Origin of the sequence: Bacillus atrophaeus (assembly GCF_001584335.1) — a bacterium.
GTDB classification, from domain to species: domain Bacteria; phylum Bacillota; class Bacilli; order Bacillales; family Bacillaceae; genus Bacillus; species Bacillus atrophaeus.
Window position 1 is genome coordinate 115,343 of record NZ_LSBB01000003.1, and the last position, 55,996, is coordinate 171,338.

Annotated in this window: 65 protein-coding genes, 8 tRNA genes and 6 pseudogenes (2 of these 79 cut by a window edge); 48 read left to right on the forward strand and 31 right to left on the reverse strand. The window is 37.7% G+C overall.

The features are described from left to right. Positions 1 to 428, forward strand: the final stretch of a protein-coding gene (locus AXI57_RS06555) for an acyl-CoA dehydrogenase family protein (protein ID WP_061669615.1). It extends 721 nt beyond the left edge of the window; only the last 428 of its 1,149 coding nucleotides appear in the window; its start codon lies beyond the left edge, outside the window; the stop codon is at positions 426 to 428. A 40-nt stretch (positions 429 to 468) separates the two neighbouring features. On the opposite strand, the gene fbpB is transcribed toward AXI57_RS06555, so the two are convergent. Then, complete coding sequence (gene fbpB / locus AXI57_RS20680; RefSeq protein ID WP_003328125.1) at positions 469 to 615, reverse strand: Fur-regulated basic protein FbpB; 147 nt, start codon at positions 613 to 615, stop codon at positions 469 to 471. Then, positions 597 to 776 (reverse strand): Fur-regulated basic protein FbpA, encoded by a 180-nt coding sequence (locus AXI57_RS06560; protein WP_061669616.1) that lies wholly within the window; start codon positions 774 to 776, stop codon positions 597 to 599. Before AXI57_RS06560 ends, fbpB begins: the two co-directional genes overlap by 19 nt. Before the next feature lie 284 nt (positions 777 to 1,060). On the opposite strand from AXI57_RS06560, the gene AXI57_RS06565 reads away from it, so the two are divergent. Beyond that, entirely contained in the window at positions 1,061 to 1,933 is an 873-nt protein-coding gene (locus AXI57_RS06565) for a cation diffusion facilitator family transporter (RefSeq protein ID WP_010789638.1), read from the forward strand. A 14-nt stretch (positions 1,934 to 1,947) separates the two neighbouring features. Here AXI57_RS06565 and AXI57_RS06570 read toward each other — a convergent pair whose 3' ends face one another. Then, positions 1,948 to 2,268 carry a thioredoxin family protein gene (locus AXI57_RS06570; RefSeq protein WP_003328128.1) on the reverse strand — a complete coding sequence of 107 codons (321 nt, stop codon included), beginning with the start codon at positions 2,266 to 2,268 and terminating at the stop codon, positions 1,948 to 1,950. A 154-nt stretch (positions 2,269 to 2,422) separates the two neighbouring features. Here AXI57_RS06570 and AXI57_RS06575 point away from each other — a divergent pair, with 154 nt between their 5' ends. From AXI57_RS06575 to AXI57_RS22475, 7 genes and pseudogenes are all read left to right on the forward strand, one after another. Beyond that, entirely contained in the window at positions 2,423 to 3,508 is a 1,086-nt protein-coding gene (locus AXI57_RS06575) for a D-alanine--D-alanine ligase (protein WP_003328130.1), read from the forward strand. Positions 3,509 to 3,588: 80 nt separating this feature from the next. Then, positions 3,589 to 4,956, forward strand: a complete 1,368-nt coding sequence (locus tag AXI57_RS06580) for a UDP-N-acetylmuramoyl-tripeptide--D-alanyl-D-alanine ligase (protein ID WP_061669617.1) — start codon at positions 3,589 to 3,591, stop codon at positions 4,954 to 4,956. A gap of 180 nt (positions 4,957 to 5,136) precedes the next feature. After that, a complete protein-coding gene (locus tag AXI57_RS06585; RefSeq protein ID WP_003328132.1) occupies positions 5,137 to 5,487 on the forward strand; it encodes an avidin-fold protein in 351 nt (116 codons plus the stop codon). A gap of 164 nt (positions 5,488 to 5,651) precedes the next feature. Next, positions 5,652 to 7,142, forward strand: a complete 1,491-nt coding sequence (gene cshA, locus AXI57_RS06590) for a degradosome RNA helicase CshA (protein WP_061669618.1) — start codon at positions 5,652 to 5,654, stop codon at positions 7,140 to 7,142. Between the two features lie 115 nt (positions 7,143 to 7,257). Beyond that, positions 7,258 to 7,737, forward strand: a complete 480-nt coding sequence (locus AXI57_RS06595; protein ID WP_003328134.1) for a PH domain-containing protein — start codon at positions 7,258 to 7,260, stop codon at positions 7,735 to 7,737. Then, positions 7,727 to 8,179: pseudogene (locus AXI57_RS22470) on the forward strand (PH domain-containing protein); the annotation flags it as partial. The gene AXI57_RS06595 and the pseudogene AXI57_RS22470, both read left to right, overlap by 11 nt. 87 nt (positions 8,180 to 8,266) lie before the next feature. Then, a pseudogene (locus tag AXI57_RS22475) lies at positions 8,267 to 9,202 on the forward strand (PH domain-containing protein); the annotation flags it as partial. Here the strand turns inward: AXI57_RS22475 and AXI57_RS06605 are convergent. Then, positions 9,199 to 9,798 carry a rhomboid family intramembrane serine protease gene (locus AXI57_RS06605; protein WP_061669620.1) on the reverse strand — a complete coding sequence of 200 codons (600 nt, stop codon included), beginning with the start codon at positions 9,796 to 9,798 and terminating at the stop codon, positions 9,199 to 9,201. The pseudogene AXI57_RS22475 and the gene AXI57_RS06605 overlap by 4 nt on opposite strands. Before the next feature lie 99 nt (positions 9,799 to 9,897). Here AXI57_RS06605 and acpS point away from each other — a divergent pair, with 99 nt between their 5' ends. From acpS to AXI57_RS06675, 14 genes are all read left to right on the forward strand, one after another. Beyond that, positions 9,898 to 10,263 carry a holo-ACP synthase gene (gene acpS, locus AXI57_RS06610; protein WP_061669621.1) on the forward strand — a complete coding sequence of 122 codons (366 nt, stop codon included), beginning with the start codon at positions 9,898 to 9,900 and terminating at the stop codon, positions 10,261 to 10,263. A gap of 167 nt (positions 10,264 to 10,430) precedes the next feature. Continuing rightward, positions 10,431 to 11,447: a LolA family protein gene (locus AXI57_RS06615; protein WP_141292211.1), complete on the forward strand. Its 1,017-nt coding sequence runs from the start codon at positions 10,431 to 10,433 to the stop codon at positions 11,445 to 11,447. Positions 11,448 to 11,614: 167 nt separating this feature from the next. Further along, complete coding sequence (alr, locus tag AXI57_RS06620) at positions 11,615 to 12,784, forward strand: alanine racemase (protein ID WP_061669623.1); 1,170 nt, start codon at positions 11,615 to 11,617, stop codon at positions 12,782 to 12,784. Between the two features lie 118 nt (positions 12,785 to 12,902). Then, a complete protein-coding gene (endB, locus tag AXI57_RS06625) occupies positions 12,903 to 13,184 on the forward strand; it encodes a type II toxin-antitoxin system antitoxin EndoAI (protein WP_003328141.1) in 282 nt (93 codons plus the stop codon). Positions 13,185 to 13,188: 4 nt separating this feature from the next. Next, positions 13,189 to 13,539 carry a type II toxin-antitoxin system endoribonuclease NdoA gene (gene ndoA / locus AXI57_RS06630; protein ID WP_003156187.1) on the forward strand — a complete coding sequence of 117 codons (351 nt, stop codon included), beginning with the start codon at positions 13,189 to 13,191 and terminating at the stop codon, positions 13,537 to 13,539. Positions 13,540 to 13,654: 115 nt separating this feature from the next. Next, positions 13,655 to 14,473 (forward strand): RsbT co-antagonist protein RsbRA, encoded by an 819-nt coding sequence (locus AXI57_RS06635; protein ID WP_003328142.1) that lies wholly within the window; start codon positions 13,655 to 13,657, stop codon positions 14,471 to 14,473. A 4-nt stretch (positions 14,474 to 14,477) separates the two neighbouring features. After that, positions 14,478 to 14,843, forward strand: coding sequence for an RsbT antagonist protein RsbS (gene rsbS, locus AXI57_RS06640; protein WP_010789626.1), 366 nt, complete (start codon positions 14,478 to 14,480; stop codon positions 14,841 to 14,843). Positions 14,844 to 14,845: 2 nt separating this feature from the next. After that, the gene (rsbT, locus tag AXI57_RS06645) at positions 14,846 to 15,247 is read left to right on the forward strand and encodes a serine/threonine-protein kinase RsbT (RefSeq protein WP_003328144.1); all 402 of its coding nucleotides are present in this window, start codon (positions 14,846 to 14,848) and stop codon (positions 15,245 to 15,247) included. Between the two features lie 11 nt (positions 15,248 to 15,258). Beyond that, positions 15,259 to 16,266, forward strand: a complete 1,008-nt coding sequence (locus tag AXI57_RS06650; protein ID WP_061669624.1) for a PP2C family protein-serine/threonine phosphatase — start codon at positions 15,259 to 15,261, stop codon at positions 16,264 to 16,266. A gap of 59 nt (positions 16,267 to 16,325) precedes the next feature. After that, the gene (gene rsbV / locus AXI57_RS06655) at positions 16,326 to 16,655 is read left to right on the forward strand and encodes an anti-sigma factor antagonist RsbV (RefSeq protein ID WP_061669625.1); all 330 of its coding nucleotides are present in this window, start codon (positions 16,326 to 16,328) and stop codon (positions 16,653 to 16,655) included. Then, positions 16,652 to 17,134: an anti-sigma B factor RsbW gene (gene rsbW, locus AXI57_RS06660; RefSeq protein ID WP_003328147.1), complete on the forward strand. Its 483-nt coding sequence runs from the start codon at positions 16,652 to 16,654 to the stop codon at positions 17,132 to 17,134. The genes rsbV and rsbW overlap by 4 nt, the downstream gene beginning before the upstream one ends. Then, positions 17,100 to 17,888: an RNA polymerase sigma factor SigB gene (gene sigB, locus AXI57_RS06665; RefSeq protein ID WP_003328149.1), complete on the forward strand. Its 789-nt coding sequence runs from the start codon at positions 17,100 to 17,102 to the stop codon at positions 17,886 to 17,888. The genes rsbW and sigB overlap by 35 nt, the downstream gene beginning before the upstream one ends. Further along, positions 17,888 to 18,487 (forward strand): phosphoserine phosphatase RsbX, encoded by a 600-nt coding sequence (rsbX, locus tag AXI57_RS06670; RefSeq protein WP_003328150.1) that lies wholly within the window; start codon positions 17,888 to 17,890, stop codon positions 18,485 to 18,487. Before sigB ends, rsbX begins: the two co-directional genes overlap by 1 nt. Before the next feature lie 77 nt (positions 18,488 to 18,564). Further along, positions 18,565 to 20,724, forward strand: coding sequence for a Tex family protein (locus AXI57_RS06675; RefSeq protein ID WP_061669626.1), 2,160 nt, complete (start codon positions 18,565 to 18,567; stop codon positions 20,722 to 20,724). A 9-nt stretch (positions 20,725 to 20,733) separates the two neighbouring features. On the opposite strand, the gene cmpA is transcribed toward AXI57_RS06675, so the two are convergent. Beyond that, positions 20,734 to 20,847 carry a cortex morphogenetic protein CmpA gene (cmpA, locus tag AXI57_RS21305; protein ID WP_003225207.1) on the reverse strand — a complete coding sequence of 38 codons (114 nt, stop codon included), beginning with the start codon at positions 20,845 to 20,847 and terminating at the stop codon, positions 20,734 to 20,736. Positions 20,848 to 20,948: 101 nt separating this feature from the next. Here cmpA and AXI57_RS06680 point away from each other — a divergent pair, with 101 nt between their 5' ends. The 8 genes from AXI57_RS06680 (at position 20,949) to AXI57_RS06715 (ending at position 22,190) form a co-directional block, all read left to right on the forward strand. Beyond that, on the forward strand, positions 20,949 to 21,407 hold the full coding sequence (locus tag AXI57_RS06680) for a SprT family protein (protein ID WP_010789622.1): 459 nt from the start codon (positions 20,949 to 20,951) through the stop codon (positions 21,405 to 21,407). A 121-nt stretch (positions 21,408 to 21,528) separates the two neighbouring features. Continuing rightward, positions 21,529 to 21,603, forward strand: a tRNA-Asn gene (locus AXI57_RS06685). 3 nt (positions 21,604 to 21,606) lie between these two features. Then, a tRNA-Ser gene (locus AXI57_RS06690) sits at positions 21,607 to 21,697 on the forward strand. Between the two features lie 39 nt (positions 21,698 to 21,736). Further along, a tRNA-Glu gene (locus AXI57_RS06695) sits at positions 21,737 to 21,808 on the forward strand. A gap of 12 nt (positions 21,809 to 21,820) precedes the next feature. Beyond that, positions 21,821 to 21,895 (forward strand) — tRNA-Gln (locus AXI57_RS06700). 21 nt (positions 21,896 to 21,916) lie between these two features. After that, positions 21,917 to 21,992: transfer RNA gene (locus tag AXI57_RS06705), tRNA-Lys, on the forward strand. 9 nt (positions 21,993 to 22,001) lie between these two features. Beyond that, positions 22,002 to 22,083: transfer RNA gene (locus AXI57_RS06710), tRNA-Leu, on the forward strand. A gap of 23 nt (positions 22,084 to 22,106) precedes the next feature. Next, positions 22,107 to 22,190: transfer RNA gene (locus tag AXI57_RS06715), tRNA-Leu, on the forward strand. Positions 22,191 to 22,413: 223 nt separating this feature from the next. Here the strand turns inward: AXI57_RS06715 and AXI57_RS20685 are convergent. From AXI57_RS20685 to AXI57_RS06735, 5 genes are all read right to left on the reverse strand, one after another. Next, entirely contained in the window at positions 22,414 to 22,557 is a 144-nt protein-coding gene (locus AXI57_RS20685; protein WP_076984027.1) for a YvrJ family protein, read from the reverse strand. Between the two features lie 15 nt (positions 22,558 to 22,572). Next, the gene (locus AXI57_RS06720; protein ID WP_061669627.1) at positions 22,573 to 23,118 is read right to left on the reverse strand and encodes an N-acetylmuramoyl-L-alanine amidase; all 546 of its coding nucleotides are present in this window, start codon (positions 23,116 to 23,118) and stop codon (positions 22,573 to 22,575) included. Between the two features lie 6 nt (positions 23,119 to 23,124). Further along, positions 23,125 to 23,328, reverse strand: a complete 204-nt coding sequence (locus tag AXI57_RS06725) for a hypothetical protein (RefSeq protein WP_061669628.1) — start codon at positions 23,326 to 23,328, stop codon at positions 23,125 to 23,127. 1 nt (position 23,329) lies between these two features. Beyond that, complete coding sequence (locus AXI57_RS06730) at positions 23,330 to 23,581, reverse strand: glutaredoxin family protein (RefSeq protein ID WP_061669629.1); 252 nt, start codon at positions 23,579 to 23,581, stop codon at positions 23,330 to 23,332. Between the two features lie 28 nt (positions 23,582 to 23,609). After that, a tRNA-Cys gene (locus AXI57_RS06735) sits at positions 23,610 to 23,680 on the reverse strand. A 192-nt stretch (positions 23,681 to 23,872) separates the two neighbouring features. Here AXI57_RS06735 and AXI57_RS06740 point away from each other — a divergent pair. The 3 genes from AXI57_RS06740 (at position 23,873) to AXI57_RS06750 (ending at position 25,570) form a co-directional block, all read left to right on the forward strand. Next, on the forward strand, positions 23,873 to 24,442 hold the full coding sequence (locus tag AXI57_RS06740; protein WP_061669630.1) for a sigma-70 family RNA polymerase sigma factor: 570 nt from the start codon (positions 23,873 to 23,875) through the stop codon (positions 24,440 to 24,442). A gap of 13 nt (positions 24,443 to 24,455) precedes the next feature. Beyond that, positions 24,456 to 24,689: a hypothetical protein gene (locus AXI57_RS06745; protein ID WP_061669631.1), complete on the forward strand. Its 234-nt coding sequence runs from the start codon at positions 24,456 to 24,458 to the stop codon at positions 24,687 to 24,689. A 110-nt stretch (positions 24,690 to 24,799) separates the two neighbouring features. Then, a complete protein-coding gene (locus AXI57_RS06750; protein ID WP_127721157.1) occupies positions 24,800 to 25,570 on the forward strand; it encodes a phospholipase A2 family protein in 771 nt (256 codons plus the stop codon). Positions 25,571 to 25,605: 35 nt separating this feature from the next. Here AXI57_RS06750 and AXI57_RS06755 read toward each other — a convergent pair whose 3' ends face one another. Beyond that, entirely contained in the window at positions 25,606 to 25,860 is a 255-nt protein-coding gene (locus AXI57_RS06755) for a YesK family protein (protein WP_061669633.1), read from the reverse strand. A 276-nt stretch (positions 25,861 to 26,136) separates the two neighbouring features. Continuing rightward, positions 26,137 to 27,156: a tyrosine-type recombinase/integrase gene (locus tag AXI57_RS06760; RefSeq protein ID WP_081112755.1), complete on the reverse strand. Its 1,020-nt coding sequence runs from the start codon at positions 27,154 to 27,156 to the stop codon at positions 26,137 to 26,139. Here AXI57_RS06760 and AXI57_RS06765 point away from each other — a divergent pair. Continuing rightward, on the forward strand, positions 27,038 to 27,343 hold the full coding sequence (locus AXI57_RS06765) for a cystatin-like fold lipoprotein (protein ID WP_141292217.1): 306 nt from the start codon (positions 27,038 to 27,040) through the stop codon (positions 27,341 to 27,343). The genes AXI57_RS06760 and AXI57_RS06765 overlap by 119 nt on opposite strands. Positions 27,344 to 27,496: 153 nt before the next feature. Here AXI57_RS06765 and AXI57_RS21935 read toward each other — a convergent pair whose 3' ends face one another. Both AXI57_RS21935 and AXI57_RS06775 read right to left on the reverse strand, forming a co-directional pair. Beyond that, a complete protein-coding gene (locus tag AXI57_RS21935; protein WP_061669634.1) occupies positions 27,497 to 28,696 on the reverse strand; it encodes an SIR2 family NAD-dependent protein deacylase in 1,200 nt (399 codons plus the stop codon). After that, positions 28,644 to 29,960, reverse strand: a complete 1,317-nt coding sequence (locus AXI57_RS06775; protein WP_061669635.1) for a hypothetical protein — start codon at positions 29,958 to 29,960, stop codon at positions 28,644 to 28,646. Before AXI57_RS06775 ends, AXI57_RS21935 begins: the two co-directional genes overlap by 53 nt. A gap of 421 nt (positions 29,961 to 30,381) precedes the next feature. Between AXI57_RS06775 and AXI57_RS06780 the strand changes: the two genes are divergently transcribed. Beyond that, on the forward strand, positions 30,382 to 31,557 hold the full coding sequence (locus AXI57_RS06780) for a Rap family tetratricopeptide repeat protein (RefSeq protein ID WP_061669636.1): 1,176 nt from the start codon (positions 30,382 to 30,384) through the stop codon (positions 31,555 to 31,557). Between the two features lie 297 nt (positions 31,558 to 31,854). On the opposite strand, the gene AXI57_RS06785 is transcribed toward AXI57_RS06780, so the two are convergent. From AXI57_RS06785 to AXI57_RS06795, 3 genes and pseudogenes are all read right to left on the reverse strand, one after another. Next, positions 31,855 to 32,313: an SMI1/KNR4 family protein gene (locus tag AXI57_RS06785; protein ID WP_061669637.1), complete on the reverse strand. Its 459-nt coding sequence runs from the start codon at positions 32,311 to 32,313 to the stop codon at positions 31,855 to 31,857. Between the two features lie 12 nt (positions 32,314 to 32,325). Continuing rightward, positions 32,326 to 34,122, reverse strand: coding sequence for a T7SS effector LXG polymorphic toxin (locus AXI57_RS06790; RefSeq protein WP_061669638.1), 1,797 nt, complete (start codon positions 34,120 to 34,122; stop codon positions 32,326 to 32,328). Between the two features lie 635 nt (positions 34,123 to 34,757). Further along, a pseudogene (locus AXI57_RS06795) lies at positions 34,758 to 34,932 on the reverse strand (DUF255 domain-containing protein); the annotation flags it as partial. Positions 34,933 to 35,272: 340 nt separating this feature from the next. On the opposite strand from AXI57_RS06795, the gene AXI57_RS06800 reads away from it, so the two are divergent. Continuing rightward, positions 35,273 to 35,857 carry a cupin domain-containing protein gene (locus tag AXI57_RS06800; RefSeq protein WP_061669639.1) on the forward strand — a complete coding sequence of 195 codons (585 nt, stop codon included), beginning with the start codon at positions 35,273 to 35,275 and terminating at the stop codon, positions 35,855 to 35,857. Positions 35,858 to 36,173: 316 nt separating this feature from the next. Here the strand turns inward: AXI57_RS06800 and AXI57_RS06805 are convergent, their stop codons facing one another. After that, complete coding sequence (locus AXI57_RS06805) at positions 36,174 to 36,467, reverse strand: hypothetical protein (RefSeq protein WP_061669640.1); 294 nt, start codon at positions 36,465 to 36,467, stop codon at positions 36,174 to 36,176. 98 nt (positions 36,468 to 36,565) lie between these two features. Further along, complete coding sequence (locus tag AXI57_RS06810) at positions 36,566 to 36,778, reverse strand: spore germination protein (RefSeq protein ID WP_061669641.1); 213 nt, start codon at positions 36,776 to 36,778, stop codon at positions 36,566 to 36,568. 342 nt (positions 36,779 to 37,120) lie between these two features. Here AXI57_RS06810 and AXI57_RS06815 point away from each other — a divergent pair, with 342 nt between their 5' ends. After that, positions 37,121 to 37,828: a DUF421 domain-containing protein gene (locus tag AXI57_RS06815; protein ID WP_061669642.1), complete on the forward strand. Its 708-nt coding sequence runs from the start codon at positions 37,121 to 37,123 to the stop codon at positions 37,826 to 37,828. 16 nt (positions 37,829 to 37,844) lie between these two features. Here AXI57_RS06815 and AXI57_RS06820 read toward each other — a convergent pair whose 3' ends face one another. From AXI57_RS06820 to AXI57_RS06840, 7 genes and pseudogenes are all read right to left on the reverse strand, one after another. After that, on the reverse strand, positions 37,845 to 38,276 hold the full coding sequence (locus AXI57_RS06820; RefSeq protein ID WP_061669643.1) for an Hsp20/alpha crystallin family protein: 432 nt from the start codon (positions 38,274 to 38,276) through the stop codon (positions 37,845 to 37,847). Positions 38,277 to 38,288: 12 nt separating this feature from the next. Then, entirely contained in the window at positions 38,289 to 38,531 is a 243-nt protein-coding gene (locus AXI57_RS06825) for a spore germination protein (RefSeq protein WP_061669644.1), read from the reverse strand. Between the two features lie 13 nt (positions 38,532 to 38,544). Continuing rightward, positions 38,545 to 38,817, reverse strand: coding sequence for a spore germination protein (locus AXI57_RS06830; protein WP_061669645.1), 273 nt, complete (start codon positions 38,815 to 38,817; stop codon positions 38,545 to 38,547). 319 nt (positions 38,818 to 39,136) lie between these two features. Further along, a pseudogene (locus AXI57_RS20695) lies at positions 39,137 to 39,287 on the reverse strand (DUF255 domain-containing protein); the annotation flags it as partial. A gap of 86 nt (positions 39,288 to 39,373) precedes the next feature. Then, on the reverse strand, positions 39,374 to 40,240 hold the full coding sequence (locus tag AXI57_RS06835) for a DUF1259 domain-containing protein (RefSeq protein WP_061669646.1): 867 nt from the start codon (positions 40,238 to 40,240) through the stop codon (positions 39,374 to 39,376). Between the two features lie 247 nt (positions 40,241 to 40,487). Then, positions 40,488 to 40,580 (reverse strand): annotated as a pseudogene (locus AXI57_RS21940) (VOC family protein); the annotation flags it as partial. Positions 40,581 to 41,031: 451 nt separating this feature from the next. Beyond that, entirely contained in the window at positions 41,032 to 41,577 is a 546-nt protein-coding gene (locus AXI57_RS06840) for a helix-turn-helix domain-containing protein (protein WP_061669647.1), read from the reverse strand. Between the two features lie 135 nt (positions 41,578 to 41,712). Here AXI57_RS06840 and AXI57_RS06845 point away from each other — a divergent pair, with 135 nt between their 5' ends. Then, positions 41,713 to 43,053: a D-serine ammonia-lyase gene (locus AXI57_RS06845; protein WP_061669648.1), complete on the forward strand. Its 1,341-nt coding sequence runs from the start codon at positions 41,713 to 41,715 to the stop codon at positions 43,051 to 43,053. A 563-nt stretch (positions 43,054 to 43,616) separates the two neighbouring features. Here AXI57_RS06845 and desA read toward each other — a convergent pair. After that, positions 43,617 to 44,645, reverse strand: coding sequence for a Delta(5) desaturase DesA (gene desA / locus AXI57_RS06850; protein WP_061669649.1), 1,029 nt, complete (start codon positions 44,643 to 44,645; stop codon positions 43,617 to 43,619). A gap of 155 nt (positions 44,646 to 44,800) precedes the next feature. Between desA and AXI57_RS22260 the strand changes: the two genes are divergently transcribed. Further along, entirely contained in the window at positions 44,801 to 44,917 is a 117-nt protein-coding gene (locus AXI57_RS22260; RefSeq protein ID WP_255265373.1) for a molecular chaperone TorD family protein, read from the forward strand. Between the two features lie 599 nt (positions 44,918 to 45,516). Further along, positions 45,517 to 45,720, forward strand: a complete 204-nt coding sequence (gene cspC / locus AXI57_RS06855; protein ID WP_003328189.1) for a cold shock protein CspC — start codon at positions 45,517 to 45,519, stop codon at positions 45,718 to 45,720. An 857-nt stretch (positions 45,721 to 46,577) separates the two neighbouring features. On the opposite strand, the gene AXI57_RS06860 is transcribed toward cspC, so the two are convergent. Continuing rightward, positions 46,578 to 47,039: a CarD family transcriptional regulator gene (locus AXI57_RS06860; RefSeq protein ID WP_013390398.1), complete on the reverse strand. Its 462-nt coding sequence runs from the start codon at positions 47,037 to 47,039 to the stop codon at positions 46,578 to 46,580. A gap of 665 nt (positions 47,040 to 47,704) precedes the next feature. Here AXI57_RS06860 and AXI57_RS06865 point away from each other — a divergent pair. Continuing rightward, positions 47,705 to 48,364 carry a GntR family transcriptional regulator gene (locus tag AXI57_RS06865; RefSeq protein WP_061669650.1) on the forward strand — a complete coding sequence of 220 codons (660 nt, stop codon included), beginning with the start codon at positions 47,705 to 47,707 and terminating at the stop codon, positions 48,362 to 48,364. After that, positions 48,351 to 49,343, forward strand: a complete 993-nt coding sequence (locus AXI57_RS06870; protein WP_061669651.1) for a DMT family transporter — start codon at positions 48,351 to 48,353, stop codon at positions 49,341 to 49,343. Before AXI57_RS06865 ends, AXI57_RS06870 begins: the two co-directional genes overlap by 14 nt. Before the next feature lie 802 nt (positions 49,344 to 50,145). Here the strand turns inward: AXI57_RS06870 and AXI57_RS06875 are convergent. Further along, positions 50,146 to 50,790, reverse strand: coding sequence for a YczE/YyaS/YitT family protein (locus AXI57_RS06875; protein WP_061669652.1), 645 nt, complete (start codon positions 50,788 to 50,790; stop codon positions 50,146 to 50,148). 115 nt (positions 50,791 to 50,905) lie between these two features. Between AXI57_RS06875 and AXI57_RS06880 the strand changes: the two genes are divergently transcribed. The 4 genes from AXI57_RS06880 to AXI57_RS06895 all read left to right on the forward strand — a co-directional run bounded on the left by AXI57_RS06880 (position 50,906) and on the right by AXI57_RS06895 (position 53,306). Next, positions 50,906 to 51,358, forward strand: a complete 453-nt coding sequence (locus AXI57_RS06880) for a MarR family winged helix-turn-helix transcriptional regulator (RefSeq protein WP_061669653.1) — start codon at positions 50,906 to 50,908, stop codon at positions 51,356 to 51,358. A 17-nt stretch (positions 51,359 to 51,375) separates the two neighbouring features. After that, positions 51,376 to 51,894, forward strand: a complete 519-nt coding sequence (gene paiA / locus AXI57_RS06885; RefSeq protein WP_061669654.1) for a spermidine/spermine N(1)-acetyltransferase — start codon at positions 51,376 to 51,378, stop codon at positions 51,892 to 51,894. 23 nt (positions 51,895 to 51,917) lie between these two features. Continuing rightward, positions 51,918 to 52,535: an FMN-binding negative transcriptional regulator gene (locus AXI57_RS06890; protein WP_061669655.1), complete on the forward strand. Its 618-nt coding sequence runs from the start codon at positions 51,918 to 51,920 to the stop codon at positions 52,533 to 52,535. Positions 52,536 to 52,982: 447 nt separating this feature from the next. Beyond that, positions 52,983 to 53,306: an NUDIX hydrolase gene (locus AXI57_RS06895; RefSeq protein ID WP_010787640.1), complete on the forward strand. Its 324-nt coding sequence runs from the start codon at positions 52,983 to 52,985 to the stop codon at positions 53,304 to 53,306. A gap of 28 nt (positions 53,307 to 53,334) precedes the next feature. On the opposite strand, the pseudogene AXI57_RS06900 reads toward AXI57_RS06895, so the two are convergent. Together AXI57_RS06900 and AXI57_RS06905 are read right to left on the reverse strand one after the other, a co-directional pair. Next, positions 53,335 to 53,595, reverse strand: a pseudogene (locus tag AXI57_RS06900) (EamA family transporter); the annotation flags it as partial. Positions 53,596 to 53,945: 350 nt separating this feature from the next. After that, positions 53,946 to 55,328, reverse strand: coding sequence for an aminotransferase-like domain-containing protein (locus AXI57_RS06905; RefSeq protein ID WP_061669657.1), 1,383 nt, complete (start codon positions 55,326 to 55,328; stop codon positions 53,946 to 53,948). Positions 55,329 to 55,441: 113 nt separating this feature from the next. Here AXI57_RS06905 and AXI57_RS06910 point away from each other — a divergent pair, with 113 nt between their 5' ends. After that, positions 55,442 to 55,996, forward strand: partial view of a PhzF family phenazine biosynthesis protein gene (locus tag AXI57_RS06910; RefSeq protein ID WP_061572284.1) — the 5' portion only. 222 nt of this gene lie beyond the right edge of the window; only the first 555 of its 777 coding nucleotides appear in the window; the start codon lies at positions 55,442 to 55,444; the stop codon falls past the right edge of the window.

Consider the following 55,996-nt stretch of genomic DNA (forward strand, 5'->3'; position numbering starts at 1 on the left):
TCCATATCCCGGCCGTCTATCTCGGAATCGCTCAGGCAGCGAGAGACTATGCGGTCCGCTTTGCCTCTGAGTATTCGCCGAACAGCCTGAATGGTCCGATTAAAGAGGTGCCCGCAGTGAAGAAACGCATAGGTGAAATGGAGCTCGAATTGCTGAATGCCAGACACTTTCTGTTCCGGGCTGCCCAACTGTATGATGATCCGGAGCGCCGTCCTTATTTGAAAAGCGAACTTGGCGCGGCGAAACACATCGTGACAAACACAGCCATTTCTGTGGTAGATAAAGCCATGAGAATCGTCGGGGCAAAGAGCCTTGAACGAACGAATCCGCTGCAGCGCTATTATCGCGATGTTCGGGCCGGGCTGCATAATCCGCCGATGGACGATGCGGTCATACAAAAGTTAGCTTCAGAAGCATTTGACAAATAAAGAAATGAGCCTGGGGAGCACTTCATCCCAGGCTCTTTTTTTATGTATTATTTTTCTCTTGAAGCTGTTTTTGATACTTACGGTCGATCCTGTCGTAAATGACGTTCATAAGCTCGGAACTGCGTATGATCGCTTCTTTATTTTCCTGAACGAGCTGCTCATAAGTCTTTACTTTGCGTTTTGGCATGATTCTGCACCCTTCTGGCATATTTTATATTCACTTTCTAATTCACCTAATGATAATTCATATAAATGACGCTCTGACTTTTTATATATACCGTTCTGAATCAGCATATGAATAAGCTGTTTTTTCCTTATTTCAATGGCATTTCTGATCTGAGGAGCCATAGTGTCATCAACCTCCAATCACACAAACGATATTGATAATCATTATCAATTAAGGTTAGTATACAATTTTTAAAAACATATGTAAAGGTGTCTGTCAACAAAATTTTGACAATTTGTTTACAGAGAGAGTATTATGGCCGCTATTCGACAATCTCAAAGTTTCCCGGGCAATAATTTGACATATTTCTCTTCTTTAAAAATCCTGTCGATAGCGACAAGAATAGAAATTGCTTATTTTAAGTGTTTTTATCCATACTATGTTATAGAATGGAGGCTGATTTGCGGTGGATCGAACGGATAATTTAAAAAGAGGGGAAAAAGGGGCGATCATTAACATTGCGGCCTACATAACACTTGCAGTGATAAAGCTGATCATCGGCACTCTATATCATTCCGAAGCGCTTCGTGCAGACGGATTAAACAACGGAACGGATATCGTTGCATCGCTTGCGGTTTTGATCGGCCTGCGAATCTCCCAAAGGCCTGCAGACAGTGATCATCCATACGGCCATTATCGCGCTGAAACAATTTCCTCGCTTATTGCGTCTTTTATTATGATGGCTGTCGGAATTGAAGTCCTTATTGGGGGAGGAAAGTCAATTGTAAGCGGGACGACCGAAACACCGAGCATGATAGCTGCATGGACTGCTTTGGGAGGGGCTGCGGTGATGTACAGCATGTATATGTACAATAAACGGCTGGCCGCCAGTATTAAAAGCCAAGCGCTTTTGGCTGCGGCAAAAGACAGCAGATCAGACGCTTTCGTAAGTGCAGGAGCGTTTGTAGGTGTCATATCCGCCCAGCTGCATCTGCCGTGGATTGATCCTGTGACGGCATTTATTATCGGGATCATCATCTGTAAGACCGCATGGGATATATTCAAAGAGGCATCCCACTCATTAACCGACGGATTTTATCTGAAGGATCTAGAGCCTTACAAACTGACCGTCAGCAAAGTGAAAACCGTGAACCGTTTAAAGGATGTAAGAGCGAGGTATCTCGGCAGCGCGGTCCATATTGAAATGGTGATTACAGTTGATCCGAAGTTGTCTGTGGAAGAAGGACATAACGTGGCTGATGAAGTAGAAAATGCAATAAAAAATGAACATGATGTCACTCATGTTCATGTTCATGTAGAGCCCGACGACATAAAATAAGCCTGTTTACCGAATTAGCTTATATGTTCAGATAAGAACTCAGTTACTTCCTCTGGTGATTTCGCATTTGCGCTGTGAAGGTGGCCTGTTTTTTCTCCGTTTTTGAAAACTAGCAGGCTTGGAATACCCATGACCTGATATGTTTCGGCAAGCTCCGGAAGCTCGTCTTTATTCAGTTCATACCAATCATTTTGATTATAGGCTTCCAAAATGTCGCCGATGAACATATTCATGCGTGTGCAATCAGGGCACCAGTCAGCGTAAAATTTGATAATAATTTCTTTATCAGATTGAATAAGTTCATTAAATTGTTCTTTTGTTGTGATTTTTTTCATATGTCACATCTCCTTTTCAATGCCATTTTAATATAAAATAAAAAGGAATTACATACAAATGCTTTTACCTTCGTATCGGCCCAAAAATAATTAGATCATTTTCTTATGAAAATGATAAGATAGTAAAGATGAATTGTAGTGGGGGGAATATCCATTGAAAACAAGTCTAGGATTGGTGTACGGCGGCAAGTCAGCCGAGCATAACGTTTCGCTGCAGACAGCTTTGGCTGTAACAAAAGCGCTAAATACTGAGAAGTTTGATATACATCCGATTTATATTACGGAAGAAGGCGAGTGGCAAAGAGGGGCGCGCTTAACAGAGCCGGTCTCTAATGTGAAAATGCTCCAGCTCGAACAAAACGGGAGCTCTTTTTCCCCGGCAGCTTTGAATAAAGAAATGTTCCCGGGAGATTCTTCGAAAGAAAACGAAGCGATTGATGTCGTGTTTCCGCTATTGCATGGTCCAAATGGAGAAGACGGCACAATCCAAGGGCTGCTTGAACTATTAAATATTCCTTATGTCGGTAACGGAGTGCTCGCTTCTTCTGCGGGTATGGATAAAGTTGTGATGAAACACTTATTTGCCCAAGCAGGCCTTTCTCAAGCTAAGTATGCGGCTTTCCTTAAAAAAGATTGGAGCCGTTCTTCTGAGGAATGCTGTGAACAAGTTGAAAAGGAACTGGGCTATCCATGCTTTGTGAAACCGGCGAACCTGGGTTCAAGCGTCGGAATCAGCAAGTGCCGCAGCCGTGAAGAATTGGAAAAAGCGTTTGAGCTTGCGTTCCAATATGACCGCAAAGTAGTGGTGGAAGAAGGCGTCATCGGCCGGGAAATTGAAATCGGCGTTCTCGGAAACGATGAACCGAAATGCTCCGTTGTCGGAGAAATCGCACCTAAAACTGATTTCTATGATTATAAAGCGAAATACGAGGACGGAGACACCGATCTTATCATTCCGGCGGAAGTGACGGATGATCAATACGCTAAAATCAGTGACATGGCGATCAAAGCTTTCAAAGCAATTGACGGATCAGGCCTTGTCAGAGCGGACTTTTTCCTGACAGCTGACGGCGAAGTGCTGATCAATGAAGTAAACACGATGCCGGGCTTCACGCCATTCAGCATGTTCCCGCTTCTCTGGAAAGAAGCAGGCATTGAATACGCCGACTTAATTGAACAGCTTGTTGATCTGGCAAAGGAACGGCATGCAGAAAAACAATTGATTAAACATACATGTTAATACACCAAGGACACTGCCAGTCATAAGCAGTGTCTTTTCCCGTACTGAAGAAAAATTTTAAAGAAAGAGAGGTGCCCCATTTGATTAAGCGAACAGCAAAGAAAATCGCAGAAATGGTCAAAGGCACACTGACAGATCCCACATATGAAAATATAGTGATTCAAGGAGTAGCAACTGATACGAGAAAGCTTGAAAAAAACCAGCTTTTCATTCCGCTGACAGGAGAGAATTTCAACGGGCATACATTTGTCGGGCAGGCATTTGAGAATGGCGTATCCGCTGTGCTTTGGAATAAATCTGAACCGAATCCGCCTCAAGATCAGGCTGTCATTCTTGTGGATGATACGCTGGCAGCGCTTCAGGAGCTCTCAAAAGCGTACTTACAAGAGCTCGGCACACGTGTCATCGGCGTAACAGGCAGCAACGGTAAAACAACGACAAAGGATATGCTCCACGCTGTGCTGCAAACGCAATTCCGTGTTCATAAAACAGAAGGAAACTTTAACAACCATATCGGCCTGCCGCTGACCGTTCTTTCTATGCCGGAAGATAATGAAGTCGCGGTACTTGAAATGGGAATGAGCGGAAAAGGAGAAATCGACCTCCTCACTCGTCTGGCTAATCCGGAAGCTGCGGTGATAACCAACATCGGCGAATCGCATATGCAAGATTTAGGATCGAGGGAAGGCATTGCGGAAGCGAAGCTTGAAATTACCAATGGCCTAAAAAAAGACGGCATCCTTATTTATATCGGGGATGAACCGCTCTTAAACAAGAGAAGCTACAGCTGCCGTACGAAAACCTTCGGAGCGGATGAAGGCAACGATTATCAGCTGGAGGACGTAAAACAAACGGAAGACGGAACACATTTCAGCATAAAAGGGATAGACAAGACATTCTTTATCCCGGTACTCGGAAAGCACAATGTGTTAAATGCAATCGCTGCCTTTGCCGCGGGTATTCACTTTGGAATCACGGTTGAAAATGCTGCGAAAGGATTAAGCGGGCTGAAAGTAACCGGAATGAGGCTGGAACTGCTGAAAAGCGAGAGCGGCGTTTCCATTATTAACGATGCCTATAACGCAAGTCCGACCTCTATGAAGGCTGCAATTGAGCTGATAGAAAGCATGGAAGGCTATGGCAAAAAAATGCTTGTGCTTGGAGATATGCTTGAACTCGGCGATCTTGAACAAGAATTCCATACAGAGTGCGGCGCCGTGATAAATCCGGCGGCGATTGACTATGTTTTTACGTACGGAAAGCTTGGCGCCTTCATCGCAGCGGGAGCGCACCGGCATTTTGACCAAGAGCGCGTCAGCCATTTCAATGATAAAGCAGAATTGTTGCAAGCCGTTGCCGAAAAGGCTGAAAAAGGAGATTTAATCCTGTTTAAAGCATCCAGAGGTATGAAGCTTGAAGAAATCGTTAAAGATTTAATGAAGGGCTGAAAAAGGTTTAACCGTTCTCAACTTGGGTATTATAAAAACCAGAGAATTTCCTGAAGCTATAAAAGAAAAAACGCCGCACGCTTCATAAAATAAAATAAAAGTGCAGAAACTAATAATGGTTCACTTGAAATAAACCTGTCAGACCATCTGCGGCTGTGATACAATTTATGAAAAGGCGGGATGGAATTGATAAATTATGATGGGCGCATTTTTATTGGTGTTCATGTTTCTGAAGACGGTGAAGTGTCCGGCGAAACTGTCTTCCACTACAAGCAGGACGGCATTATTTTGTCGGGGACTTACGCCGGGGGCGGCATTATTTCAGGAGTTCTTGTAGGAACTGTGAAAAAAGATGACACGCTGCATTTCAGATACCATCATGTAAATGCTGGGGGCAAACTGGAAAGCGGTGAATGTGTTTCTTCTCCGCAGGTGGGGGAAGACGGCAGGGTCCTCCTTCATGAAGAATGGCAGATGATGGACGGACAAAAGAGCAAAGGCAGCTCCGTTGTCGAAGAAATCGAAAGCTGATCCATTTCTCCCCTTATTGAAAAACACATAGTGTAATGGTAAGATAAAACGTAAAGTAATTCGGGCTTTGTATACGTATGGATCCTGTCCTTTAGTATGAAGGGCAGTTTTTAGTGGTAAATCACGACATTACTGAAACAGCAATTAGAAGGAGTTTGAATAATTTGACTATAACGTTTCAAGATTTTCAATTAAGTTCTGATCTCATGAAAGCTATAAATCGCTTGGGATTCGAAGAAGCAACACCGATTCAGGCAGAAACGATTCCGCTCGGACTTCAGCATAAAGATGTCATTGGACAAGCGCAAACAGGTACAGGTAAGACAGCTGCGTTTGGTATACCCCTTGTTGAGAAAATTAACCCCGAGTCTCCTAATATCCAAGCAATTGTAATCGCGCCAACACGTGAATTAGCTATTCAAGTATCTGAAGAATTATATAAAATCGGACAAGATAAACGTGCGAAAGTTCTTCCTATTTACGGCGGACAGGATATTGGACGACAAATCCGTGCGTTAAAGAAAAACCCGCATATCATTGTCGGTACACCGGGGCGTCTTCTTGACCACATCAACCGCCGCACACTGCGTCTGAACAACGTAAACACAGTTGTTATGGATGAAGCGGATGAAATGCTTAACATGGGATTCATCGAGGATATCGAATCTATTCTTTCCAATGTTCCTAGTGAGCATCAAACGTTGCTTTTCTCTGCTACAATGCCTGCGCCGATCAAACGGATCGCAGAACGCTTCATGACAAATCCGGAGCATGTAAAAGTAAAAGCAAAAGAAATGACGGTTTCAAACATCCAGCAGTTCTACTTGGAAGTGCATGAACGTAAAAAATTCGATACGTTGACTCGTTTGCTTGACATCCAGTCTCCTGAACTTGCGATCGTTTTCGGCCGCACAAAACGCCGCGTTGACGAATTGACTGAAGCTTTGAACCTTCGCGGATACACGGCTGAAGGAATTCACGGCGACTTGACGCAAGCTAAACGTATGGTTGCGCTCCGTAAGTTTAAACAAGGTGCGATTGAAGTTCTTGTGGCGACTGACGTAGCTGCCCGCGGACTTGATATCTCAGGTGTAACTCACGTATATAACTTTGACGTGCCTCAAGATCCGGAAAGCTATGTTCACCGTATCGGAAGAACAGGCCGCGCAGGAAAAACAGGTATGGCGATGACATTTATCACACCGCGTGAAAAAGACATGCTTCGTGCAATTGAGCAAACAACGAAGCGTAAAATGGACCGCATGAAAGAGCCTACACTTGATGAAGCAATTGAAGGACAGCAGCAGGTTACTGTTGACCGCCTTCGCACGATCATCAGTGAAAACAACTTGAACTTCTACATGACTGCTGCAGCAGAGCTGTTAGAAGATCATGACGCAGTGACAGTTGTGGCAGCGGCAATTAAAATGTCCACGAAAGAGCCTGATGATACACCGGTTCGCCTTACAGACGAAGCACCGATGGTAGGCAAACGCCATAGAAACCACCGCTCTTCAAAAAGAAGAGATGGCGGCGGACAAGGCGGCGGCTATCGCGGAAAATCAAAAAGCAACAGCCGTTCTTCCTATGATAAAAAACGTTCGTCTAACGACCGACGTCCTTCAGGGGAAAGACGCCAGAAAAAATCATATTAATAAAAAAAGAAGCGAATCCATTTGATGGATTCGCTTTTTGTATGCCGCAAAATGAAACTTTTCTTTGATAAAAACGTATTTGTATGTATGATAAAGAAAACGGGAGGTTGGTATTTTGAGAGGGCAGCCCAAAAATCAAATCAGTCCAAACGGATTAAAAGTTTGGAGATTTCAAGAAATCATTGTATCCGCTGTTTGTTTACTTATCGTTATAGCGGTTGCCGTACTAAGCTATTACTTTCACTGGCCATATTGGATAACCGGAGTGCTAGCTGTTTTGTTGGTTCTGGAATCAGTGCTCACCATTGTGTTTATTCCGAAAATCCGGCACAGAGTGTGGCGTTATGAAGTTCATGAAAATGAAATTGATATACAGTCAGGCATCTTTGTGGTCACACGTGTCATTGTGCCGATGGTCAGGGTGCAGCATGTGGATACCTCACAAGGACCGCTTTTGAGGAAGTATAATCTGGCCACAGTCAAAATCTCCACAGCCGCCACCACTCATTCCATTCCCGCACTCGAAATGGAAGAAGCGGACCGGTTAAGAGATTCGATTTCGCGTTTGGCGAGGGTGACTGAAGATGATGTCTGAACCGAAACGCCTTCACCCGGCGGCGATGATCTTAAATTTATTTAATATCATCGTTCAAACGATAAAAAACATCATTCTTCCATTCTTTTTCGTGTTCGTCGTCAACTCTAACCATGTGATTCGTTTTTACGGAGGCATCGCCCTTGGTATTTTGTTTATTTGGCTCATAGCGGCCAGCATCATCAAATGGAGAAAATTCACCTACAGGATTGAAGCGGATGAAGTTAGAATAGAAGAAGGTTTGTTTTTTACGAAAAAGAGATACATATCCATGGAACGGATTCAATCTATGAACACGAGCGCCGGTTTGATACAGCAAATATTCAAATTGGTGAAGCTGCAAATTGAAACGGCTGGCGGAGGAAAAGACGCGGAAGCCGTATTATCGGCCATCTCTTTAGAAGAAGCAGAAAGAATAAAAAGAGCAGTCTTTACCCAAAAAGAAAAGATCAAGGACCTGGGGGAAGAAGGCCTTGTAATGAAGGAAGATGAGGCGCCTGAAGCCGAAAAAATCCATGCCCGCTACCAGATGGGTATAAAAGAGCTGCTCGCTGCAGCTTCGACTTCTGGCGGAATCGGTGTCATTATTTCAGCCGTCATTGCGCTTCTTTCGCAAATTGATGAATTTCTGCCGATGGATTGGTTTTATGATAAATTCTCTTTCCTGAAAAGTGCCAGTATAGGCATGTATGCGGTTCTCGTTTTTATCTGCTTATTTATCGCATGGCTCCTCAGTATTGCGGGGATGATGATAAAATACGCCAACTTCCAAATTGAAAAAAAAGAGCATGAGCTGGTCATTTCGCGGGGGATTATCGAAAAGCATCAAGTGACGATACCGCTCCGCAAAATCCAAGCGATTAAAATCAAAGAAAATATCATCAGAGAGCTTTTGGGCTTTGTGACCGTCACGATTGTCAGCGCGGGCGGCGGCGATAACGAAAAAGAAGGCGCTTCGACCATACTGTTTCCCGTCATTCAGAAAAAAAAGCTGGCGGGCATACTGAGAACGTTTACGCCGGAGTATACATTTGAAGCAAAAAGCCATCATCTGCCGAAGCGGGCATTAAGACGATATCTTTTCCGTTCAACTATATTTTCAATCGTGCTGATCATTCCGTTATGTATCTTTTTCCATCCGTGGGGATATTTTTCTCTTATCTTGCTGCCGATCGAATTAGTCTTTGGCTACTTAGCGTATAGGGACTCCTCTTGGCACATCAGCGGGGAAAAGCTACAGCTCACCACAAGATTTGTCGGAAAAAATACGGCGATTATTCTTAGAAGAAGAATGCAGATTTATAAAGTCAGCCAATCCTATTTCCAGACAAAAAAACAGCTCTCTACCATCTCAACTTCTGTTAAATCATCAAGCAATATGGAAGAGTTAACGGTAAAGGATATTGAAGCGGGGGACGCGCAGCACATTTTTCGATGGTATTCGTACGAAAAAGCGGACGGTTAAAACCGCCGCTCTTTTTTTTGGATACATAAGAATGAAAGAACAAACCCGCCGACAAGCCCGAACAGGTGGGCCATAACATTAATATTTGAATTGATAAACGTCATGAGAACGGCCACAACGAGCAGTGTGATAATCATTTTCGAATTTTCCTGATCAATCAGTTCTTTTCGGTAAAGAACCATATACAGATAGACACCGAACAAGCCGAATATCGCGCCTGAAGCGCCCACATGCACGTAATCAAGCGATTCAGTGAAGTAGGTGCCGACATTTCCGATTATGCCTGATCCGACATATACAAGAAGAAAACGGGCTTTTCCAAGCAGCCGTTCTAAAGCGGGAGCAAATAAAAAGATGGACATCGAATTAAAAAGAAGGTGGGCAAATCCGGCATGCAGGAAAATAGGTGTAATCAGCCGCCACCATTCTCCGTTAGCCACCCCGAGGTTATAGCCTGTTACGGCATCTCCCCATAATATGACCGAATGAATGGGCAATTTGAAAAAAATCCACAAAACTGATTGAATGGCTAATATACAAGCAACGGCGGGATAAAGCCTGATAAATGTTTGGAAATTTTCAGTTCGTATAAACATCATGAGCCCCTTTGCCATCATTTTTGATATTTATATAGTAACACGTTTATGAGATAAACCATTTAAATAGTACAGACTTTTAGGAGGGATCAATCCCATATGATTCACGGTATTGGTTTAGACATCGTTGAGCTTGATCGAATCGCTTCCTTGTGCGGCCGGCAGGAAAGATTCGCTGAACGGATTCTGACTGAATCAGAACAAGCCCAGTATGAATCGCTCTCAGCAAAGAGGAGAATTGAATTTCTCGCTGGCAGATTCGCCGCGAAAGAAGCATTCTCAAAAGCATTTGGAACAGGAATAGGCAAGCATCTCAGCTTTCAAGATATCGAAGTGAAAAAAGATACCCATGGCAAACCCTCTATCGTATGCGCGAAACTCAGCCAGGCCAATGTTCACGTATCCATCACACATACGAAGGAATATGCGGCAGCGCAGGTTTTGATTGAAAGGTTGTCAAGCTAGTCTGCATATTCGTACGGCCCCTCTCATATATTTGATAATGCATTAAGGGAGACAAGTTGTTTGAGGCTTTTATGGTACGCAGCCGTTCTGTCTAAAAGAGTGTTCCAAGCGTACCGTTAAAGTCAAACAAGCGGTTTCTTCCTTTTACATCAATTGAGAAGAAGGGGTTGAAAAAGGTGAGAAAAAGCTTTGTTTTGCTTTTAACGGGACTGCTTGCTGTCCTTATTCTTTCTGCCTGCGGACAAAAGTCACAGGAAGATGTCGTAACTGGATTAGACAAAAAGGCGAAGGAATACACCTCATACAAAGCAAAAGCAAAAATGACCATCGAGACAGGAAGTGAACCGCAGGTATACAACGTGGAGATTTGGCACAAAAAACCTTCTTTATACCGGGTTTATTTAGAAAATCCGAAGAAAGATCAAAATCAGGTCATTTTACGAAATGACAACGGAGTATTTGTTCTCACGCCGTCTTTAAATAAGAGTTTCCGGTTCCAAAGCGACTGGCCGAACAACAGCAGCCAGGTTTACTTATTTGAATCACTTGTGAAGGATGTTCAAAATGATTCGGACGCTGTTTTCTCTTCAAAAGAATCAAAATACGTGTTTGAAACAAAAACAAACTATCAGCACAACAAAATGCTGCCGACACAAGAAATCACATTCAACAAAAAGGATATGAGCCCATCATCCGTAAAAGTGATGGACACAGACCGCAAAGTCATGGTGAAGGTTGAATTCAGCAACTTCGAATTCAATAAACAATTTGACAAAGAATCATTTGACGAAAAGAAAAATATGACCCTTTCCCAAATAGATGTTGCCACAAGCGCGAAGCCTTCAGACACATTTGCTGTAAAAACGCCGCTGGAACTGCCTCTGGGCGTGAAGAAGCTTGAAGAAAAAGATATTACAACTGAAGAAGGGCGCCGGATCGTCATAACCTACGGCGGTGAAAAATCATTCACCTTAATTCAGGAAAAAGCTCAAGTCGCTAAAGCTTCTACATCCGTTACATTGAGCGGAGAGCCTGTTAATCTGGGGATGACAATCGGAGCTTTATCAGATACGTCCTTATCGTGGACACATGAAGGAGTCGATTACCTTCTGTCATCGAAAGACCTGACCCAGGAAGAGATGGTGACAGTTGCGAAAAGCATGCAAGGGCAATCATCAAAATAAACACCAAGAGGCCGATTCATCTTTGGCCTCTTTTTTCGTAAATACTAACAGCAAGCCGCTGAAATGGACGGATGCTCCTCAGTAAAAAAATTCCTTAAGAAGGGAGTTTCACTTTGTCCTTTGTTTTTAGTATGATATGAAGTGAATAAACACTAGGAAGTGTCCTGATGAACATAAAACCGTTTTACAGAGATACGTGGGCAGAAATTAACTTGTCTGCGATAGAAGAAAATGTAAGCAATATGAAAAAGCATATCGGTGACCGCGTTGAGCTAATGGCGGTAGTGAAGGCAAACGCCTACGGCCATGGTGATGCGGAAGTGGCGGAAGCGGCATTGTCCGCAGGTGCTTCATGCCTAGCTGTTGCCATTTTGGATGAAGCGATATCATTGCGAAAACGCGGCCTGGCCGCGCCTATTTTGGTGCTTGGAGCCGTTCCGCCGGAATATGTGGAGATAGCGGCTGAATATGACGTTACGCTGACAGGCTACTCAGTCGAATGGATACAGGAAGCTGCCCGCCACATAAAAGAGACCCCCGTCCACTTTCATCTAAAAGTAGACACGGGAATGAACAGGCTTGGCGTCAAAACAGAAGAAGAAGTCCAAAACGTGATGAAAATTCTGGAGCGCAATCCCGGCTTACTATGCAAAGGCGTTTTTACTCATTTTGCAACAGCTGATGAAAAAGACAGAAGCTATTTCCTCATGCAGTTTGGACGATTTAAAGAGCTGATTGCTCCGCTTCCGTGGAAGCAGCTCATGGTTCACTGCGCAAATAGCGCCGCCGGTCTGCGTCTGAAAAAAGGCTTTTTTAACGCGGTCCGATTCGGAGTCGGCATGTACGGGCTTCGTCCGTCCGCTGAAATAACAAACGAGATTCCGTTCCGGCTGCACCAGGCATTCACCCTGAACTCCACTTTGATCCATGTGAAAAAAATACACAAAGGGGAGAGTGTCAGCTACGGCGCGACATATACGGCTGAGAAAGACCAATGGATTGGCACGGTGCCGGTCGGTTACGCGGACGGGTGGCTGCGAAAACTGCAAGGCACTGAGGTTCTCATAAACGGCAAAAGGCTCAAAATTGCAGGAAGAATCTGCATGGATCAATTTATGGTTGAACTGGATAAAGAGTATCCCCCGGGAACCAGAGTCACTTTGATCGGCAGACAAAAGGACGACTGCATAACCGTTGATGAAATCGCCAGCCGGCTGGAAACGATTAACTATGAAGTGACATGTACAATAAGTTCCCGCGTTCCCCGTATGTTTTTGAAAAATGGGAGTATAATGGAAGTAAGAAATCCTTTATTGCAGGAAAATGCAAGCAAATAGCCTCTGTTACAAAAAGAGAATTTATAAAACAGCTTTGCTTGATGTGTGAATAATGGTATCATTATCACTGGATGGATAAACGAGTCGTATCCGTAAGTTTGGTGGAGGTGTATGTTTTTTGTCTGAATCCAGCGCAACAACCGAAATGATGATTAGCTTGCCGGAAGCACTAGTAGCTGAATTGGATGGTGTAGCGATGCGGGAGAAACGAAGCAGAAACGAACTAATATCACAAGCAGTGAGAGCCTATGTCAGCGAACGCACAACTCGTCACAACCGTGATTTGATGAGACGCGGATATATGGAAATGGCGAAAATCAACCTGAATATTTCTTCTGAAGCTCATTTTGCTGAGTGCGAAGCAGAAACGACCGTTGAGCGCTTAGTCAGCGGAGGATAATCATTTGATTGTTAAACGCGGCGATGTTTATTTTGCTGATTTATCTCCTGTTGTTGGCTCAGAGCAAGGCGGAGTGCGCCCGGTTTTGGTGATTCAAAATGATATCGGAAATCGCTTTAGCCCAACTGCTATTGTTGCAGCCATAACAGCCCAAATACAGAAAGCGAAATTACCAACCCACGTCGAAATTGATGCGAAACGCTACGGTTTTGAAAGAGACTCCGTTATTTTGCTGGAACAAATTCGGACGATTGACAAGCAAAGATTAACGGATAAGATTACTCATCTGGATGATGAAATGATGGATAAGGTTGATGAAGCCTTACAAATTAGTTTGGCACTCATTGATTTTTAGTAATATTTTCTTGGTTGCTCATAAGGAGCAACTTTTTTTGTTTTCGAAAAAAATTAACGCTATAATAGGTAAATAAAGATATAAAATGTTGCTTTTTGTCGGGAGGTACAACGAAATGCCGAATCAGACGATACATGGGTTCATTTCAGAGAATCAGAATGAACTGCTCGAACAGTGGACAAACACGTTAAAGAAACTAAGTGATCAAGAATCATATCAGCTGACTGATCAAGTGTACAAAAATATATGCAAAGATTATATAGAGATTCTTCTTTCTTCTTCAACAGAAACCATTGCTGAGGAACAAGTAAGCGAACTGGCGCTCAGAGCCGTTCAAATCGGTCTGTCCTTAAAGTTTTTAGCTACAGGCCTTTCGGAATTCTGGAAACATCTTTACAAGGAAATGAACGACGGCACTTTAACAGATCAAGAAAGTACGGAGTTAATCTGGCAGATTGAAAGTTTTTTCAATCCGATCAACACGGAAATCTTAAATCAATATTCAATCTCATGGGAAAAAACCGTCTCCCTTCAAAAAATCGCGCTTCAAGAACTTTCTGCGCCGCTTATTCCGGTGTTTGAACATATCACCGTTATGCCGCTTGTCGGAACGATTGATACCGAACGCGCAAAAAGAATTATGGAAAACCTGCTGAATGGCGTGGTGAAACATCGCTCACAGGTTGTTTTAATCGACATTACGGGAGTTCCGGTTGTCGATACAATGGTTGCCCACCATATTATTCAGGCATCAGAAGCGGTAAGGCTTGTCGGAGCAAAATGCCTGCTGGCGGGAATTCGGCCGGAAATCGCTCAAACCATCGTCAATCTGGGAATAGATTTATCACAGATTATTACTAAGAATACCCTTCAAAAAGGAATTCAAACAGCATTGGAAATGACAAATCGAAAAATCGTTTCATTGGGGGAATAACATTTTGAGACATCCGAAAATCCCGATCCTGAAACTATACAATTGCTTATTAGTCTCCATTCAATGGGAGCTTGACGATCAAACCGCATTGCACTTTCAAGAGGATCTATTAAATAAAATCTATGAAACAGGCGCAAACGGAGTCGTTATTGATCTCACCTCAGTCGACATGATTGATTCGTTTATCGCGAAAGTACTGGGTGATGTGATTACAATGTCAAAATTAATGGGTGCCAAAGTTGTCTTAACAGGAATTCAGCCTGCTGTAGCCGTTACGCTGATTGAACTCGGCATAGCGCTTGAAGAAATTGAAACAGCGCTCGATTTAGAGCAAGGGCTTGAGACATTGAAGCGGGAATTGGGGGAATAGCTATGAACGACCAATCCTGTGTAAAGATCATGACAGAATGGGACATCGTGGCCGCGAGACAGCTTGGGCGAAACGTTGCGAAAGAATTAGGCTTCGGAACTGTTGACCAGGCAAGAATCACGACGGCTATTTCAGAGTTAGCAAGGAACATCTATTTATACGCCGGTAAAGGTCAAGTCTGCATCGAACAGGTAGCTGACAGAGGCAAAAAAGGACTTAAAATTATAGCGGAGGACACAGGACCCGGAATTGCCGATATCCGCAAAGTAATGGAAGACGGCTTTTCAACATCTGGCGGGCTTGGAGCGGGGCTTCCGGGCGTAAAGAGGCTGATGGATGATTTCAGCTTAAATTCCGTTGCGGGGCAAGGTACGGAGATACAAGCCATCAAATGGCTTCGGTAGGAGGTAAGAAAGTGGATTTCAAGGAGGTTATTGAGCAGCGGTATCATCAGCTGCTTAGTCGATATATAGCCGAATTAACAGAAACATCTTTATATCAAGCTCAAAAATTCAGCCGAAAAACAATCGAGCATCAAGTTCCTCCGGAAGAAATTATCAGTATTCACCGTAAAGTGTTAAAGGAACTGTATCCGGATCTGCCTGGAGATGTTTTTCATTCGCTGGATTTTTTAATAGAAGTCATGATAGGTTACGGGCTCGCATATCAGGAGCATCAAACCCTCAGAGGAATACAGCAGGAAATCAAATCGGAAATAGAAATCGCTGCGAACGTGCAGCAAACTCTTCTCGAAACAAAAATCCCGCAAGAAGAAGCTCTGGACATTGGCGCAATCAGTGTTCCTGCTAAACAAATGAGCGGAGATTATTATCATTTTGTCAGAGATAAGGAATCTATTAACATTGCAATTGCCGATGTCATCGGGAAAGGCATACCGGCCGCTTTATGTATGTCGATGATTAAGTATGCAATGGATTCTTTGCCTGAAACCGGAATCCATCCTTCACAAGTGCTGAAAAATCTCAATCGCGTAGTTGAGCAAAATGTTGATCCGAGTATGTTTATTACCATGTTTTACGCGAATTACAATATGAACAGCCATAAATTCACATATGCCTCGGCGGGGCATGAACCTGGTTTTTATTATTGTAAAAAAGAAAATAAATTCTATGATTTAACAGCCAAAGGTTTGGTTCTCGGCATCTCGCAGGATTTCGATTACGAAGAATATGAACAGCATCTGGATGAAGGAGATATGATCGTTTTATTTTCCGACGGCGTGACAGAATGCCGGTCAGAAGACGGTTTCTTGGAGCGTCTTGATATACAGAAGCTGATAGAGGAACATATGTGTTGTCCTGCACAAGAGATGGTGCAAAATATTTACGAAAGCCTTCTTAAATTGCAGGATTTTCAGCTTCATGATGATTTTACGTTAATTGTTTTAACAAGAAAGGTTTAAAGAATAAAAAGCCCGGGTATTAGACCATTAGTAAAAAGGACACTTTTGAGGTGATAAAAATGAATTTAACGGTAAATGTTAAACAAAACGATAATGATATACAAGTAAAAATCGCAGGAGAAATTGATGTGTATTCAGCTCCGTCACTTCGTGAAAAGCTTGTGCCTCTGGCAGAACAGGGAGCAGACATACACATCTGCCTGAAGGATGTCAGCTACATGGACAGCACGGGCCTTGGCGTATTTGTCGGCGTGTTTAAGACAGTCAAAAAAGAAGGCGGCTCGCTAAAGCTTGAAAACCTTTCTGAACGGCTGATCCGCTTGTTTGAGATCACGGGTCTGAAGGACATCATTGATATTTCTGCAAAGTCAGAAGGTGGGGTACAATGAAGAATACAGTAGATTATATAGAGATGAAAATACCGGCTGAACCGGAATACGTGGGAATTGTCAGACTTACGCTGTCGGGTGTGGCGAGCAGAATGGGCTATACGTACGATGACATCGAAGACCTTAAAATCGCAGTAAGCGAAGCCTGTACAAACGCGGTTCAGCATGCGTATAAAGAGGATAAAAACGGAGAAGTGTCAGTGAGATTCGGTGTATATGAAGACCGCTTAGAGGTCATTGTCGCAGATGAAGGAGACAGCTTTGATTTTGATCAGAAGCAGCAGGATCTAGGTCCTTACACACCTTCACACACCGTAGAACAACTATCAGAAGGAGGACTCGGCCTTTATTTAATGGAAACGCTGATGGATGAAGTCAGAGTGCAGAGTAACTCAGGCGTAACCGTGGCGATGACAAAGTATTTAAACGGGGAGCGAGTTGATCATGGCACAACCATCGAAAACTACGAAACTAACTAAGGATGAAGTTGATCGGCTTATAAACGAGTACCAAACCAATCAGGATGATTCGGCGCAGGAAACGCTTGTCCAAGTCTATACGAATCTTGTCGAAGTGCTGGCGAAGAAATATTCAAAAGGCAAAAGCTTTCATGAAGATCTTCGCCAAGTAGGCATGATCGGTCTTCTCGGTGCGATCAAAAGGTATGATCCGGTAGTCGGCAAATCATTTGAAGCTTTCGCGATTCCGACGATCATCGGAGAGATTAAACGTTTCCTCAGAGATAAGACGTGGAGTGTGCACGTTCCAAGGCGAATCAAGGAACTCGGACCCAGAATTAAAATGGCGGTAGACACACTGACCACAGAAACGCAAAGGTCGCCAAAGGTCGAAGAGATTGCCGAATATCTCGATGTTTCCGAGGAAGAAGTACTGGAAACAATGGAAATGGGAAAAAGCTATCAGGCATTGTCTGTGGACCACAGCATTGAAGCGGATGCGGACGGAAGCACTGTAACCATTCTCGATATCGTCGGCTCACAGGAAGACGGATATGAACGCGTCAATCAGCAAATGATGCTGAAAAGTGTGCTCCATGTTCTTTCTGAACGTGAAAAACAGATTATCGATTTAACGTATATTCAAAATAAAAGCCAAAAAGAAACAGGGGACATTCTCGGTATATCTCAAATGCACGTCTCGCGTCTGCAGCGCAAAGCAGTAAAGAAACTCAGAGAGGCCTTGATTGAAGATCCCTCTATGGAGCTAATGTAATGATCCAGGTTGAAGAAAACCAACATATCCATACCCTTGTATATCAATTAAATAAAGAAGGCAAATCCATTTGCGGGGACAGTTTTTACATTAAAGCGGATGATCAGGAATTAGTGTGTGCGGTAGCTGACGGTCTTGGAAGCGGAACACTTGCGAATGAATCTTCATCAGCCATCAGAGATCTTGCTGAAAGCCATGCGGATGAAGATGTCGCAAGTATCATCGAACGCTGCAATCAAGCGATGAAGAACAAACGAGGAGCTACGGCCTCTATTTTAAAAGTTGATTTCGCAGCAAGGCAATTTACGTACTGCTCTGTCGGAAACGTGCGTTTTATTCTATACTCCCCATCAGGTGAATGCTTTTATCCTCTGCCTGTGTTAGGTTATTTATCAGGCAAGCCGCAGAAATACAAAACTCACACTTTTTCATATGAAAAGGGATCAAAATTTATCATTCATACAGATGGATTAAACGTTCCCGACATTCGCTCGTATTTAAAAAAAGGGCAGTCAATCGAAGAAATATCGAATTCTCTTAAAATATACACCACATCCAGAAATGACGACTTAACTTATATTTTAGGGCAGCTTTTATAATAAGCTGCTTTTTTTAGGTGTTTTTTTCTGATTTTGTTACACTAGAGAAAGAATGAATAAATGGAGGCTTTGGTTACATGGAAACGTTAGCCCTTTTAAAGAAACAAATTGCGAAAGAAACCGCACTGTCACAAAAGAATGTCGAAAGTGTCATTCAGCTCCTTGAGGATGGCAATACCGTTCCGTTTATCGCAAGGTACAGAAAAGAACAGACCGGCTCAATGGACGAGGTCCAAATCCAAACCATCTCAGAGCGCTGGCAGTATATACAAAATCTGAATCAGCGAAAAGAAGAAGTGATCAGACTGATAGCGGAGCAAGACAAGCTGACAGATGAACTGCGGCAAAAAATTGAACAATCGGTAAAGCTCCAGGAAGTAGAAGACCTTTACCGCCCCTATAAACAAAAACGGAAAACAAAGGCGACTGTCGCAAAAAGCAAAGGGCTTGAACCGCTTGCTGAATATATCCTTACCCTTCCGAAAGACGATCGTATCGCAGAAATCGCAGATCAATACATAAGTGAAGAAAAAGAAGTGCTTTCCAGAGAAGACGCGATTGAAGGCGCAAAACATATCATTGCTGAACAGCTGTCAGACGAACCGAGTTTCAGAAAATGGATTCGCCAGGAAACCTTCAAAAAAGGCACTCTGAAATCAACTGCCGGCAAATCGGTAGATGCGGATGAAAAAAATGTATACGAAATGTATTACGAATATGAGGAGCCAATTCCGAAAGTCGTTCCCCACAGAGTGCTGGCGGTCAACCGCGGTGAAAAAGAAGACATCTTGAAGGTATCCATCGAACCGCCGGCTGATGTGATTAAAGCCTATTTAGAAAAGCAAATTGTCAAACAGCGAACAACGCCTGTCAGAGACATTTTGCTTGATACGATCGAGGACAGCTACAAAAGACTGATTCAGCCTGCTATTGAACGTGAAATCAGAAAAGAGCTGTCAGAAAAAGCAGATGCGCAGGCCATTCATATTTTTTCAGAAAACCTTCGGAAGCTTCTTTTGCAGCCGCCGATGAAAGGGAAGATCGTGCTTGGGGTCGATCCGGCATTCCGAACAGGCTGTAAACTCGCAGTAGCAGACGAAACCGGAAAAGTATTGAAGATCGATGTCATTTATCCCCATGCTCCGGTTAAAAAGACAAAGGAAGCGCAGGACAAAGTGAAAGCGATCCTGGAGGACTATCAAGTTGAAGTCGTGGCAATAGGGAACGGAACAGCTTCCAGAGAAACAGAACAATTTATCGTTGATGTACTGAAGGATACGCCTAGAGACATTTATTATTTAATCGTTAACGAAGCTGGGGCAAGCGTCTATTCAGCATCTGAGCTGGCGAGAGAAGAATTCCCCGACCTTCAGGTGGAAGAACGCAGCGCAGTGTCAATCGCGCGCAGACTGCAGGATCCGCTTGCCGAACTTGTCAAAATCGACCCCAAATCAGTAGGGGTAGGCCAATATCAGCATGATGTCAGCCAGAAGAATCTAAATGACTCGCTGCGGTTTGTCGTCGAAACCGTCGTAAACCAAGTCGGAGTAAACGTTAATACAGCCTCGGCCGCTCTTCTTCAATATGTGGCGGGATTATCTAAGTCTGTTGCCGGCAATGTTGTGAAAAAACGTGACGAACTCGGCAAATTCTCAACCCGCAAAGAATTAAAAGGCATCCCAAGGCTCGGCGCTAAAACCTACGAACAATGCATCGGATTTTTAAGAGTGCCGGACGGGACAGAACCTTTGGACAGAACCGGAATTCACCCGGAAAGCTATAAAGAAACAAAATCGCTTCTGAAAAAGCTTCAGCTGACGACAGAACAAATCGGGACGGCTGAATTAAAAGAAAAAATCAGCAAGCTGGACCTATCTGAAACTGCAAGAGAGCTTGAAATCGGAGAGATTACACTGAAAGACATTTGTGAACAGCTGACCAGGCCGGAACGGGATCCTCGCGATGAGGTGCCTAAGCCTTTGCTTAAAACGGATGTACTTCAGCTTGAAGATCTAAAGGAAGGAATGGAATTGCAAGGCACTGTCCGCAACGTAGTAGACTTTGGAGCATTCGTTGATATCGGAGTGAAGCAGGACGGGCTTGTGCACATTTCAAAACTCAGCAATCAATTCGTCAAACACCCTCTCGACGTAGTATCAGTCGGAGATATTGTGACCGTGTGGGTGGATGGAGTAGACGTCCAAAAAGGCCGGGTATCACTGTCTATGGTAAAATAAAAGCACTGCTTACGAGCAGTGTTTTTTTCTATAAAAGTACCAGCATTGATTCAGCAGTTTGATTTGATAATTATCCTTTTCTAAAAATGCTTTTTGCATTTGTTTTTTCAGCCAATTGGGCATGGCTCATTCCTCCTCAGCTTTTTTTAAAAGAAGGGCGGGTTTTACACATTGTATGCGAGCGGAGAATTGTCCCGTTCAATGTTTTTAAGGAGAGGTGCACAATGGATAACAAAGAGCTTCAAAAGCTTACAGAGGACATATCTAATACCTGTTTTGAAAAACCCTTCCGCCACCAGGCTGTTTTTAATGACAGGCTCAAAACAACCGGCGGAAGGTACCTTTTAACATCGCATAACATCGAAATCAACAGAAAATCGTTAATAGAACATGGCCGGGAGGAACTTGAGGGAATTATTAGGCACGAGCTTTGCCATTACCATCTTCATCTTGAAGGAAAAGGGTACAAGCACAGAGACAGAGATTTCAGAGAACTCCTTCAGAAAGTAGACGCGCCAAGGTTTTGCACTCCCTTACAAAAGAAAACGCAAAGCAGAAAAACATATACGTATATATGTACGGCTTGCGGCCAACAGTATGTAAAGAAGCGTGCGATGAACCCTAAAAAATATGCCTGCGGAAAGTGCGGTGGGAAAATAAAAGAATTTATTAAAAAGGGTTGACTCACTTCATGATTCTATGTTAAATTATAAAAGCCGTCGCATTAGACGGAAGAGGGAATAAATGAAATGTTGCTTCTTGACACTTCATGTCGATCCTTTTATAATATAGAAGTCTGATTATTCCACAGTAGCTCAGTGGTAGAGCTATCGGCTGTTAACCGATCGGTCGCAGGTTCGAGTCCTGCCTGTGGAGCCATACGGAGAAGTACTCAAGTGGCTGAAGAGGCGCCCCTGCTAAGGGTGTAGGTCGTGTAAGCGGCGCGAGGGTTCAAATCCCTCCTTCTCCGCCATTATATCTTTTGAAAAAGATAAAAAGTTCTCAACCAGACGGCCCGTTGGTCAAGCGGTTAAGACACCGCCCTTTCACGGCGGTAACACGGGTTCGAATCCCGTACGGGTCATTCACTTTCTGTTGGGCTATAGCCAAGCGGTAAGGCAACGGACTTTGACTCCGTCATGCGTTGGTTCGAATCCAGCTAGCCCAGCCATTTTTATTCATATCATACAGAGAGCCATTAGCTCAGTTGGTAGAGCATCTGACTTTTAATCAGAGGGTCGAAGGTTCGAGTCCTTCATGGCTCACCATTGTTTTTCGCGGGTGTGGCGGAATTGGCAGACGCGCTAGACTTAGGATCTAGTGTCTTATGACGTGGGGGTTCAAGTCCCTTCACCCGCATTTCTCTTTTAATTAAATAACGAGCGGTCGTGGCGGAATGGCAGACGCGCTAGGTTGAGGGCCTAGTGGGTGAATAACCCGTGGAGGTTCAAGTCCTCTCGGCCGCATCTCAATGATACCAAGGGTTTAACTACCTTTGGTATTATTTTTTTATGTTGAAAATGCGGCCTTTGAAGAAGACTTGCTCACCAAAACTCACCAGTTACTTAAAGTAAGTCATGAAATTTGCTGTTTCCTAGGAAAATTATTACCCAAAACGTTTCTAAAGCATTTTTTGCAATATATCACCTTACCAACGCACACTAAGCATTTCTTAACCGACTTTTTCAATTATTTTTTGTTTTTGAGTTCAATAATAGCTTCTGTTAATGCATCTAATTTGCCCTCGAGCCGTATTAATAAATAAACAGCAACTAGTATAGGGAAACCGAAATTTCCGATTATCGTAATAAGTGTTTCGGAAGATAAGTTCAAGCAATTACCTCCTATTTAAAGGTTAGTCGCGATACTAGATATACTATTAGCTATAGTTTGTGTTAACTCTTCAATGAATGTCGATTTCTTTAAAAGAGATGCATCTTTTTCAGAGTCTAAAAAAAGATTCTCTAACAAAATGGCTGGCATTTTAGTTTGCCTCAAAACTGCAAAGTTAGCTTCACGTTGACCTCTATCAGTCATATTCTGGGACTTCAAAAAATTTATAATATCTTGGTGTAGCTCTTTTCGGATTTGTCCTGTAAAAGTGTTCCCTAGACCAGGATAGATGTATGATTCAAACCCTGTTCCACCACCTGCATTATGATGAAAGGAAACGAAAAGTGCACTACTTAGTTTGTTTGCAATCTGTGATCGCTCATATAAAGATACAAATGTATCTGTATGTCGTGTTAAATGAACTGTCATGCCATGCTTTGTTTTTAGATGTTTTTCTATTTTTAATACAAAATCCAAAGTTAAATTCTTTTCAATTAAGCCATTACCTGTTGCACCACTATCATTACCACCATGCCCGGCATCTAAAACAATAATAGACATCAAACGTCACTCCTTGTAAGAACACATATTTAAACCATACTTTTGCTGTAATATTTTGTTCATTTCTTTTAAATGTTTACTGTAACAAAGCACAATATCTTGATACATTTCTTTTTCTTCAATACTGCAGGAATTTAACTTTTGGGCAACTAACAATAAATCTTTTTTCAATTGATAATACTGGTTCAGTGAATTATCAAATTGATTCATGTTAATCCTCCAGCAGAAGACTCTCTAGTTTGTTAGGGTTAAATCCTGCTACGGTGACCTCTTTTTGTTCTCCTTCAAATATAATAACGGTATAGGGAACCCCTAAAACCTTTCTTTCTAATAGTTCCTGTTTATGTTTTTCAACTTCTACTTTTTTTTCTAAGTAATCAATAGAATGTTCATCTAACCACTCCTTTTGTTTCTTGCAAAAAATGCAACTAGCAGCTGTAAAAACAATAATATTTTTCTTCATTTAAATTCACCTTCCTAAATTAGATTTAAGGCAGCAACCGGATTCGAACCGGTGATAAAGGTTTTGCAGACCTTTGCCTTACCACTTGGCTATACTGCCATCTGTACCATAATTAAGTGAAAGAACTAGCATGGATGTAAACGCTCCTTATAAATTTTTAACTGTTTCTTAAATTTCCCATAAGAAAATTGAAAAAAAACTTCTATTAGTCTAAAATAGAACATATGTTCTTCTTTGTAGTCGTTTACTTTTTATACTTTAACTTCATTAAATAGGTAGAGGTGATTTTTTATGAAAAACCAAACATTATTGAATTTCCAATTTTTAAATGAACCAATTGTTAAAAAATTTCTTCTGAACTCTACTAACAAAAAAATTTTTAAAGAAGCCACCAAACATCCTACTTTACAAAATCAACAATTATTAGATCAGAGATTCAAAAAATTTTATAAAAAGGCACGTATTCTTAAGTACCTAACAACAATGATTAAAATATCTTCCATTGATTTTGATAAGCGAAATCGCAAAATGAATCAAAGGTTTTTACTTACCCTAGATGCACCCATAAAACAAGATGAAGATACAACTGCATCAAGAATAGACACAATCCCAGATGAAAATGAAGTCGATCCTCTCACAAAATGTTGTATCAGTTTGGATGAGTGTATCACAGATCCACAATTACACCAGGCATATACAAATCTCAATGAAAAACAGAAAAAAATTCTAAATTTAATGTATATAGAAGGTTTAACTCTCCAAGACATAGCTACTTTTTTAGGAGACTCTAGACAAAACGTTTTTAATATCTATAAAAGAAGCCTTAATAAATTGAAACAAACTTGTAATCAAGAAGATTAGGGAGGTATCAGAAGTGGATTTTTTGTGTAAAGATGAAAACACTCTTTCTCAAAAAGAGAAAGAAGAATTGATAAAGATGGTTGCTCCACTAATAAAAAAGTGTTTGTATAATGTTTCTTTTCAAGAAAGAGAAGATTTTGAACAAGAAATAATAGCTAAATTATTGAAAAAGCTAAACTGGATATGCTATCAGGATGCTCCTGGGTTTTGGGAATTTGCAATTAATCATGAAAATAAGCTTGAATAATTTTTTAAAAGAGTGTACTTTTCACCTACTCAATTCACTTTATAGATTAGGAGGCAATAATCAATAAATAACAGATATTGCTTCTAAAAACTATAAGGGAGTTGGAGTATTTGCAAATATTAAATGGTGTTTACATGGAAGGTCAAGAACTACAAGAATTTAAAGAACGAGCATTAAATGACAGTACATTTGATGATTTATTATTGGCGGTTAACGAACAGTTCAATAATGAACAAACAATTTCAAAAGATAAGTTGAAAGTTGACAATGGATATAAGAGTGACATCGAACTTGAGGAAGGATATGTTGTCTCGGGTAAACAAATTGTCTTTATTAATGAGCCTAAAACTGTTCGAATTGCATACCGTGAACTAAATGATTATGAATTACCAGTAGAGTATAAAGAAGTCGCTCAGGTTTTAATAACAGATGAAACAGATTCGCATTATCTGCTAGGTATTACATTTAATAAAGAGGGTGAAATTGAAATTAATACTCTTTCTGCTGAATATCCAGATTCACAACTTCTAGATATAAATGAACCTTTGCCTAATGATCCTAATTATATCCCTCAGGATACTGGGAACTTTATGGACTCTGGTAAAAACTCTGGAGATTTTACAACAAAAGTATGGTGGACTTCCAATGGCTGTTTGCCAGGAGGGTATCAACATTGTGGCGGAAATTGTGGCTATAACTTAAAACATGGCGGCGGAAAACCAATTAATTATACGGATAGTTGTTGTGTGTTACACGATAGATGCTATGGTAAAGGCTTGAAAAAGTGTAAGTGTGACACAATGCTAGTTGATTGCGTAAGAAATGAAGTGACCTGGGCTGCGTTTGGAATTAACATGTATTTTGGACCTAAAGGCTGTTAAAAAGGTGCCTGGCTATCGATTAGCCAGGCTTTTCCTTATCTCTTTAAAAATCCTAAAATGCTTACAACTATTAAAGTAATTATTGATGAAATCAACACAGAGATACTGACAGCCCCTAAACCCAATCCTTCCCATCTACCTACAAAGAAACTTACAATTAATAAGATTATACTCAGCATCATTAAAACTGATGGGATACCATACTGTAAAGGAGATTTTCTTTTTTTAAACATCAAAGAAATACCTATTGTAACCACACTTAGAATTGCTGTCATAAGCCAAAACATCATTTACTCTGCCTCCTTGAATTGTTTTGGAAAGTTTCATTATAACAGATTATTCTTAAATAGAGGCTTATCATACCGGATTAGTGACAATATGAGTAGAAGTAGGTGAAGTAAAATACAAACTACATCTATATACCTAAATCAAAATTCTGAAAATAATTTGGTTAATTTAAAATTCAAAAAAATAAAGTTGTTAGTGGATTTCTATTTGAGAACTTGTTGCTGTTGGATTCTTAAATTTTTAATGAGCAAGAAATTTTTATTCCTTTGACCTGTTATTTAGAGTAAGTCGTCCAAACGGTCGGCAGTTTCCTTCTGTTTATTAGGAAAAAGATGTCCATAGGTGTTCATTGTAAAGGCTACTGAACCATGCCCCAGACGTTCCTTTATCAATAGATAATCTTCGCCTTGGTTGATTAGCAGAGCGACGTGTGAATGTCTCAAATCATGGAAACGAATAGGTTCAATATTTCCTCTTTTACATATCTGTTTTATCTTTCTGCTGAAAATATCTTTTGTAGGCGGTCTATCTTTGTACTGAAACATATAGGATTCCTCTGTTTGTTTAATTCCTAATCCATCAAAAATTTCTTTTTGTTTTTGCTTCCACTGATCTAGCAGCGCTATAAGTTTTGAATTAATACTTATTCTGCGAATTGAGTTTTTGGTCTTTGGCGGAGTAATAATGTATTCTTGGTTGATGTATGTTAATGCTTTATATACATTGATTTCTCTTCTGAAATTGTCTAAGTCTTTCCAATGGAGTGCTAAAATCTCGCCTAGGCGCATTCCTGTTAAATAATCAGTAGTATAGAACACTTTAAAAATGAATTCGTCATTATTGGTGAGATTAATAAATTCTTTGAATTGATCAGGAGTCCAAAAATTCATTTGTTTTTTTACGACACTTAAATTTTTCACTTTTGCACAAGGATTCTTGATTAAAACATCTTCCACTATCCCTATATCGAAAATCTTACTTAGGATAATCATCGTATTATTTATTGTCTTGTTTTCAAGTCCTTTTTTGATAAGTAATCTTTGAAAATCTTGAATCTCATTATGAGTTACTTTTTTAACAATGCAGTTTTCAAAATGGGGGAGGATATGTTTTTCAATCGTGTATTTCTCTATATTGAAGTAATTTGGCTTATGATGAAGCTTACATTGCTCAAGATAAATGCTAACTAATAATGTAATAAAACAGGAGAAGAAAACTAGGAAAGAAACAAATATAGATTCGGATGAGTATAAGAGGGAGAATTCTATAGTTCGTGTATATAATAACGGAAAGTATATTCAATTGGCATTTTATAAGCCCGAGAATAATTATAAAAAGCTCACCGCATTTTCGTATTATGAGAAGCTTGGTGATTCATATGAAGAGCTGACCCATATGCCTGTCGACGGAGATCAAGATCGTCTAGGCTTGTATAAAAAAACACCAGATTATGAAGAGGTTAAAGGCAAGGAAATAAAAAACTAAGGAGTAGACTTTATGTCTGCTCTATTTTAGTACTTAAGATTGTTTATATCCATTTTATAGATAATTCCATCAGTACTTTGTTCAAAGTAGTTCAGATAAAGTAAAGGGAACAAAAAAGAGCGGAAAGGGGTTTCCACTCTTTTTAAAAGAAAACTATAATAAGTTTTTAAGGACAATTTTTAATGCTTTTACATAATTATCACTAAAATCACTAGTTCCCTCCACTTTTATACTTATAGGACGTAAACCTGCTTTAATCATATCCCTTGCTTCATCAGGATGGAGATTATTTTGTATAATAAAATGTTGTCCTCCTAAGTTTTTAAAAGAGTTATCATAGATATCTTTGAAATATTCGTCATCAAATGAAAAACCAATGAATAAAAGGTTTTTCGTTCCCATAATAGCATTAAGATAAGATTTTATTCTGTCATCCTTATATAGCTTCTCATAGTCTTCTTTAGTTATTATCATAGATCTAGGGGATCTTAAATGACCATGTAAATGTAGAACAATTTGTTTTCCTTTGTTAAGTAATTCATGAGCGTCTTCGATTTGATCTAGTGTATAAGGGTATGTATCTCCCTCTTTATAGTCTATCAAAGAAGAATCATAATTAGTTGTTATGAAAAATGCAGGTTCTAAGTTAATAATATCCTTTATATTATGATAATTTTCAGCCAACCCACTTTTATACTTAGCCTCGATTTGACGTACTATATGTTTTTTTATATCTTCATCAGTTGAAAGGTTTAAGGTGTTATTTTTAAGAACATCGATTGCTCCTAAATAGTCTCCTTTGTTAATACGTTTGTCAAATAAATCTCTATCTTGTTGTTTTAAAGAACCACCCATTCCACGCAATAAATTTGGCCAATTATCTAAACCCAAAGGAAGTGAAGTTCCAGCTCCGAGAAAAGGTATAATAGTGTCTATAGTATCTTTTAATTCATAAAAGATACCTAAGAAATGGTCGTCAATTACTGATTTTAATATTTCTTCATTTCTCAAATTAAGTTCCTGACTTAATTCATTTTTCAGTTTGAATAAATCTGTTATTTCATGCACAAAGGTGTTTTTTAACAACTGATTGCAATAATCACAGTGTGTAGTCTTCAGAGGATAGATTTCTGTTTCTTCTCCACAATCACATTGTATGTATTCATCAATATAACCACTACTTTTTAATGTGGAAAAGAGAATTTCAACATCATCCTGTATATTCTTTAATTGATTTTTTCTAAAAAAGTTATTTTTAAAAGTGTTTGATATTTTGGTCAATAGAGCTACTGCTTCTTCTTCACTCATCGACAGGTTTAAGTGAACGTTGTTTATTAAGTTGTCTAACGACATAGTTTATTATCTCCTCATTTAGTGGTTTTTTAGGTAAGAATACTATCTTGAAATATTTTGAGGTGCTATATATAGTAGTTTGTATAACGTCAATATCTTTTTCGTCAGAAAATTTCGTATCCGTAAACCATGAAATGCCCCAATGTTCTAGTTCCTTTGCTCCTTCAAAATTTATATATAAACTGTGAAACATATCACTTTGAGATACAGGGTGTTTTGAACTTGAGGAGCGAGTGGAGCCTGTATTAGAGTTGTTTCCCTTGAATTTTAATTTAGTCGTATATCCAATCAAACTTAGCTTTTTAGCCTTTTTCACTAATTGTTTAGCATCAAATTTGTTACTAATATAATTTGATAATAATAAAGACTGAATATTTTTCACTAATTCTTCCCGATCTTGTTTTCCTGGACGTTCGTTTACTGTATATAATTTTTTCATATAATTATTAACACTCTCAACTATTGTTGTGTAAGCTTTATCAGTTACTTCTTGTCTAACATCTTTAAGTAAATCTTCATCAAGTTTCTTGCAGATTCTATACATCGATTCTCTGTCACTGTCTCTATTTATAACGATAAAATTACCAAGCAATTTTTTTATTATTCGTTCCTTTACATAATTATAAAGTTTGCTGATTGATCTATTATAATCACTTGTATTTTCATCTGGCTCTTTTATATTTGGAATGTTTCGAATCAATATTAGACAGGATCTCTCTATAAAATTAACCTCAATACCAGCAATGAAATACTTATTTTTGTTTTTCTCATTTTTTACTGTTTGAACTAATAAAAGCCTTGCTTTTTGAATTTCACCATTGTTTTCCACGTAATCTAAGCCACCAATAAATGTTGATCCAGGTACAGTGATATTTAACGCATCCATTAAATAAAAACCATCTTTATTCATGTACCTTCGAAAATTTGTATGAATATTTGAGTCAGTTTTAAATTCACCTAAAATTTTATCCATATTTTGTTTGAAAAGGTCTATTGATAACTTGTTAAATGTATGTACGTATACATTTTTTAGATGGCTGTATAATATAGATTCAAAATATATCTTATCAACAATTTTTTTGGAACCCCAATCTTCTTCATTAACTATATATTTATAAATATCCTCGATATTTTTTTTGTCATTTACTTCAAATCCAGCTTTAATTACTGCTTCTTGAAAAAGGTTAAAGTCTACATATTCTTCAAATAGAGAACCACCGTAAAAGTACTGGATATTTTCTTCCTGGCTGAGAGTTGTCTTCATTAAGAAACCTCCAAAATCCCTTGTTTGGTATAGGAAGATTATAACACAATTCTGACAAAAGAAGGCACATCAAAACTTTATGTTGCAATATATAGGGAGAGGAAATGAATATACGAGTAGAAGAGATGAATGAACAAAAGCTTACGATAATATGTATTTTCGATGTAACAGCCTAGTGGGTAGATGACCTGGGATGTATGTCTGTTTTGGATCAGACGTTATGTCTGCCCTTATTTTGTTTGCTTTATAATCTGTCAAGACACAAAAGCCTTACAATAACCGCAATAAAGACGAAAAGAATAATTTCTTCAATAGACAATTCGTACCTTTTTACATTTTAACTTTGTAAAGAAATGTCCGATCTGCCATAATACAATTAATGTAAATATTCCAACAATTTAGTGGAGATGGGGGAGCTTTCTTGCAGCAGGGTTTTTTAAAGAGAAGCAAAATTCCATATGATTTGGTGACAAAAAAACTAAATGCTTGGTACATGGCGATAAAGAGTGATTTGGTTGAGGAAGCAGAACGAATTAAAGCTGAAGCTGAAGCTGAACTAGCTAATATGGAAGAAAATCAAGATGCTCTATTATATTATCAGCTGCTAGAATTCAGACATGAAATCATGTTGAGCTATATGAAGTCAAAGAATATGGATAGCTTGGAAAATGCATATGAGACGCTAAGGGAAATTGAATCCCAAGGTCAATTAACCGGTATGTTGGAGTATTATTTTTATTTCTTTATGGGAATGTATGAATTTAGAAGGAAAGAACTGACTACAGCAATAAGTGCTTATCGAATCGCGGAGAAAAAGTTGTTTGAGGTGGAAGATGAAATTGAAAGGGCGGAGTTCTTCTTCAAAGTCGCCCATGTGTATTACTATATGAAACAAACTTATTTTTCTTTAAATTATGCCAATCGGGCGCTTAAAATTTTCAAACAGTACGATGCGTATGCAGTTCAAACCATAAGATGTCAAAATATAATTGCTGGTAATTTAATTGACTCTTTGGATTATGAAAGAGCACTAGATGTGTTTAGAGACACATTGCGTATAGCTGAATCAGTTGGAGCGGATTACTTGATTGGTATGTCTCGAATGAATATTGGTATTTGTTATGATTACATAGGTGAATATGATAAAGCCGCTGAATATTTACAAACGTCATTAGAGTTTTTTGAAAAGACTGAACATATATTTTTGACAAAAACATTGTTCAATATAGTCAACGTTAAAACAAAACAGAAAGCTCTGTCTGAGGCTTTACCTTATTTAAAAAAGGGACAATCTGTTGCAAAGAAATACGGGGATTCAGAATATGAAGCAAAGTTCAAGATTGTAGAAGGACTTTATTTTAGTGATGATGAATATTCTTTAATTGAAGAGGCCTTTTCGTATCTGAATGAAAAAAGAATGTTCGGAGACATTGAAAATTTTGCAATTAGAGTAGCGGATTATTTTTATGAAGAAGGGGATTTATCACGTTCCACTGAGTATTATCGACTGAGTATTGAAGCGAGACGAAAAATAAAAAAAGGGGAGATTATTAATGAAGATCAGCCGGACTTTGTTTACAGTCATTTTATTGGGTAGCATAGCAGGAGTGGTTTTAACAAATGATGTCCCTGTTATCAAAGCTCCTTTTCATGTTGCTGATGACAGAGTAGGTGCTTAGTGAGTTAGATCAAAAAAACAAATTTGTAGACAGAACAGATTCGTCTATCATACCATAGCATAACAAAAGGGATAGTTCATTCTTACTGCTTGTTATCTCTTTTGATTACTCTATTGGAACCTATCTAAGAAAACCATACCAATATGTTCTGGTATGGTTTTTTTTGATGTAATTATTCAATTCCGAAGATACATTTATTTTGAGAATTGTAAAGATTAATCTTCCCAATCCTCATCTTCGTCTAAGTCCTCTTTACCTTTTTCTAATCGCTGAAGAAAAAATTCAAGAAAGGTATTTGCAGCAGTAAAGCCATATCCTTCATGGTTATCCCAAAGAATAACTGGACACTCTCCATCTACCATCCTGTTTGTATCAAGGCAATAAGAGAATTCATCAATATACTCTATAACAACAAGACCTGGTATAAGATCGTAAAATGTTCTGTATTCTTTTGTTTGCTCAACAACTTCAGCGCCTTCAGAGTCATAACCAAGGATCATTGTTCCGTATGCACCACCAGAACCATACTCTTTCAAAAACCATTTATAACTTTCTGGGAGAGAAACTTCAAGTTCTTCTTCTATCTCATGAATCTGTTTCTCGCTGACTCCTCCAGTGATAATAGAGAATTCTTTGTTTTCTTCTAAAAACTTTTGTATTGTTGAGTAATCCATAAAATTCACCTCTTACTGTTGTTTTTCAAATTGTTGTGCTCTCCATTTCCAATATCTCTTTCTAAAACTGTCGTATTGAGCAGAAAGTTCGGGATTGTTTCTAAAACTTTGCCCGTTTTCCTTTAAGCCATGGAGAATATTGTGATATTTTTTGTGCAGGCTTTCAGGAACTTCAACCATTGTACCAGGTTCTTCTTGGATTAAATGATGTAGGTTTATTTGTGTTCCATCCTTTGCAAAAGGTGCATTGCCAAGTTTCATTAATTGAAGATTTGTTTGGCCTTTACGATTTTTTTGATTGAGGTCTATATCTTTTAACATATACACTTTTCGGCTTACGTCTTTTATATTTCCTTTAGCTTTCACTTTTCCTTCTATTTCAGCAGCAGTATATTTTTCTTTATTTAACCAAGGAACATCAATGTATTTCCCCGTAAAAGGTTTTCGAGTTACATCAGCTACCTTCTTGGAAAACTGATGAAATGATTTTTTATAACTCTCCCCATCAATTGTGTTGAAAGGAAAAGTCCCTGAACCACCAGCCATTGCATACTGTTGTTCAAAAACATTTGGTATTTTAACATATTCAATACCTTTTTTTATTCCTGCTTTTGAAACTTCGAGCGTCTTAATTGCAGCAACTTTTGAACCGGCTTTTGCAACTTTGGATACTTTATCAATACCCTTCGGACCAACTATTGCAAGAACAACAGTGCTGCCGACATAGGACACCCATTTTGCCCTGCTGTAGCTATCTCCATTAATCATATCACGTTGGAAAGTGTCTTCTATGTCTTTTGCTATGATCTTATAAGTATCGATTGGATGTAAGACTGCGTTCACCGTTCCAGAAAGCGTTTCAATAGGGTGCATTGCAAGTTGATAGAGACCCATCACGGTATCTTTACCGGCTTCATATATTCCAACTGCAATACCTTTTCCAATTTCAGCTTTTTGTTGGAGTTCTTCGAGCTGACGGAAATAAACTTGCTGGTCAGGCTCCAAATTCTCGTATCCTATTTTCTTCGCAATTTTTAAATACTCGTCAGGGTCTGTTACCTTTACAAGCTGTTTTTTCAAATCTTTAATTTCGCGTTTTTTAGCTTCCTCTTTTTTGATCTTTAAATAAGCTTCAGACCGCTTTTCGATATCGCCTTTTTTCTTATGGATGTCACTCTCACGATAAGCTTTGGCATTATAATGTATAGGTGAAGCGTTTTTGCCCTTACCTGTTGACTCCTGTAACTTTTGAAAGTCTGCTTTAATAAATTGTTCGTTAGGTTCAGTCATTGCATATTCAGTTTTTAAGTTCTCGTCTGTATCGCCTATTTTCTCAATAGTTTTTTTTCGTTTGTTTTCGGCGGACGAGAGCTCATCCTTAAAAGCCTCTGTTGAAAATAAATCAAGTGGAAGAATGTCATCAATATCACTCAGTATATCTTTCATTGCTTTCTTCTGCTCGGACATAATTGCTGGTGATTTTCTATATGCGTTTGCCAGTTCGTGTTCTAAGAAGGATTCTTCGATATATGCATCAGATAAGTTGGCATCTTCCAGAATACCGGAGATACTAGTAAGGAAAGCGATTTTCATATCAATTAAATCAATCCATTGATCAGCTACACCGGTGTGATCGTGAAAAAATGCTTTAATATTGTTTGCTCCCTTCCCAGAGAACTCACTATCATCAAGATCAGCAACAGCCTTAAATGCTTTTTTCAAATTAATCATTTGATTTTTCAACTCTTTATAATCGTTTGCTCGGTTTTCAGCTTCAGATAACAAAGACCTTGCTTCAAATACTTTCATTGGACAATCCTTTCAGTAAGTTTATATCTAAATATTACCATGGATAGGATGTGAAGTTCGAAAAAAATGTTGAAGAAGAGGTAATGAATTGAATGTAATGAGATTTGGAGAAGTGGGGAAGTAAGGGGGGTTTTTTACTTACCAATTATTAACCATAATTCATTCAAACCTATAGAAATGATGTAATGTGGTGTTAGAAAGTGTAATGAAAACAAGCTTTCATAATCAGTGATAAGGATTTACTATGTTGAGGGACTCGACTTAGATGAAGATACCAAAACATTTTGGTATCCTTTTTGTTTTGGAGTTTTATTAAATCTCCTTAGGAGTTCATGACTTGGCACCAAATACAAGTCATGAGATGAAGGCGTTCTTCCATTACAAATGCACAATTAGTTACATGCCACATAATATAAATTATAAAAAGCCACTTTACCTTAGGTAATGAATTGGGTTGGTTCAGATTGACGAACTTTATTATTAAAAAGCTAAAAGAAATTCACAATTTTCTATGTTTTTAAAATAAAAAAAACCTTTATTTTCATTTCATCAGAAGGTATAGTATCTAGAAATCTTGGATTAGGAGCAACTGGCTATATACTTTATTTCTTTAGTTTTTGGATATTCTAACGGAAGTGGCAGCAATGACATGTCGAATAGCCGATGCTGACAGGAACCGGATTGTTTTCGAGTTTGCTTTTTTGAAGGGTTTTTCTCCCCAGGGTACCACTTCACAGGGGTATGAGCATGTTGAAGTAAGTATGGAGACTTCTCGGCAATTAATCTATTGGGTTTATTGTTAGTGGGCATGGGATCACCTTCTTTCATCTTGTTGGTATTCCTTCTTACTGTACCACAAGTATTGGAATTAAATACTTTCATTTAATTATGACCCTAGACGTTTGATTTTTAAAAATACAATTTATTTTGTTTTGATAAAGTTGTGGTTTTTAAAGAAGATTATGAACTTATAGAGCTATAACTATAAAAGCCCTATAAATACACTAGAAATAAAGATTGCTGTGTCGATGGCGGGCTAAGATTAGTCTTAATCCGGTTTCCTTTAAATTGGCTTCCTTAAAATGCACATTTCCACAACGAATGAATAGGATATTATCATGAAAATTTAAAACTTTGTGGGGATGAAAAAATGTACTATATACCTTTTCCGCATCAATATCCTTATTTTGTGAATGTGCCAATATATAACAATGGAAGGTCTGTTTATTGGACTATTTCAAATGAGATGGAGCAAGCAAACAGATTTGGTTATTTGCGCTCTTTACATGAAGATAGAAACCTTCTCATTATAGATAGTGGACCAAAACCATTTGTTGTAAATATCAATAAAGCAACAAAACAAAACAATACGTTTCGTACTGCGTTATGGACAGGAAAACATTTTCAAGTCACTTTGATGAGTCTTGGTATTGGAGAAGATATAGGTTTGGAAATCCATCCTAACGTCGATCAATTCTTACGGATTGAGCAAGGTCGAGGGATAATTAAAATGGGTAAGAGTAAAGAAAATTTAAACTTCCAAAGAAATGTCTATGATGATTATGCTATTGTTGTACCTGCTGGCACTTGGCACAATGTGATTAATACAGGTAATATCCCGTTAAAACTATACTCAATTTATGCTCCTCCTAATCATCCATTTGGTACGGTTCATGTGACCAAAGCAGATGCAGCGACTGCGGAAGATGAGCATAGGTATTCTACAGAAGGCTGAGCACTCTAGAATCCGGCATGGTTTGAAACCACGTAAATTAGGAATCACAATTGTTTTTAATGCAATTGAATTCTTTACAAGAGTGGTTCTATGCAGGTATGCCACAAAGTTGCTAAGCAAATCAGCTATCCTGTGTTAATTGTAAAGTAATTGATTGAACAAGTCGATTTAAAAAATGGCTTGTTTTTTATTGTGGTAATTTTTTGTTGAAAAGTGCTTTTTAGGCTATGAAGAGAAGATAAAAACCGCCTTGCATAGGCAGGCGGCTACAGTGATAGTCGTTTGATTTTTTTGATTCAACTTATTTTATGCTTAGTTAGGGATTTGGTGTCTCTTTTTTATTTCCCCTATACGATAAAATTGCAGTTTTTAAAGAAGAATAAGAACCGATAGCGCCATAACCATAAAACCAACCCATAAATAAACCAGAAATGAAGCTGTGCCGATGACTTATAAAAACAGAAATCATTATACCTAAAATAAGGGCAATGGATGGGATGAATTTCTTGGGGACCTTCAAAAACACTTTGATGATCTGGGTTATAAAGATCACTGTCGGAACTGCTATAACTGCATCCCAAAAATTAGTATGAATGATTGGAAAATCCATAAGTCACCTCATAAATTCAAAATGTTTATACAAAAACATATTATGCACATGAAAAATAGATCATATGCAATATATACTTTTAAATCATGGAGAAGAACTTAAAGTGTTTTAGTAACATTTTGGTCTGAAAATTGACTATTTATAGCTTTTGTTTGGCTTATAAAGTTATATTCGATGACAATCCCGGTATTTGATCCTCCGGAACCATAGACGGTTTTAGACACTGATAAGGGACTTATGGATATTGCACCTCCAACATTCACTACTCCATTTCCAGAAACGTTATTAATATTAATCGGCAATCCTTTCATTAATTTCACCCCTCTTATTATTAGTAGTAATTATAGTATTCAGACTGAACATCAATAGATTAAACTAAATGAAAAAAAGTAATAAAAGTCTTTTCTTTCTGAATCTGCATATAAATAGACGCCCTATTTAATGGGCGTCTCGATTAGAATGACCTTTAGCTCTCTCATATTTCTTCTATGTATTAGTATTCAATCATACATTTCTTAACGTACGCTCAGTCAGCAACAATGCAGGAACTGTTAAAAATTGTGGAGTTGGGTGTATATATTTGTTGAGTTTGTTGTAAATTATTTCAAGAGAGATACTTATAGTTGATATCTAAGAATAGGAGCAACATGAAAATGATTGAGGTAGAGGTAATATTAAGGACGATAGCTTCTTTTGGTGTATTGTTAATTGCGGCACGTTTTTTAGGCAAACAGACTATTTCTCAAATGACAATCTTTGATTTTGTTGCGGCGATAACACTAGGAGCTATCACTGCTGGCATGGCATACAATACCTCATTAAAACCGCATAATATGCTCATTTCATTTGTTTTTTTCGTTTTAACTATTTTTCTTATTTCATTTCTGTCAATAAAGAATAGGAGGCTAAGAAAATTTTTTGCTGGAGATCCTACAGTTCTTATTCAAAACGGAAAGATATTAGAATCAAATATGAGGAATATGCGCTATACACTTGACTATTTGAATCAACAATTACGCGAAAAAGAAATCTTCAATATAGAAGAAGTTCTTTTTGCTATCCTTGAAACAAATGGTAAGTTGACTATTTTAAGAAAGCCGCAATTCCGTCACATCACTAAACAGGATTTATTTATAGCGGTACATGGTGAACATAGACTACCGATAGAACTTATTATGGATGGAGAGATCATTGAGGATAATTTAAATCAAAATCATCTTACAACATCTTGGCTTCTTACCGAATTAAAAAAAAGAGATATAACGGTAGAAGAAACTGTGTATGCGGTGTTGCTGGCTAATGGACATATCTATGTGGATAAATATAAAGATCATATATCTGTACCCATTGATAAAGAGTGAACAAGTTATTAGGACATTAAATACCTTTATCAAAGGCAACTGTTTCGATTTGTCTTGGGTAAGAGATATGAAGTAAGCCATTAGAAAGCTGCAGCTGCAATAAATGAGATTCGGTTGATTCCGGCAGTTTAATGACTCGCTCAAACTCGCCATAAAACCTTTCACGAAGCACTTCCATTTCAGCCGGGAAAACTGGTGTTACAATTCCTTTAATCAAAAGTTGGGTTTTAGAAACTAAGCGAATCGATAATTCTTCTTGGAATACGCCAGGCATTTCCACAATAATGTAGTTGGACTCTTCATCTTGAAAAAGATCATAAACGAACATACGAGTTTCTGATTCAAAGAAATGTTCCGGGGCTTTTTGCTTTAAAACATTTGACCAAAAATCACTTTGCTTATATTCATTGGTAATCTCAAGCCATTTTCGGATTTTTTCTATATCCATACAAAAGCCCCCTTAAATTTGATTTGCAATAGGTGCAGAAGGATTTCCGATCTGGTCTTGATCACTGACATCGGTATCCAGATTGCCGGTGTTTAAAAGCGAAGAAGAAGGCGAAAAATCCCCTAAAGAAAAGTTTGCTCCGAAATATTTGCTGTTCGCTGTATGGCTGTTTTGCAAAGTTGGACCGATATCAATATTTCCATTTTGCGTGACTCCGTTAACTTTAATATTCGCGATATTAATTTGATTTGGCATAAACGAAACCCCTTTAATCAAAGATTGGCGGTGGTGCAATCGGAGGAGAATTAACGTTGGATGTATCAGAGTTGCCTATAGATGTCTGGTCATTTACATCAGGATCGTTTAAGAAGTTTTCCATAATTGATTCTGTAGGTGAGGTGTCACCGAAAGAAGAATTGATCCCTTGAGATTTTTGATTGTTGGTAGGGCTGTTATACGCTGCCTCGCCTATTGTAATTGAACCATTGCCCGAAATGCTATTTATTTTCAAATAATATAAATTAATTACTGTTGACGGCATCTCATCATATCCTTCCATCTTTCTGTACAGTACAGTATGCTTTACTGAACCCAATTGTTCCTTATAATATGGACTAAGTGTTATCCTAATCAAATTTCCCTGACGTTGCTGTATTTAACAAAATCGTAACAACAAGCACATACAGTTTTAATTAAAGACAAAGGGAAAATGCACTTTTTGATTTAAATGATACTTTTGAGAGTGTATATAAAGTTATTTAAGGTCCTAATATGAGTGAGAAAAAGAGGTATTTATCACGAGGTTTGGCTACTCTAATATACGTGGCACCAATGGCATGTGGGTATAGCTACCCGAGCTAGCTATACCCAATAGATACAAGAACAGGTTTGTTTTCGCGTTTCGCTTTTTCAAATGCTTCTTCTCCCCAGGGGAACTGGATTGTGAGCATGTTGAAGTAAATATGGAGACTTCTAAGCGATTAATCTATTGGGTTTATTGTTAGTGGGCATGGGATCACCTTCTTTCTTGAATTAATACTTTACCTTAGCATATGTAAAAGCGATTTTTTAAATCGCTTTTTTTGCTCATAATAATGTTAACCTCTAACTTCTTTATCAGTAAGAACTTTTAAAGCATCTCTTACTTTTAATGCGAAGTTGACAGGTTTATCGATTGATTCGAAATGAATATACATCAGTCTAGGTTTATCAAACAACCAGTGATTATGAAGCGACGTTACAATAAGATCATGTTCTCGAAGTACACTAATAAATGGATTGATTTCTTTTTGAAGAATCACCGTTTCACCACTGCATAGAGCACGGCCATCTTTTGTCATTGATTCAAATGAAAACATCTGAGGAATGAGTAAAAATGATCTTCCTGGTCTTCCTAGTACTTCTGGTTTTATATTTGTTCGTGATCTCATTACTGTACAAATTCCATTTTCAAAAGTATGCATGGTTCCACCTAGAATATCGTTGAATTCGTCACAAAGACCATGCTGTTTAATAATTTCACCATCAGTTTTTGGTTCAGCACGGACAGTTTTAGTGGTTAGAACTCTCATTGCCTCTCTCACTTTTCTTGCAAAATTCAGAGGTTTATCAATTGATTCAAAATGCATAAACATCAGACGTGGCTTATCAAACAGCCAATGGTTATGAACGGCAGTTACAATAATACCAAATTCGCGTAACTCACTCATTAATGGGTTCACTTCTTCTTGAAGTAAAACAGTTTCACCTAAACATAAAGCTCTGCCATTCCGATCCATGCTTTCAAATGAAAAGGCTTGAGGAATAAAAGGAAATGCTTCTGCTCTTCTTCCAAGTACCACTGGATGAATGTTGCTTCGAAATCTTGTAGCCGTACATACACCATTTACGACACTAGGTGTTGAATTGAGAATCCTTGCAAATTCCCTACAAAGTTGTGATGGTTCCATGCCCATTTCTTCCACTTAATATCTCCTCCTGAATAAGTTGACTACTTACTTTAAAGATATGTGGAGAAGGAAAAAATGTAACACGACATTAGCCCGTAAAAGGGGGATTAATCTTTTTAACAATGAAATTACGTTTACGAAATTACTCGATATCAACGTTAAATTAGTAACCGCGTGTGGTAAATTTTTTAATAAAATATGTAGTGGCACCAATGACATGTCATTAGCCGTCTTGCATGAGTTTTTACTAATTAAAATTTGGTTATTCAATTGTATCCCAATGCGGATTCCAAACTATTTCCCATAAGTGACCATCGGGGTCTTAGAAGTGACCGGAGTATCCGCCGCCTAAAGTGATTACTGTAATCCGTGGTTTCATTAGCAATGTAACCTCCTCGGAAATGCACAAAAACGTTATATATTTTTAGAAAACGGAATATGAGAAGATTAAGAATACCAAAGATTAGGCAGACGATAATTTTCGTCAGCCTTTTTATAATAAGGAAGAGATTAAAATTCTTAATCAATATAGATGAAAAAGCAAGGACATTTATTGTTTTGGCTCACCATTTTTTAACCATAATTGATGTAAACGTATAAAAATGAGGCAAATGAATATAAGGAGTGTAATGAAAACAAGCTTTCATAACCAGTGATATGGATTTACAATGTTGAGGGCCTAGTGGGTGAATAACCCGTGGAGGTTCAAGTCCTCTCGGCCGCATCAATGATACCAAGGGTTTGAGTCCCTTGGTATTTTTTTACGTGAAATACTATTAAGAGAAAAAGACTTTAGAGCTGCTTGATTAAAAAATAGGTGGTGTAACCGAAAATAACACGACTGCAACTTGATCAAATGGATTTTCCCACATATGCCTAAAACTTGTCGGTATTTTCACGCTATCTCCAGCCTCTAGAATATACTCATCTTCGTTTAAATACACTTTAATCTTCCCTTGTAATATATAAGCGATTTCCTCACTTTTATGTTCGAGAAGCTTCTCTGAAGAAGCAGAATTTGGTGGAACATTCATGATAACTGTTGCCAGATTTCCTTTAAAATCAGGTGATAATAGTTCATATGATAGATTATTGATAATCATTTTTTTCCTCTGATTTGGCTTTACTACTAAATTTGATGTTTCTGTGTCCTCAACAAAAAACATAAATGTGGGTATATTAAGGTTTTTAGCTAAAATTTTAAGAGTTTGAATAGAAGGATTTGCTAATCCTCTTTCGATTTGACTTAGCATAGAAGGCGTGATTTCAGATAGGTTTGCTAACTCTTTACTACTAAAACCTTTCGCTTTTCTGTACTTAGCTATCTTTTTACCAATATCTATGTTGTCCACAATGTTGCACCCCTTAAAAATTAAATTTAATTTAAGAAATTAAATGATAATTAACGATTTGAGTATTGTGTGTTAAACTATACTTAATTTATTTCAATTATAATTTATATGAGGGTATTATCACAATGACATGAGGTGAAAAAAATGGATGAAAAATGTTTGTCTGATTTAAGAGCTCAATTTCCTTTGTTACAGCAACTTACTGCTTTAGATGAAGTTTTTTGGGTTAATCCAAATATTGAAACATTTCAATCAGGAATTAAAAAGTGCACTATTTCCGAAGAAGATGTAAGAGATGCAGAAAAAAGATTAGAACGTTTCGCTCCTTATATTGCTAGTGCTTTTCCTGACACAAAATCAACAAATGGGATCATAGAATCTCCTTTAGTCAACATTCCTTCTATGAAAAAATCATTAGAGAGTGATTATCAAAAAACCTTAAGGGGAGAACTGCTGTTAAAATGCGATAGTCATCTGCCTATTTCAGGTTCTATCAAGGCTAGGGGAGGAATCTATGAAGTACTTAAGCATGCAGAAAAATTAGCTCTTCAACATAAATTGTTAACTCTAGAAGACGATTATTCTATTTTTGACAGCGATAGGTTTAGAGATTTTTTTTCGCGGTATTCAATTGTTGTAGGCTCCACTGGAAATTTAGGGCTTAGTATAGGCATCATGAGTGCAAAACTTGGATTCAATGTTACTGTACATATGTCCTCGGATGCAAAAGAGTGGAAAAAGGATTTGCTAAGAAGTAAAAATGTAAATGTAATAGAATATGAGGCTGACTACAGCAAGGCGGTAGAAGAAGGTCGAAAACAAGCAGCGATTGATCCTAGTTGTTATTTTGTAGATGATGAAAATTCAAAAGATTTATTCCTAGGTTATTCAGTTGCTGCTTCTCGCTTGGACAAACAATTAAAAGAATTAAAGATAACTGTTGATGAAAATCATCCCTTATTTGTTTATCTTCCATGTGGGGTAGGTGGAGGTCCTGGGGGAGTAGCTTTTGGTTTAAAATTAATGTTCAGAGATCATGTTCATTGTTTCTTCGCTGAGCCAACGCATTCACCTAGTATGTTACTTGGTTTAATGACTGGACTGCATGATAAAATTTCTGTACAAGAAATCGGTATTGATAATAAAACTGATGCAGACGGACTTGCTGTAGGAAGACCTTCAAGATTTGCTGGGAAGATTATAGAGCCTTTTTTAAGTGGCAGTTACACTGTCAGCGATAAACATTTGTATAAATTACTAAAGCAACTGGCAGATACAGAGGATATTTATTTGGAACCTTCTGCATTGGCAGGTATGATAGGACCTATTAAATTGCATCAGAGTGGGATGGAATATTTACAAAAACATAATTTAAAAGAAAAATTAACTAATGGCACACATATAATATGGGCTACCGGTGGTAACATGGTGCCTTCAAACATAAAAGAAGAATACTATAAAAAAGGAGAACTTTAAAGAAATCCCCACAGTTTTTATGTTCTTCTTCAAGAAAAAATGAACACATTAAATATTTTTCCATGGGTTTAACCACAGTTTTGAAGTCCCTGCGCCCCATCTTAATTCAACTCGATCATTATAAGCTATAGCATTAAGGGATATTCGATTAAGTTTATTATTATTTTCACTTGAAATAGCCAAACTTGAAAATGAACTGGGTTTTTTTGTAATCGCTTTAACATCTGCAATACTGTTTGAGGAAAAAAATAGAAAATGAAAGTAGAGAATGTAATGAAAATAAGCTTTCATAACCAGTGGATATGGTTTTACAATGTTGAGAACTTAGTGGGGGAATAATCCGTGGAGGTTCAAGTCCTCTCGGCCGCATCCCAATAATACCAAGGGTTTAATCACCTTTGGTATTTTTTTGCGGAAAATACGGCAACAAATGTACCGCATTGTGGAGTCTACAAGTGTATTGAGCACTAAAAAGTGCTGACCTCTGCACAAAACTGTTGCGCGAGTCTGCACTTTTATTCTGCAAGATACATTGCCCCTTATCATCGATTAGGGGGAGTTATTTAATCCGTTCTTAGTCCCGCTGATATTTGGCTTTTAGAAGCTTTTTTTATGTGGCTAAAACCAACAAATTTTTTGCCTTCTTCATCCCATAGGCGGAACTTTAACGACTTAAGACTTGCTGCCAGTGTGATGGTCGGAACGTTTTGCAATGGTTCAGTGTTGTTATGCACTTTTTCAAGCTTATAGTTTGGGACTCTCGGGCTTAAATGATGAACATGATGGAAACCGATATTGCCTGTTAGCCATTGCATGACTTTTGGAAGCTTATAAAAAGAGCTTCCTTCAACTGCAGCTTTTACATATTCCCAATGCTCATTTTCTTCAAAATAAGAATCCTCAAACGTATGCTGAATATAAAACATCCAAATTCCGAGGGATCCTGATATCATAAAAGTTGGCACCTGAACCAGCAGGAAGTTTTGCCAGCCAATAGCCCAACATAAAAGTGCTGCCAAAGCGACGATCCCCAGGTTCGTTACATACGTATTCATTCGTTCTTTGCGTTTTGCCCCTTTACGATTAAAACGATTGGTAATCCCGAAGACGTAAATCGGCCCAACAATAAACATAACAAACGGATTTCTGTACAAACGGTACATTATTTTTGTCTTAGTTGAGGCTTCCTTATATTCCTCAACGGTCAGTACCCAAATATCTCCTGTGCCGCGTTTGTCCAGGTTGCTGCTTGTCGCATGATGGACAGAATGGTCGTGTGCCCAATGATCAAAAGGATGCAGAGTCAGAATTCCTGTAATTGTTCCAAGGATTCGATTCGCCTTTCTGTTCTTAAAAAAGGAATAGTGGCAGCAATCATGAAAGATGATGAAGGTTCTTACTAAAAAAACTGCCGCAACGACAGAAATCGCTAATGTGAGGAAGTAAGAAATCGACAAGCTCTTATATGCCAAACACCATAACAGGAAAAATGGCACCAATGTGTTAATGATTTGACAAATGCTTTTTTGTAGATCGGACTTTTCATAAGGTGTAACCAATTTTCTCAAAGTCCTTAGGTTTTGTTCCTTCATTTTTTAAAGTTTCCCCTTCCCTGATGGTCTTAATCTAAGTATAGAAAACGTTTTATTGCCTTTAGGTCCCATCTGTCATATACCATAGTATCTTTCCCATTTATATGAGAAATTATTGGAAATTAGGTACTGATTTCCAGCTCAGTTAAATCTTTATTAGCAGAGCCAGCCGGAATACAAATGCGTATGAAGATTATACCCAGCTCTTTATCGGGCCAAACTCTCTCGTTGCTCCCCTATGGGAATCGGTTTATTTAGACCGTAAACATTGATTGTTTGAGGAACAAACATTGTTTCTAAATTAAAAGGATTTTTGAAAGTCGTAATGAAGAAAAGGAAGTTGATTTGTGGACAAGTATTATTTTTTTATGAGCATCTTGGCAAATGGGGGATACCATGAGTGACCGTTTAGAAACATCTGCAGAAACAAGGCTTTACCAGTGAACAGCCCTGCTTTTAAAAGAATATCTTGCACTTGAACATGAAACAGCTGAGCTTTTTAAAGAATTCTTTAACAATCAATAATGAAGTAAGCAAAGAAAAAGGTTTGAAGACACTCGTGATTCATTTCATGGGGTTTTTAACCATAGTTATTAACAGGCCTCTTAGACCATGTTATAAATTCGATGCAGGATTATTAACATTTTCTAGTTTGCTTAGCGCTTATGTACTGGTACCCACACGTTTAACAAATAACTCCATGGCTGAAACAATAATATTAATTTGCAATTATTTCCGTTTTGTGCTATGATAAAGAAGAATTATTTTTGTTCGGTGTAAAGCATAGTATGAATATCGACTTTTCGTCTTGATGATACTTTGGGCAAGGATAGTAATACAATGTGTGGTAACGCACTAGGAGGCAACAAAAATGGAACAAGGTACAGTTAAATGGTTTAATGCAGAAAAAGGTTTTGGCTTTATCGAACGTGAAAATGGAGACGATGTATTCGTACACTTCTCTGCAATCCAAAGTGACGGATTCAAATCTTTAGACGAAGGTCAAAAAGTAACGTTTGACGTTGAGCAAGGTGCTCGTGGAGCTCAAGCTGCTAACGTTCAAAAAGCTGCTTAATCTTAAATCGTTTATACAAACAGGCTCTTTATATAGGGCCTGTTTTTTTATGTTCTCTGTATAAAACTCATTAAAAAACCCTACTCAACGTTCGAGTAGGGAGATGGTACAAGGTAATAGAAAAAGATTTAAAGCTTCAAAGGTTTGTTTATAGTATAACATACTGGATTTACAATATGTGGAATATATATATTATTTATTTTTCTTTTCCTGTTCTAAATGCTTGGTAGCCGTAGTTCGGGACCAATACTATTTAGCGAGGAAGCAAAAAAACATTTACGAAAAATAGCCAACGTACATGTGGCGTGTGCCACCCGCCAAAAGCGTCACGCTAAACGAAGTACTGATTTCTATTAAATGGAAGTTGTCGCTATTTTTATTTTATAGGAGCAATCCATGATAAAATTAAGAAAATTTCGTCTCTTTTTCGTTGGCCATATATTATATGTTACCAACTCGCGTATCTCTTTTGTGAAAAGAAGATAAACAATTACTATTCACTGTCGCAGTGGATATAAGAAATTCTTAAAGATAGAGGGGAGATTGATTGATTTTTTTCTAGAAATAATCACTTAGAGATACCTAAAACAATGAAAGCCCTGCCTCTCTTCCATCCTTACGGCTCCTTGTCCGTTCCAGTGTGAATCAGGATTACAAAAAACAAGTGACTATTTTATCGAGTTTTTTGATAAAACTTCAAATGTTCGTTGAAGAAATTCAAATAATAAAAATGGATTAGATTGCAGGAATAACAAAAGAGGTTAATGTTCTAAAAGTAAGTTGAAGAAGTTGAACATCTTTGAAATGATTTAATATCATCTGAAAATTCGTAATATTTTTGGAATACAATACGTTATCTAACAGAAACTTTTTATTTGATTTTCAGTGATTCCTTTAATTACTTCCAGTTCACTAATCAAAAATTCATATGCATTATCCAACATTTTTTTTTCGCTTGAATTAAGTGCTTTTTCTTTCTTCATACGCATTAAATCACGTACAACTTCAGCGCCTTCTTGTATTTCACCCGTTTTTATTTTGTTCGTGTTTACTTTATACCTTTGTTTCCACGGCAGTAACCTATCTGATTCTCCATGCTGAAAAATGTGTATAATGTGTTTTAATGCAAGTATATCAGTAACTGGCCGTATACTTGAACTCAATATTTTACGCGTTGGAATCATAACTTGCATATTACTGATTGACATTTTTATGACATAATACTGTTGTTTTTCCTCTGAGTATTCTTTTTCTTCTATAGCTTCAATTATACCTGCTCCGTGCATTGGATAAACAATGTTATCGCCAATTTGAAACATATAATCCACCCCCAAATAATGTAACCTTCCTAAGATTACCACATATCCATTTTTTAATCAAATATTCAATAATAACATGATCGTATTTTTTGTGTCAATAACTTTTTGAAAAAATCAGATCCAGCAAAAATGACATCAAAACAATAGGGAATGTGTTGGATTCCAGATAAAGGAAAGGTTAATTGGTCCGTGTATATCTGAAACCTCGACTAATTAACATAGATCAGTTTTTCATTGAAAATGAGTTATTAAAGCTCCTTTAGGAATTCATGACTTGGCATCAATTTCAAGTAAGAAGTAGTTAACTAGGGGTTGTTTCAGGGATAGAAAAAGAACAAAGTTTCCTTAAAAATTAACGAGGCAAGATTATCAATATGAAGATAACTAGAGAAAAATTGGAAAAACAACAAATTTGGATATATGGTATATCTCTTATTTTCGTAGGAGATACCAGGAGTAGCATCAGCCATTTTAGTTAGACCAATGTTAGTTCCCATCGCCATCATTGCAGCGGGGTTTTGGTACTTAAAATAGATGAGTTTTTAGTGCTTTTGTTTAAAAATAACCAAGTACCATAAACGGTCGTTTTTAGAACTTGCTAATTGAATGTATCTTATTGAAAAATCACAGTTGACCATAAAACCAATATCCGATATATTGGTTTTATGAAAAAAGATATTATTAAACCCATTAAACGTACGTCATTTAGAGATGAAGTATATCTAACTTTAAAAAAAGCAATTGTTACATTAGAGCTGCAACCGGAGCAACGCTTAAATGACAAAGAGTTAGCAGAAGAATTCGGAATTAGCCGTACTCCAGTTAGAGAGGCTCTAAAACGTCTTGAAGATGAAGGACTGGTTGAATCTATTCCTGGTTCAGTGACTCGCGTTGCAGCATTAAATCTTGAGGAGGCAAAACACGCATTTACTGTGGTAGCAGCTTTACATTCATTAGCAGCTCGTTTAGCAGTACCATTACTCAAAGAAGCAGATATTCAAGAATTAGAGTTCAGTAATAAAGCCTTACTACTATCTATTGAGAAAAAAGATATTATAAAAGCAATTGAAGCCGATGAGTTATTCCACAATGTTTTTCTAGATGTGGCGGGAAATCCTGAAATCATTCGCGCGCTAGAACGAAGTATATTTAAGATTCAACGCCTTGAAATTTCTCAGTTCACTTCTATAAATGGTTTGAAATCAGTAGAACAACATCAGCACATTATAGAAGCATGCAAAAATAAAGATAAAGAAACAACAGCACATCTTGTAGAACAAAACTGGTTAAGTCTGGGGGAATTACTGACTTATGAGACAGATTGAGGTGAGAAATTTGCGCCCTATTTTTTTAGGTATATGTGCTGCTTTCTTTTTTGCTTTCACATTTATATTGAATCGAGCAATGGAATTATCAGGTGGTAGCTGGATATGGAGTGCCTCATTACGATTTATTTTCATGCTTCCATTTCTTTTACTTCTTGTTATGAGTAGGAAAAAATTAAAAGTATTATTACAAGTTATGAGAGAGAATTTAAGAGCATGGTTTTTATGGAGTTTCGTAGGTTTTGGTCTATTTTACGCTCCATTATGCTTTGCCGCTGTACATGCACCAGGATGGATAATTGCTGGGACATGGCAAATTACTATTATATCAGGATCTTTGTTAGCTCCTCTTTTTATTCAAACCATTGAAACACCAGATGGAATTCTTAAGAAAAGAGGAAAAATCCCAATGAAAGGTATGGGTATGTCATTAATTATTCTTCTTGGTATTTTCTTTATGCAAATGGAACAAGCAAAATCGCTTGCTGTAAAAGATATTTTGTTAGGTATTATCCCTGTTATTGTAGCATCTTTCGCTTACCCGCTCGGGAATCGTAAGATGATGGAGGTTTGTGGAAATCGTCTAGATGCTTATCAACGTGTCCTTGGAATGACATTAGCTAGCTTACCATTTTGGTTTTTACTATCCTTGTATGGTTTTTTTACAGTAGGAGTGCCTAGTAAAGAGCAAACTATGCAATCTATTTTAGTTGCTATTTGTTCGGGTGTAATTGCAACTATCTTATTTTTTAAAGCGACTGATATGGTTAAAGGAGATATGCAGAAACTTGCAACTGTTGAAGCAACACAATCCATGGAGGTACTTTTTGCTGTTATCGGAGAACTAATTTTATTACATTCTTCATTTCCTTCTATTTTATCTTGGTGTGGTATGTTTGTAATAATGCTAGGAATGATAGCACATAGTTATGTTTCCCATAAAGGTGAAACGGCGCATAACCCAAATATTAGTGCTTAATTGATATTTTAAAATGTATAGTATGAACCCTTTTCTAGTTAGTATAGGTAATTTTATTACTTTTTGAAAAATGTAGCACTCTAAGTTTTATGTCAAAATTTAATAACTAAGTAAAAGGGTACGAACAAAAAACGATGTCACGCACATATAGGAACATCGGTTTTTTCTTTATGAAATTTTGCTTTAGCGTACGAAATTCGCGTTTTGTTGGTGCTTCCCCATTGACATCCAATTTAAAAAACGAACATTAATTAAAAAAAGGAGAAGTGATTATAGCACTAACAGAGGTAGTTGTAAGAGAGATTTTAGATAGGTTTTTTGATAGTACAGCAATAGGGAACAAATCATTCTATGCCGAGGTCCTCTTGGACTATCAGGTATGTGTAGCTATACGAACTTGACACCAATGACATGTTTGCTAATCGATATGGACACAAATTTAATCACCAATTTTTACTGTAAAATTCGTGAAAAACATATAGAAATGATGAAAATGGAAGATAAAGTGTGTAATGAAAAAAGCTTTCATAACCAGTATGGTTTTACCATGTTGAGGGCCTAGTGGGTGAATAACCCGTGGAGGTTCAAGTCCTCTCGGCCGCCTCAATGATACCGAGGGCTTTAATGCCCTTGGTCTTTTTGTGTTTCCGAAAAAAATGTATTTTTTGATCAAAATTACTCACTAACTTAAAGTAAGTAATCTAATTTGTTCCCCAGGCTGTCGAGCAAATCTCGACAGCTTTTTGAAATGATGACCACACTATATACGAGTAAAAGCCAATTTCTCTTTACATTAAGCAGACTATATTGAATGCTTTTTATTTTCGTCAACATTTGGTGATGTACTAGAGTGTGTTAATATGCGGTCTAATATTTGTTCTGTAAATGGCATAAAGTAATTAAGGATTATCCCCCCTAAACAAACGGTTAATAAAGTCCCGACGCCAATTGGTCCATTTAAAATGATTGCAGCTATCAAGAATAAAAGGTAAATGAATGTTCTTGAAAAAAATATATTTGTTCTGGTTAATTCTTTTATGATTAATGTTAATCGGTCAACTGGGATCGGTGCAAAATTTGTGTGCAAATAGGTTGCAGTTCCTAATCCTATAACAACTAAGCCGATTCCAAAACAAATCACTTTGCTGTACCATAGGTCAGGTGTTAACAAATTGTGCAATAAAAAAAGCCACATATCAATCCCGATCCCCGTTATAAATGCTGTTAACAGCCCCAAAATTTCCGGTCTTTGTCTTTTTAAAAACGAATTACAACATATCAATATGAAGGCTATTATGACTTCCCAACTTCCCACTGTAAGCCCCACATTTTTAGACAGTCCTACCACAACTGCATCAAAGGGTGAAGTTCCAAGGTCTGATTGGATAGTGAAAGAAATACCAAGGGTTAAAATTAAAATTCCTAATACATAAAAAGTATATTTCACCTTGCTCGACCTCTTCTTCAATATTTTTTATTGCAAATACAACAAAGTTAGGGTATATTCAACATATGTTATTATTATTGTATTTGCAACAAAAATATGTACTAAGGAGGTCATTATGAAGGAAATTCTTCGCGAAATCGGAATGATTGCCAGGGCATTAGATTCTATAAGCAATATAGAATTTAAAGAATATAACCTCACAAAAGGGCAGTATTTGTACCTTGTCCGAATATGTGAAAACCCAGGAATCATTCAAGAAAAGTTAGCTGAAATGATCAAAGTAGACCGAACAACCGCAGCTCGTGCAATAAAAAAACTTGAAATGAATGGTTTTATTGAAAAGATGGATGATGAACATAACAAAAAGATAAAAAAACTCTTTCCAACAGAAAAAGGGAAAGATGTATTTCCCGTTATAAAAAGAGAAAATGATCATTCGAATAGTGTCGCATTAGCGGGGTTTTCTGAAGGAGAAGCAGAAACCATTTTGCACCTTCTTCAAAGAATTAGAAAAAATATAGAAGTTGACTGGGAATATGTAAAAAAGGGGAACAAGAGAGATTATTAAAAGGAGAATATATGAGCATGAGTGTAAGACTAAAAAAGTGCAGCCATGAAGATTTAAAAATACTCCAAGAAATAAGTATTGAAACATTCAATGATACATTCAAAGATCAGAATTCACCTGAAAATATGAAAGCTTATTTGGAAAGTGCATTTCATCCTAAGCAGTTGGAAAAAGAATTATCCAATATCTCTTCGCAATTCTGTTTTATTTATTTTAATCATGAAGTCGCTGGATATTTAAAGGTCAATACCAATGAGGCTCAGTCTGAAAAAATGGGTGATGAATCACTTGAAATCGAGAGGATTTATATAAAGAACAAATTTCAAAAACATGGTCTTGGTAAACATCTGTTCAATAAAGCTGTGGAAATTGCGCTGGAATCTAATAAAAAGAAAATCTGGCTAGGCGTATGGGAAAAAAATGAAAATGCGATTGCTTTTTATGAAAAAATGGGGTTTGTTCAAACTGGAGCCCACTCTTTTTATATGGGTGATGAAGAACAAATAGACTTTATCATGACCAAAACACTCGTATAACTTTTTATGAAAGGCGGGTTAATATGTATATTCCAAAATATTATAAGGTTACAAATGTTGATGACATTTGGGACTTTGTTCAAAACAACTCATTTGGCACAATTGTCACAACAGCACAAGGGAAACCAATTGCCACCCATTTGCCATTGCAGTTAATGAAAGAGGGAGATACTTACTATATTACGGGGCATATTGCTTATGGGAATCCTCAGTGGAGAACATTTGAAACCTGTGAAGATGTGCTTGTTATGTTTCAGGGACCGCACGCTTATATCTCTTCCTCTTGGTATGAAAAGGAAAATGTCCCAACGTGGAACTATCAAGCTGTACATGTATACGGTACAGCCAGCATTTTGAACGAAAAAGAGTTAAAACATGACCTGACAATGTTGCTGCAAAAATACGAAAAACACCGTAAGAATCCAGTTTTATGGGATAAACTTTCTCCTCAACTCTTAGAAAGTCAACTGAAAGGTATTGTCGGATTTAAGATTAAGGTAGGAGAAATTCAGGCTTCATATAAATTAAGTCAGAACCGAAATGAAACGGATTATATGAATATCATTGATCAATTACGAAAAGAAGGAGATCCAAATTCGAAACAAATGGCAGAACTGATGGAAAAGAGATTAAAAAATTAAATATAAGCCCACTTTTATTAAACCCTCAGATACAAGAATTAAAGAACGGAACGGAGACAGTCATATTTGCAGCATCTCGTAATAGTCCATTCTTTAATTGGATTTTCAAATGCTTGAAATAATAGGCTTTTGTACTTGATGATAAGCTTCCACTTTATTGAAGGCCTAGTGAATGAATAAACCGTGAAGATTCAAATCCTCGGCCGCATCCCAATAATACCAAGAGTTTAACTGCCTTTGGTATTATTTTTTTATGCAGAAAATACAGCTATGAGAGAAAGCTGCTCATCAAAACTCACCAGTTATCATTTATAGTAAATATATAGAAAATCGACAATCAATCGAAGGATGAATTTTGTTCTATAAAGGAGATTCCCATGGAAGAAGTAAAAGTTGTGTATGCGTTGATTAAAAGTAAATGTAATCAGATATTAATAGTGGATAATCATGAAGAGGGTTGAACCTGATGAGACGTTAATAGAAGCTGCTATACGTGAAGTGCATGAAGAAACAGGTTTTGAAGTAGAAATAGGAAATCTAATTGTTGTTAACGAAGCGAAATATGTAAAGAGGCATCATCACGCTATTCTTTTTACATTTGAAGCACGAATTGTTGGAGGAACTGAAGCGATTAAAAAACCTCAAGAGATATTGCAAATTGAATGGGTTGACATTGAACAGGCAAATGAACGAATGCCGTATTACTTAGAAGGAGTTAATAAAATGCCGACAGGATACGCCCTATATAATAATCAAGGAACAATAGAGTAATGGCAGTAATCGTCAGGCTAGTTTGGTTTTATGTTATTGTGTCAAGCTTTTCTTTAATCGCTTTGGAAAATGTGATTGATTTATTCTCGCTAACAAATGTTGACCCTAAAAGGAGTACGCCACCTAGCATTTGAACAATGGTCATTTGTTCTTGCAGGATAATGGCAGAAATTAAAATAGCTACAAATGGATCGACATAGCTTAGCATAGCAATACTCTGTCCTTTTAATTTTTGCATACCTGAGAAAAATAACCAAAATCCAATACCAGTGTTTACAATCCCTGAAATCTTTTCTTGAAGGATATGAATGTTTCAATTAATTATAACTTCCTGGAGATTCATAAAATAGCAGATTTATGGAGCATTAATGGGAGAAAAAATTTATATGTATACGTTATTGCTCGGAGACAAGTATAAAGAAATGTCTGGAATACAGGAAACGGCGAAAATGATTGTCTGGGGTTATCAAAAAAATACCAGACTATGAAGAGTAAAGGAAAAAGAAACAAAGTTAGAGGAGCAGACCATGTGTTTACTCCTCTTTTTTTCTGTATATGAAAGTTTGGTTGTAATGCTGCGTCAAGCCGTAAAGTATTGCTATGACTGCAAAAAAACCGCTCTTGAAATTTAGAAGTGTTTTATTTTTCAAAGAGGAAATCTTTAAGTGTTCTTAGTCCTTTATCTAATTCCTCGTATGTCTTTGCAGAGGTAAGAGAAATCCGTATAAATTGATTAGTTTCGTCTTTTTTGGCTAAGAATCGATCAGAATGATAAATACGAATACCTTGAGCCAAAGCATCTTGTTCAAATTCTTTCATCTGATATTTCTTGTCTAATGGAATCCAGCGGAAAAAAGTTAACGGATTTTCATTAGGGTTATTCATTTGAAAGTACTTCTGATAAAGAAGATTACGTTCTTTTGAAATGTTTTTCTTTTGAGTGATTATTTTTTCTGCGCAGCCTGTATTAATCAGCTCAGTTATGACTTCTGCATTAAACCCAGGGGTTTTGACATTAATATTAAATATACCGTGCGTCATTTTATCGATGAACTGATTTGCAAAGGCTAGAAACCCTACTCTCATACCGGAGCTGAGGGATTTAGAAACACTTAGACTATAAACAAACTGATCTGGTACAAAATACGAAATTGGCACAAATCTTTCCGGCGCAAGGAAAGAAAAAATATCATCTTCAAGCAGAGTTAAATTGTATTTACGAATAATCTTAGCTATTTCTTTTCTTCGATTCATATCCATTGTGACAGCAGTTGGGTTATTACAAGAAGGGATTAAATAAACGCCATTCAAGTGATTTTTCCTGCAGGCCTCCTCTAACCGTTCTGGCATCATTCCAAAAGAATCCCCGTCTATTGGGACTAAATGTATGTTGAGCATATTGGCTAATTCGATAAAGTTAGGATAAGTATAGGTATCTACCGCAATTTTATCCCCAGCATGAAACAGAGACATTAAAATTAAGGTTAAGGAATTTTGCCCCCCAGAGGTAATCACAATATTTTCAATAGGCACTTCAAAATTAAAACGTTCCATCCACTTCTTTGCTGCCATTTTATGATAAGGCATACCTAATGGGTTTCGGTAATCCAATAATTTCTCTAAATAATTCTTCCCAGCAATGTTTTGAATGACTTCTGCAACTAATGAATTCGAATGATCAAGCGGTTCAATCAAGCCCATTTCTATAACATTCTTATTATCATTGTCTTCCAAGAATAGAGCATTGCTTACATTAGGTGCAACATAAGTTCCACTCCCAGTAATCCCATAAATCAATCCTTTTACTTCACATAATTTAAAAGCTCTCGTTACAGTACTTAAATTAATATCAAGATAATCAGCCAATTCTCTTTGTGGGGGCAGTTTAGTATGAGGTGCAAGAAAACCATTTAAAATATCGTATTCCAATTGAGTAGCAATTGACTGATAAATAGGAGGAGCCAATTGTGTTCTATCCGGTTTCCATGTCATGGGGTAGTGTTCAAATGAGTTAACAGGCATACGTAATCCTCCCAAAAAGAATTGTTTTGCATACAATTATATCATTGAAGGCATACAATCGCGATGGTAAAGTAATTTGTAAATAAACAGTATTTAAATCAAGGAGGCTTTTTATGAAATATTACGTAGTAGATGCATTCGCTGAAAATTTATTCGAAGGTAACCCTGCTGGCGTTTGTATTATGAAGGAATGGATTCCGGATGAACTTATGCAACAAATTGCAGCTGAAAATAATCTATCTGAAACTGCATTTGCAGTAAAAGAGGGGGAGAGCTACCGACTAAGGTGGTTTACTCCAGCAGATGAGATTGACCTTTGTGGTCATGCAACTTTGGCAACTGCTTATGTTATTGCGAACTTTTATGAAAGTAATGTGGAGGAAATCAAATTTCAAACAATTAGTGGTGAACTAGTGGTAGTGAAAAAAGGTGAACTATATGAAATGGACTTTCCGAGCAGAATGCCTAAAGAGATTTCTTTAACAGAAGAGATGGTGGAGGCTCTAGGTGTAAAGCCTGTTGAAGTGCATCTTGGTAGAGACTTGATGTTTGTTCTTGAGAAAGAAGAGGATGTTCTTAATGCGTCACCCGATTTTTCTAAACTAAAAGAATTACCGGACGGGCTGGGAGTTTCAATTACAGCTAGAAGTGAAAAGTACGATTTTGTG

Bases quoted from the DNA above. Each gene is read 5' to 3' on its own strand.
- AXI57_RS06880 (WP_061669653.1), top strand. From the start codon at position 50,906: ATGAAGGAAATTCTTCGCGAAATCGGAATGATTGCCAGGGCATTAGAT.
- AXI57_RS06635 (WP_003328142.1), top strand. From the start codon at position 13,655: ATGCCGAATCAGACGATACATGGGTTCATTTCAGAGAATCAGAATGAA.
- AXI57_RS06890 (WP_061669655.1), top strand. From the start codon at position 51,918: ATGTATATTCCAAAATATTATAAGGTTACAAATGTTGATGACATTTGG.
- rsbV (WP_061669625.1), top strand. From the start codon at position 16,326: ATGAATTTAACGGTAAATGTTAAACAAAACGATAATGATATACAAGTA.
- AXI57_RS06825 (WP_061669644.1), bottom strand. From the start codon at position 38,531: ATGCCAAATCAAATTAATATCGCGAATATTAAAGTTAACGGAGTCACG.
- AXI57_RS06815 (WP_061669642.1), top strand. From the start codon at position 37,121: ATGATTGAGGTAGAGGTAATATTAAGGACGATAGCTTCTTTTGGTGTA.
- AXI57_RS06830 (WP_061669645.1), bottom strand. From the start codon at position 38,817: ATGCCGTCAACAGTAATTAATTTATATTATTTGAAAATAAATAGCATT.
- AXI57_RS06680 (WP_010789622.1), top strand. From the start codon at position 20,949: ATGGATAACAAAGAGCTTCAAAAGCTTACAGAGGACATATCTAATACC.
- sigB (WP_003328149.1), top strand. From the start codon at position 17,100: ATGGCACAACCATCGAAAACTACGAAACTAACTAAGGATGAAGTTGAT.
- AXI57_RS06675 (WP_061669626.1), top strand. From the start codon at position 18,565: ATGGAAACGTTAGCCCTTTTAAAGAAACAAATTGCGAAAGAAACCGCA.
- cspC (WP_003328189.1), top strand. From the start codon at position 45,517: ATGGAACAAGGTACAGTTAAATGGTTTAATGCAGAAAAAGGTTTTGGC.
- desA (WP_061669649.1), bottom strand. From the start codon at position 44,645: ATGAAGGAACAAAACCTAAGGACTTTGAGAAAATTGGTTACACCTTAT.
- alr (WP_061669623.1), top strand. From the start codon at position 11,615: ATGAACATAAAACCGTTTTACAGAGATACGTGGGCAGAAATTAACTTG.
- cmpA (WP_003225207.1), bottom strand. From the start codon at position 20,847: ATGCCCAATTGGCTGAAAAAACAAATGCAAAAAGCATTTTTAGAAAAG.
- rsbW (WP_003328147.1), top strand. From the start codon at position 16,652: ATGAAGAATACAGTAGATTATATAGAGATGAAAATACCGGCTGAACCG.
- AXI57_RS06725 (WP_061669628.1), bottom strand. From the start codon at position 23,328: ATGAATCAATTTGATAATTCACTGAACCAGTATTATCAATTGAAAAAA.
- AXI57_RS06790 (WP_061669638.1), bottom strand. From the start codon at position 34,122: ATGAAAGTATTTGAAGCAAGGTCTTTGTTATCTGAAGCTGAAAACCGA.
- rsbT (WP_003328144.1), top strand. From the start codon at position 14,846: ATGAACGACCAATCCTGTGTAAAGATCATGACAGAATGGGACATCGTG.
- AXI57_RS06605 (WP_061669620.1), bottom strand. From the start codon at position 9,798: ATGTTTATACGAACTGAAAATTTCCAAACATTTATCAGGCTTTATCCC.
- AXI57_RS06755 (WP_061669633.1), bottom strand. From the start codon at position 25,860: ATGATGTTTTGGCTTATGACAGCAATTCTAAGTGTGGTTACAATAGGT.
- rsbX (WP_003328150.1), top strand. From the start codon at position 17,888: ATGATCCAGGTTGAAGAAAACCAACATATCCATACCCTTGTATATCAA.
- paiA (WP_061669654.1), top strand. From the start codon at position 51,376: ATGAGTGTAAGACTAAAAAAGTGCAGCCATGAAGATTTAAAAATACTC.
- AXI57_RS06820 (WP_061669643.1), bottom strand. From the start codon at position 38,276: ATGGATATAGAAAAAATCCGAAAATGGCTTGAGATTACCAATGAATAT.
- AXI57_RS06895 (WP_010787640.1), top strand. From the start codon at position 52,983: ATGAAGAGGGTTGAACCTGATGAGACGTTAATAGAAGCTGCTATACGT.
- AXI57_RS21935 (WP_061669634.1), bottom strand. From the start codon at position 28,696: ATGTCGTTAGACAACTTAATAAACAACGTTCACTTAAACCTGTCGATG.
- AXI57_RS06805 (WP_061669640.1), bottom strand. From the start codon at position 36,467: ATGGATTTTCCAATCATTCATACTAATTTTTGGGATGCAGTTATAGCA.
- AXI57_RS06560 (WP_061669616.1), bottom strand. From the start codon at position 776: ATGGCTCCTCAGATCAGAAATGCCATTGAAATAAGGAAAAAACAGCTT.
- fbpB (WP_003328125.1), bottom strand. From the start codon at position 615: ATGCCAAAACGCAAAGTAAAGACTTATGAGCAGCTCGTTCAGGAAAAT.
- AXI57_RS06730 (WP_061669629.1), bottom strand. From the start codon at position 23,581: ATGAAGAAAAATATTATTGTTTTTACAGCTGCTAGTTGCATTTTTTGC.
- AXI57_RS06775 (WP_061669635.1), bottom strand. From the start codon at position 29,960: ATGAAGACAACTCTCAGCCAGGAAGAAAATATCCAGTACTTTTACGGT.
- AXI57_RS06785 (WP_061669637.1), bottom strand. From the start codon at position 32,313: ATGGATTACTCAACAATACAAAAGTTTTTAGAAGAAAACAAAGAATTC.
- AXI57_RS06740 (WP_061669630.1), top strand. From the start codon at position 23,873: ATGAAAAACCAAACATTATTGAATTTCCAATTTTTAAATGAACCAATT.
- AXI57_RS06810 (WP_061669641.1), bottom strand. From the start codon at position 36,778: ATGAAAGGATTGCCGATTAATATTAATAACGTTTCTGGAAATGGAGTA.
- AXI57_RS06870 (WP_061669651.1), top strand. From the start codon at position 48,351: ATGAGACAGATTGAGGTGAGAAATTTGCGCCCTATTTTTTTAGGTATA.
- AXI57_RS06860 (WP_013390398.1), bottom strand. From the start codon at position 47,039: ATGTTTCAAATTGGCGATAACATTGTTTATCCAATGCACGGAGCAGGT.
- acpS (WP_061669621.1), top strand. From the start codon at position 9,898: ATGATTCACGGTATTGGTTTAGACATCGTTGAGCTTGATCGAATCGCT.
- AXI57_RS06720 (WP_061669627.1), bottom strand. From the start codon at position 23,118: ATGTCTATTATTGTTTTAGATGCCGGGCATGGTGGTAATGATAGTGGT.
- AXI57_RS06585 (WP_003328132.1), top strand. From the start codon at position 5,137: ATGGAATTGATAAATTATGATGGGCGCATTTTTATTGGTGTTCATGTT.
- AXI57_RS06800 (WP_061669639.1), top strand. From the start codon at position 35,273: ATGTACTATATACCTTTTCCGCATCAATATCCTTATTTTGTGAATGTG.
- AXI57_RS06765 (WP_141292217.1), top strand. From the start codon at position 27,038: ATGCTAACTAATAATGTAATAAAACAGGAGAAGAAAACTAGGAAAGAA.
- AXI57_RS06905 (WP_061669657.1), bottom strand. From the start codon at position 55,328: ATGCCTGTTAACTCATTTGAACACTACCCCATGACATGGAAACCGGAT.
- AXI57_RS06865 (WP_061669650.1), top strand. From the start codon at position 47,705: ATGAAAAAAGATATTATTAAACCCATTAAACGTACGTCATTTAGAGAT.
- AXI57_RS06570 (WP_003328128.1), bottom strand. From the start codon at position 2,268: ATGAAAAAAATCACAACAAAAGAACAATTTAATGAACTTATTCAATCT.